The sequence below is a fragment of the Streptomyces sp. NPDC019396 genome, from assembly GCF_040632375.1.
Classification (GTDB): domain Bacteria; phylum Actinomycetota; class Actinomycetes; order Streptomycetales; family Streptomycetaceae; genus Streptomyces.
Genome location: NZ_JBEYBS010000025.1, coordinates 55,547 through 108,779, shown reverse-complemented (window position 1 = coordinate 108,779; position 53,233 = coordinate 55,547). Strand labels below are relative to the sequence as shown.

The following is a 53,233-nucleotide window of genomic DNA, read 5'->3' as shown; positions in this document are numbered from 1 at the left end:
CCCTCGTACTGGGCGTACTTGGGCGATTCCGACAACGCTGCGAGCGTGCGTGCCAGCCGTCGCGGGGCAGGCGGGACTTTCGAAACACGCCCTAGCGGGCGCTTGCCGCGCCGCTGTCGATCATCTCGGCCAGGACCGCTCGCCGGTCCTCCCCCGGCTGTGCGCGCAGCGGGCGGGCCAGGCGGTGGCTGTCGTAGTGCCAGCAGTGGTCGAGGTCCTGGTGGACCTCACCCGTCTCGGTGATGGGGCTTGAGCTGCCCAGCAGCCGGGTCAGATCGGTGGCCAGGTCACGCCAGGAGACATGGCCACTGACGGCGTTGGCCACGCCGTGCACGGGCGCGTCCAGACAGGCCGTCACCGCCCTGGCCAGGGCCGCCGCATGCACCCAGGCCGCCCCGTACCAGCGGCGTCCCCCGGCCCCGGACTGCGGCAGTTCGATCGGCCGTCCTTCGGCGGCGGCCTGGTAGAGCAGTCCGGTCGCCCCCCAGCGCAACTGGTCGCGCAGCCGGTCGTGCGCACCCCAGACGATCGGCGAGCGTACGGCGCTGGCCCCGCCCCGGCCCTCGGTTCCGGCCGCGCGCAGCAGCAGCGACTCGCACTCGAGCTTGGCGCGCCCGTAGGGGCTGAGCGGCTCTCCGGGTACGGACTCCTCCGCGACCTGGTCAGCATCCGGATGCCCGTAGGCGTCGACGCTGCTGACGAAGACGAAGGGGCCGCGGCGCCACCCTTCGACCATGGCCCGCATGGCGGCCAGATCCACCTCGGGGCTGGTGAAGGTGCAGGCCGCGTGGATGACCGCGTCCGCCGCGGCGACCGCGTCACGCAGCGCTGCCGGGTCGGCGAGATCGCCCTCGAGGACCTCCACACCGTCCCCGGAGACGAGGTGAGCGGACTCGGGGCGGGCCAGGGCCAGCACCGGGCGCCCCTGCGCGGCCAGTTCACGCAGGATGAACGCGCCGACCCCGCCCGTGCCCCCGGTGACCAGGATCGTGCCGGGGCGGCTCGGCCGCTGGTGCGCGGTGACCAGGGTCGCCGCCCCGGATCCGGTCCGTTCACCCTCGCGGGCGTCCAGCAGCGTGGTGAGTGCCCGGGGAGTACGGGCCTGGAGGATGTCGAGCCCGGTCAGCGGCAGCTTCAGCGCCGCCCGCAGCCGCTCCGCCAGCTTGACGGCCACGAGGGAGTGCCCGCCGAGGGCGAAGAAGTCGTCGTCGGGCTCCGGGGTCCGTCCCAGGAGCGCGGTGAAGCCTTCGACGACGGCTTCGGCGCGCGGGCCCTCCGGTGCGACGCGGCCGGAGGTGACGACGGGCAGCCCGGGCAGCCGCGCCGGATCGACCGCCCCTTCCGGGGTGCGGGGCAGGGCGTCCAGGAGGGTGACCGCGACGGGCACCGACTCCGGTGCGAGGGCGGCGCGCAGCCGGGCACTCAGCTCGTACGGGGTCGGGCCCACGCTGTCGCGCAGCACCACGTACGCCAGCAGCGGGCCGCCGTGCGGTTCGGCCACATGGGCGTCGGCGATCCGGGGGTGGGCGCGCAGCAGCTCCCCGGCGGGGTGTGCGTCGTGCTTCGTCCGGTTTCCGTCGTGGTCCGCGGCGGTGCCGTGCTCGGCTGCGACACCCGGTAGTTGTGACAGCCTCAGCGAAGGCTCCGCCACCACGGCCTCGAGCAGGGCCGCGTACCGCGTGCCGAGGGCGGCCGCGGTCGAGTCGTCCAGCGCGGTCCTGCCGTACTGCACGAGGGCGGCGGGCTGCCCGGAGGTGACGAGGCCGAAGGAGAGGTCGAACTTGGCCTCACCGGTCTCGACGTCCACGTACTCCCCCGCCGTGTCCGGCAGTCGGAGAATGGCCGGTTCGCCGATGACATCGGAGGTCACCCGGACCAGCGCGGTGCCGTCGGCGTCTCGCGCGGCGGCGCCGAGCCGTTCCAGAACGAGGTCGAAGGGGACGTCACGGTGCCGCTGGGCCTCCAGCAGCGCGTCCCGTACCCGTGCGAGGAGTTCGGTGAACGCCGGGTCGCCGGAAGTGTCGACGCGGACCGGAAGGGTGTTGACGCACAGCCCCACCAGTTCGCGCATCGCGGCGCCCTGGCGGTGGGTACCCGCGACCCCGATGATCAGATCGTCGTCTCCGGTGAGGCGCTGGAGCGAGGCGAACGCGGCCGTGAGCGCCACCGTGAACAGCGTGGCGCGGTGTTCGCCACCGAGGGCGCGCAGCGCTTCGGGCAGCTGCTCGGCGAGCGGGACGGTGTGGGTGCCGGCGGGCCTGAGGCCCGCGTCGGCGGACGAGGTCCCGGGGCGGGGCAGGCGCGGGGCCCTGGCGCCGCTCAGCCGTTCGACCCAGTGGGCGAGGCCCTGTTCGGCCTGGGCCGCGGCAGCGTGTTCCCCGCGTGCGAAGTCGGCGTACTGCGGCGGCCGGGGCCATTCCGGCGCCTCAGCGCTGCCCCCTTCCCGTACGGCTGCCGCGTACAGCTCGGTCAGCTCCCGGGCCACCGTGTCCAGCGATCCGCCGTCGATGGCGATGTGATGGAAGGTCAGCAGCACGGTGTGGTCCTGCTCGCCGTGGCGGAGTGCCAGGGCGCGCAGCACCGGTCCGGCGGCCAGGTCGAAGCCGCGCCGTGCCTCGTCGGCCAGCAGGGCCGGGGCGTCCTCCTCGGCGCAGTCCCGGACTGGCACGGGGATCGCCGCGGGCGCCTCCAGGACCTCCTGGTACGGCTCGCCGTCGCGCTGCCCGTAGCGGGTGCGCAGGATCTCGTGGCGGCGCACGAGCACGGTGAGCGCGGTGGCGAGTGCCTCGGTGTCGAGCGGGCCACGCACCCGGGTGGCGAACGGCACGCTGTAGGAGGCTCCGGCATGACCGAGCCGGTCCATCAGCCACATGCGGCGCTGGGCGTGCGACAGCGGGGCGGGGCGTCGCAGCGCCGTCGCCGTCGCCGTCGCGTCCGCGCCGGTCCGGGCCGCGACAGGGGTTGTGGTGGCCCGTGCGGTGGCCCGGGCACGCGCCCGGCGCAGCAGTTCCTCCTGGCGGGCGAGCTGCCCCGGGACATCAGGTGTGTCAGTGGTCATCGCGTGTGCTCCGCTGCGTCATCGGGGTGCAGATCGCTGTGTACGGCGAGTAGCTCGCGCTCGACCAGGGCGGCCAGACCTGCCACGGTCGGGGCGCCGAAGAAGTCGGCGAGCGTCAGCTCCACGCCCAGCTCTTCGCGGAGGTCGTCGGTGATGACGAGGGCGAGCAGCGAGTGGCCGCCGAGCGCGATGAAGTCGGCGTCGGGCCGGATGACATCGGTGCCGAGGGCCCGGCTCCAGATGTCGGCGACGGCCTGCTCCAGCGGGCTCATCGGCGCGGCCGGCGCCTCGGTCGCGGCGGCGCCGAAGAGTGCCGTGAGCGCACGCCGGTCGACCTTTCCGCTGGAGGTGAGCGGCAGCCGTTCCACCACGGTCACACTGTCCGGTACGAGATGGGCGGGCAGCACCGCGGCGAGTCGGTCCCGCAGGACATCCGCCTGGGGCACCGGGCCCGGCGCGGCCACGACGAAGGCGACCAGCCGGGCGTCGCCCTCGGTGGGCCGGTGGACGGTGACCGCCGCGTCGTCGACGTCGGGCTGCTCGCGCAGGGCGTGTTCCACCTCGCCCGGTTCGATGCGGAAGCCGCGGACCTTGACCTGGTCGTCGGTGCGGCCGTGGAAGTCGAGGGCGCCGTCGGGCCGGGTGGCGGCCAGATCACCCGTGCGGTAGAGCCGCCCGTACTCGGGGTGCTCCACGAACCGCTCCGCGGTGAGTTCCGGCTGCCCCGCATAGCCGTGGGCGAGCCGGCTGCCGCCGATCCACAGCTCCCCGCGCTCTCCGTCCGCGACCGGGCGGCCCTGTTCGTCCAGGACATGGACGGTGGCACCCGCGATGGGCCGGCCGATGGGTATCTGCCCCTCGCAGTCGGCGAGACTGACGCGGTGCGCCGTGGCGAAGGTGGTCGTCTCCGTCGGTCCGTAGCCGTTGACGAGTTCCAGCCAGGGGAAGGCACGCAGTACCTCACGGGCGTGCTGGGCCGCGAGGGCCTCGCCGCCGATGACGACGCCGCGCAGCACCGAGAACACCCGCGAGCGGCGGGTCGCGAGCTGGTGGAAGAGCGCGGTGGTGAGGAAGGCGACGGTGACGCCGTGCCGCTCCACGTGCTGGGTCAGTTCCTCGAACGAGGGCCGCTCGACGGTACACACGACCACGGCGGCACCGGCCGCGAGCGCCCCCCACACCTCGAACGTCGAGGCGTCGAAGGTCATGGGCGAGTGGAACAGCACGCGGTCGCGCGGGGTGATGGTGACGTATGAAGTGGGGGTCACCAGCTCCACGACGGCGTCATGCGGGACGGTCACACCCTTGGGGCGGCCGGTGGAGCCCGAGGTGAACATGATGAACGCGGTGGGGTCCGGGTCCGCCTCGGGCTCCGTCACGGCGGCCGCGGTGAGGTGCGGCTCGCCGGGCAGCACGAGGATGGGGCCGGCCGGCGCCGAGGACTCCAGGAGCTTGCGGTCACCGACGGTCAGCGTCACCCGCGCGTCGGCGATCATGGCCTCGGTACGCGGACGGGGGTGCGCGGGGTCGAGCGGTACGCAGACGGCACCGGCCCACCACAGGGCGAGCTGCGCGACGATGGTGCGGGCGGACCGGGGCATCAGCAGTGCCACCCGATCGCCGCGGCGCACACCGTGGTCCCGGAGGTGGGCGGCGAGGGCGCGGGCCGCGGTGTCCAGTTGGGCATAGGTGAGCGTGGTGTCGCCGTCGGCGACGGCCAGCGCGTCCGGGGTGGCACCGGCGTGCCGGGCCACGAGGCCGGGCAGCCCCCCGTGGACCGTGGCCGTGGCGGCGTCGGGGCAGGAGGTGGGCACGGGGCCTTCCTTCGCGGTGGTGTGGGTGTGCGGGTCGGTGACGGACATTCAGGCTCCCGGCTGCCGCGCACCGGTACGGCGCTGGTCGATCAGGGCGGCCACGGCCCGCAGGTCGGGCTGGCGCAGCAGCTGGGGGGCCCGCAGGCGTACGCCTGCCTCCTGTTCGATGGCCGTCAGGAGCCGCGCGGCCTGGACCGAGGTGCCGCCCAGGTCGGTGAAGTTGTCGGCGAGCCTGATCGACGGACGGCCCAGCAGATCGCGTACCGCGCGCAGGACCAGCAGCTCGTCGGGGGTGGCGTCGGCCGGCAGTCCGCCGTCGGAGGACGCCGCTTCGGCGGACTCGACGGCTGCCTCGCGGGTCAGCGCGGCCCGGTCCACCTTGCCGTTGGCGTCCAGGGGGTAGCTGTCCGTGATCCGGACGGCGGACGGCACGGCCTGCTCGGGCAGCCAGGCTCGTACCGCCGCCAGCAGCGCGACGGCGTCGGGCGCCGCGCCCTCGGCGGGCCGTACATACGCGACGAGGCGGGTCTGGCCGTCCGGGGTGCGGGGTGCGGTGACGACAGCGCTGCGCACCGCCGGGTCCTGCTCGAACGCGGCTTCCACTTCGGCCGGTTCGATACGGACACCGCTGATCTTCACCTGGTCGTCGAGGCGGCCGAGGAACTCCAGGCTCCCGTCGGCCGCCATCCGCACCCGGTCACCGGTGCGGTAGAGCCGGTCGGCACCGGGCAGTTCCAGGCCGGGGTGAGGGGCGGTGAAGCGGCTGGAGGTGAGCTCGGGGTCCAGATAGCCGAGCGCCAGGCAGGTGCCGCCGATGCGGAGTTCGCCGTCCGTGCCGCGCGGGACGGCGCGGCCTTCGCCATCGGTGACGACCACGGTCGCGCCCGGTACCGGAGCGCCGATGGGCGGCGGAGTCTGCTCGCCCGCGCGCCCGTCCGTGCCCGTCATCGCGTACGTGGTGGTGACGACCGTGGCCTCGGCGGGTCCGTAGGCGTTGTGGACCGTGGCGGTGACATCGCTACCGGGGCGGCGGCGCATCCGGTCGCCGCCCACGATCAGATGACGCAGTGCCAGGTCCTGGGGCCAGGGGCGGTCCAGCAGGGGCTCGATCATCGGGGTGGCTCCGACGCTGACCGTCACCTGGGCATCCCGCCACCAGTCGGTCAGCACGGCGGAGTCCCAGCGGACCTCGTCCGGAGCGGGGACGAGGGCGGCGCCGGAGGTGAGCCCGGCCCAGAGCTCCATCAGGTGCGGGTCGAAAGCCACCCCGATGAGCAGGGACTGCCGGTCACCGGGGGCGAGCCCGGTTTCGCCGCGGTACCAGTCGAGCAGGGTGCCGAGGGCGACCTCGGCGACGGCGACGGCCTTGGGCCGACCGGTGGATCCTGAGGTCAGCACGGCGTAGAACGCCTCGTCGGGCGCGCGGCGGGCGCCGGGTCCCGGGGTGGCGAAGGCGGCGACGACCGCGGCGCCGGTGTCACCGGCGTTGGCGCCTTCGGCGGGCAGCGGCAGGGGGACATGACCGGAGGTGCCGACGGCCTGGTGGCGCGGCGGCAGGGCCTGCGGGTCGCCTATCAGGCAGACCACGTTCAGGTCCTCGGTGACGGCGTCGGTACGGCGCTGGCCCGGGCGGGGGCCCAGCGGCAGATAGACGGCGCCGATCCGGGCCAGCGCGATCGCGGTCACCACGAGAGCGGCCGAGCGGTCGAGGCATACGCCCACCAGGTCCCCGGGGCGTACCCGGTCGCCGAGTGCCGTGATGACCTCGGTGGCGGCCACGTCGAGGTCCTCGTAGGTCCAGGTGTGGCCGGCGTCGACCACGGCGGGGGCCTGCGGGCTGCGGCTCACCCACTCCTCGAAGAGGGGGAGCACTCCGGCGGTGGCGGATGGAGCGGGCCCGTGGGCGATGCTGAGCGCGGTGCCGTCGGCGGTGGCGGTCCGGTCCGTCAGGGTGTGCGGCGAGTTCAGCGTGTGCAGCGGGTTGAGGGTCTCGGTCATCAGGACTCCGTCGAGGTGGTGGCGGTGGCCGCGAGGGCGACGGCCTGGTCGGCGAGCACCGGGTTCTGGAAGAGCAGCCGCAGCGGCGGGCGCTGTCCGAGCCGCGGTTCCAGCCAGGCGGCGAGCTGGGCCGCGAGCAGGGAGTGGCCACCGGTCCTGAAGAAGTGCGAGCCCTCGTCGAAGCGGCTGTGGCCGAGCACTTCGCGCCAGCCTTCGGCGAGCAGGGCGGTCATCGGGTCGGCGGAAGCGGGAGCGTCACCGGACGCGGCGGACTCGACTGCTTCGGGCGCGGCGGGCGCGGCGGCGTCAACGGGGTCCAGTGCGGCGGCCATCCGTGCCAGCGCCACCCGGTCGGGCTTGCCTCCGGCCAGCGTCGGCATGCTGTCAAGACGTGCCCAGCGGGCCGGTACGAGAGTGGCGGGCAGGCGCCGGCTCAGCTCGGCGTGCAGCGCCTGCTCGTCCCGGTCCGCCTGTTCGTCCGTGCCCGCCGCGCGCTCCAGGAAGCCCACGAGCCTAGGGCCGCCGGGGGTCTCCCGGTCGAGTACGACCGCGCAGGACTGGCCGCCGAGCGCGGCCGACGCCGCCGCCTCCACTTCCTCCAGCTCGATGCGGTGGCCGCGCAGCTTGATCTGGTTGTCGCGGCGGCCCAGGAAGTGCAGCAGTCCGTCGAGCCCGCGGTAGCCGAGGTCTCCGGTGAGGTAGACCCGCTCTCCGCCGAGCGCGTCGACGGTCACGAAGCGCGCCGCCGTGACCTCGGCGTTTCCGGCGTACCCTTCGGCGAGTCCCGGTCCCGCGATGGCCAGCTCGCCGACCGCGCCGGGCGGCAGCGGGCGGTGGTACGCGTCGAGGATGTGCACCCGCTCGCCGGGCAGTTCGGTGCCGAGGGGGATCTCGGCGCCGTCGGTGAGCTCGTCGCGGCGGATCTCGTGGACGGTCGAGCTGATGGCCGCCTCGGTGACGCCGTACACGTTGAGCACGGTGGCGTCGGTGTCCTCCAGGAAGTCCCGGAGCGCGTCGGCGGGCAGCCGCTCACCGCCGAGCACCAGCAGCCGGGGAGCCCAGGCGCCGTCGCGCAGCGCGGGCCGCATGTCCTCGCGGGTGGCGAGGAAGTAGCTGGTGGGCAGGTTGGCCACGGTGACCCGGGCGGCAGCCAGCTGCGCCGTCAGCTCGGCTCCGGTGGGCACCTCCTGGCCGGGGACGACGAGGCAGGCTCCCGCGTACAGCGAGGGCAGCACCTCCTCCAGCGCCACGTCGAAGGAGGGCTGGGCGAACAGCAGCACCCGGTCCGCGGGTACCAGGCCGAAGCGCTCGGCGGCAGCGGTCATATGGTGCTCCAGCGCGGCGCGGCCGACGGCGACCGGCTTGGGAATGCCCGTGGAACCCGAGGTGTGGATGATGTAGGCGGCGCCGGGCACCCTGTCGGCGTGGTGCGCGCGGGGCAGCTCGGTGGAGTCGAGCGTGGCGGTGGGCAGGCCGTCAGGGACCGTCACCGGGGTGTCGGACGACGTCAGGACCAGGGCCGGGGCGAGCCGCTTCAGCAGCAGCTCGATGCGGTCCGCCGGGTCCGACGGGGAGAGGGGGCAGTACACCGCTCCCGTCCGCAGGCAGGCCAGCAGGGTGGTCACCGAGTCGAGGCCCCGGGGCAGTACGGCGGCCACCGGCTGACCTGGTGTCACCCCGGCTTCGCGCAGCCGGACCGCGAGCGCCTCGACCCGGGTGTCCAGGTCTCCGTAGGTGAGGCGGCGGGCGCCGATCAGCAGGGCTGGCAGGGCAGGGTCATGTGCGGCGATCGGATCGACCGGGGCGGGGCTCACGGCCGCCTGACGCTCCGGTACGGCGGCGGTGCCGGCGGCCACCGGGTGCGCGGGCGCGAGGTCGGCCAGCGCGGTGGCGGGGTCGTCGAGGTAGGCACGCAGCAGGTCGAGGAACCGCCCGGCGAGCAGGTGGGCCACGTCCTCCCCGAAGAGGTCGGCATCGTAGTCCCAGACCAGGGTCATTCCGGGAGCGCCCCTGCGGGGGGTGACTCCGCGCCGGTCGTCCGGCAGGAGCACGACATCCAGATCGAACCGGGTGGTCCCGGTGTTGAACCCCTCGAAGAGGGTGATGTCGAGGCCCGGGACGTCGATCTCGGGCAGAGGGGCGTCATGGGCGCTGAACATGACGTTGAAGAGCGGGTTGTCGGCGCCCGATGTGTGCATCCCGAGGGCACGGGTGAGTTCCTGTACCGGCACTTCCTGGTGCGGAAGGGCCCGGAAGAGGGTGTCGGTGACCTCGTCCATGGTGTCTTCGGCGGGGGCCGCGGGGTCCAGTCTGAGCGGCAGCGGGATCGTGTTGACGAACATCCCGACGGCGTCGTCGAAGCCGCGCGGGCGGTTGCCGACGGCCGTGCCGACGACCATTTGCGAGCGTCCGCTGTGCCGGCGCAGCAGCTCGGCGAAGAGCCCGAGGAGGGTGGCGAACGGGGTCAGGCCGCGCGAGCGGGCGTGTTCCCGCAACCGGGCGGCCAGGTCGGCACCGATGGACTGTCGCAGTTGTCCGCCGCGGTGCCTGCGCCGGGCGCCGGGCCGGGTCACTCCGGGCAGCGGCATGTCATGGTCGACATCGCGCAGTTCGTCCGTCCAGAAGTCGAGGCTCTCGGCCGGGAAGGGCGCGAGGGCCTTCGCCCGGACGTGGTCGGCGTACGAGGACGCCGGCGGCAGAGTGACCGGTTCGCCCAGGACATGGCCCCGGTAGACGCGGAAGACGTCGTCGAGCAGGATCGCGAGCGAGTGGCCGTCGTGGATGAGGTGGTGCTCGACGTGGATGAGGCGGTGGTGGTCCTGCGCGAGTCGCACCAGGGTCCAGCGCAGCAGGGGGGCCTCGAAGGTGTCGAGTGGTGTTTCCGCTTCGGTGCGCAGGAGCTTCGCGAAGGCGGCCTCGGAGTCCTTCTCGCCGCTCAGGTCGACCTGGTGCAGGCGCGGCGTGCAGGTCTGGGCCACCCGCTGTCCGGGCATCGCCCCCTCGACGGCGACGAGTTCGAGTCGCAGGCCGGGGTGCCGTCCGAGGGTGGCGGCGAGTCCGTGGCGGAGAGCGTCGGTGTCGAGGGTGCCGTACAGGTCGAGTGCGCCGGTGAAGTTGTAGGCGCGACTGCCGGTGTGCACCTGCTCGTGCAGCCAGACGATCTCCTGCGAGGAGGAGAGGGGAAGCATGGGCGATCCCTGAGGTTGTCGGGTCGGTTCTTTGCGGGCCGGGCACTGTCGTGCCCGGCGGGGTGACGCGGGCGGTCCGCGGATCGCGCGGTGTGGCCCGGCTGTCGGTTGATGGTCCTGAGCTGCCCAGCCGGTGGCCGGTCAGCGGCGGCCGGTCGGCGGGTGCGGTCGGCGGAGATCAGCCGACGGCGCCTGCGGGCGTCGTAGCGACCGCGTCGGCAAGTGCCGCGAAGGCGCGCTCCGCTCGGTCGTCGTCGACGACGGCGCGATCCCACACCATGCGCAGGTGCAGGGTGGGGCCGTGGGTGACGGAGACGGCGAAGGGTCCGCGTACGGGCCTGCCGTCGACATGCGTCTCACGGCCGGTCACACCGCCGAGAGTGAGCGGGGGTCTCCGCTGGGTGTCGTCCACGGTCAGCAGACCGTCGAGCCGGCCGGTCCAGCCGGAGCCGGCTGCCCTGGCGGCGTGCACCACGGCGTCGAAGGGCGCGTCGGCCCGGTCGAGATCCTCCCACCAGTCGAACGCCGTCGAGTTGCCCGCGGGCCCCTCGCTGGTCGTCGCCGGGAAGACCACGGTGTTGAGGAAGCAGCCGATGACCTGCGCCGCGCCGGGCGGTCGCCCGCCCCAGGGGTAGCCGAGCGGCACCTGGTGCCCTGGTCCGTAGAGCGCCCCGGCCGCGGCCCGGCAGGCGTCGAGCAGGTCGGGGAACGAGACACCCGTTTCCCGAACCGGGACGCGGCGCTCGGCCGCGCCACTCGGCGGAGCTCCGGCGACCGGGTGGCCGGGAGACGGGAGCGGAGCCTGTTCGCGTACGGCCCGCAGCCGCTCGCCCCAGTAGGCCATAGCGGCGGGCGACGAGGCCCGGTCCTCCGCTTCGAGCTGGAGCAGTACGGCCTCGCGGTACGCAGCCAGCTCGGCCGCCGTCTCGCCGGGGCTGGGCCCTTCGGCGTCCGGTCCCTCGGCGTACGCGGCTTCGATTTCCCCGACGATGCGCGCCAGCGACTGGCCGTCGCAGGAGGCGTGGTCCAGGACGATCGCGAGGACCTCCTCGCCGCCGGGTGCCTCGTCCCGCGCCAGGAACATCCGCATCGACGGTCCCTGCGGGGACCAGCCGGCGAGTGTCCGGCGCAGCGCGGCGGCGGTGTCCTCGCCCGGGGCCGGGGTCACCACGGCCATGGGGACGTCGGGCCGCTCCGGGAGCAGCACGGGTGCGCCGCGCACCACGGCTGACCGGGCACGCAGGACGGGGTGGAGCGCGGCGAGGCGGTTGGCCGCCGCCGCGAGGCGTGCCGGGTCGACGGTGCCGTGCGGGAAGGCGAAGAACATCGGCACCAGGTCCGGGCGGCCCGCGGTGTCCAGCGAGCGCACCAGCGCGAAACGGCGCTGGGCTCCGGTGACGGGCAGCGGATCGTCAGCCCCCTCACCGGCTCCTATTCGCCGATAGCGGGCCAGATACTGGCTCGTGATGCTGGGCACGTGATCCTTCCTGGGTTGTCGTCTGTCCGTGCTGTCTTCGGGACATCGATGGTGCGGGCATTCAGCCCACCGGGGCGGGGTCGTGCTCTACGGCGGCGGCTCCGTCGCCGGCGTCGCCGGTGTGCGCGGCCGTCGGCAGGTCCCGCATCCGGCTCAGCGGTGACAGCAGCAGTGGCAGGGGTGCGACGAGGAGTCCCGCGGCGCAGCAGGCGAGTGCCGTGCGCGGTCCGTAGGCGTCGGCCAGTGCTCCGCCGAGCAGACCGCCGAGCGGGAGGGTGCCCCACGTGAAGAAGCGCAGGGTGGCGTTCATCCGGCCGAGCAGCCGTGGCGGGCAGAGCGCCTGACGGAAGCTGACCTGTGCGACGTTGTAGACGACGGCGCCGAAGAAGACGACACCGGAGCCGACGGCGAACAGGAGCGCTCCGGTCACTCCCTTTCCTGACAGCGGCCACAGCAGCGCGAACGGCCCGGTGACGAGGAGGGAGAGCCAGATCGTACGGGCCTGGCCGACCCGGCTCGCGAGCGCACCGGCGCAGAACGCGCCCACGAGTCCGCCGACGGCCGACGCGGACAGCACCAGGCCGATCGCGCCTGGCTCGAGTCCGAGCACACGGACCAGGTACACGGTCTGTGTGGCCATCAGTATCGCGGCGAAGAGGTTGGTGAGGGCGGTGGTGAGGGCGATGACGCGCAGCAGGGGCTGGCGGGCGACGAATCGCACGCCCTCGGCGATATCCCCGCGCAGCGATGCGCTGGGCTCGGGCTGCGGCGGGTCCTCGTGCTGCCTGATGCCGAGCAGGAACAGGGCGGACAGCGCGTAGCCGACGGCGTCGGCGACGATGGCGAGGTGGGCACCGACCAACTGCACGAGCCCGCCGCCGACTCCGGGTCCTGTCACCTGTGCCGATGAACGGACCGTTTCCAGCGCTCCGTTGCCCGCGACAAGCTGCTCCTTGGACAGGATCTGGGGCAGGTAGCTCTGATGGGCCACATCGAAGAAGACCGTGGCCGCACCGGTGATCAGGGCCACGGCGTACAGCTGGACCATGGTCAGCGCACCGGCGACGGCGGCGACGGGGATGCTGGCCATGGCCGCGGCGCGCACGATGTCGGCACGGATCATCAGGGGCCGCTTGCGCATCCGGTCGGTCCACGCTCCGGCGGGCAGCCCGATGAGCAGGAAGGCGGCGGTTTCCGCGGCAGTGAGCACGCCCACCTGGAAGGCGGACGCTCGGAGTTCGAGCACTGCCACGAGCGGCAACGCCACGAGGGTGACCTGGGCGCCGAGTTGTCCGGTGGCCGCACCGGCGAGCAGAAGACGGAAATCGGGCATGCGCAACGGGCCGCCGGTGGCGGCTCGGGGTGTTACGGGCATGTGAATGACCCTCAGGGAACGGCGGATCTGCCGTCAAAAGCCACTGATCAATTTCGGTCGATTCCTTTGCCGTTTTGACATCAGCTCAGCAAATTTTTCGCCAGACGGGGGCTACATCCGGATGAATGACATCTACCAGGGTCATCTGCGGACAGGTGCGCCATCAACGATCACATGAAGTATCCGTCCGATCACGGAGCCCTCCCAGCCTGATCGCATGATGGCTCAAAACAGTCATTCCTCGGTCGATCAGTGCCGGAGCTGCCCTTTCCGGCCGCTATGGACGCACGCAGGGGTGGACCACCGTGCACCGCTGTCCTTCGAAGGAGTGGCTCAGTGAGCATGTTTGCGCAGGTCGGCGGGCCATGGCGGGCCACGACGGCACATACGCCGCGTCGTCCGGTCGACTCTTGAGTGCTCGGGGGAGTTGGCCGGACAGCTGGGGGCTCAGTGACGACACGTCATGCTCGTATCCGCATGTTGCTCAGCGGTGTGCTCGCCGGGGGCGCCCTGGTGGCTCCCGGGCCTGCGGCAGCCGCCACCGCCGCGCCCACCGCCAAGTCACCCGCCTGGGTACGGATCGCGCCGGGGGTCGCGTACCGGCGGTTGGACATCGCCGCGCGGAGTGGTCCCGTACGGGCCCATCTGCTGACGGTCGATCTGCGCGATCCGCGGGTCTCCGTGGGTCTGCTGTACCCGGGCTCGGTGAGCGCCCGGGCCCCGCTGTCCTCACTCGCCGACGCGGCAGGAGCGGTGGCGGGAGTCAACGGGGACTTCTTCGACATCGCGGAGACCCAGCACCCCGGGACCGAGCCGACCGGCGCCCCGGTGGGACCCGTGATCGCGGCCGGACGTCAGCTGAAGGGGGCCGTCCCCGACGGCCAGCGGTTCGGCCCGGCGCTGCCGTCGGGAACATCGACACGCGAGGTGCTGGGCGTGGGCGAGGACGGCACGGCCCGGCTCGGCCAACTCGTCCTCGACGGCACGGTGTCCACACGGTCCGGCACGCTCCCGCTGCGCGGGCTGAACCAGTACGCGCTGCCGGTCGGCTCCGTGGGCGCGTTCACCTCCGACTGGGGTGCCGCCTCACGGATGCGGGCCACCTGCGGCACCGACACCCGCCGCGCCGCTCCGTGCAGCAGCCGGACCTACGAGGTGACGGTGCGGGACGGACGCGTGGTGGCCGTGGCCACCGCCCCGGGCCGGGGGCTGATCGGACCGGGCACCGAAGTGCTGGTGGGCCGGGAGGCCGGCGCCGCCGAACTGCGCAAGCTGTCCGTGGGCGACCGGGTCACCGTCCGCCACCGACTTGTCGACACCCGCTCCGGCGCCGCGTACCGCTTCGCGCTTGGCGGGTATCCCGTACTGCGGGACCAGGCGCCCCTGCCGGGTCTGGACGAAGGCCCCGGGGCTGTCCGTACGGCCGCCGGCATCGCGGACGCCGGGCACCGGCTGCTGCTGCTGGCCCTGGACGGCGCGCCGGATTTCCGGAACGGTCTGACGGTGGCCGAACTGGCGGCGGTGATGCGGGACGCCGGGTGCGTCGACGCGTTCAATCTGGACGGAGGCGGGTCGTCGACCCTGGTCACCCGTGGCCGGGAAGCGACGCATATGACCGTACGTAATCATCCCAGCGGCGGTTCGGAGCGTGCGGTACCGAACGGCATCGGGGTGTTTTCCCGCGCGTCCGGCGTTTGACGGGACGGATTCGCGGTGTCACCGCGCGGGACGGCCCCGCTCTCACTAGCGTGATACCGGTCACGGTCCACCAGTCCGGGGCCGTCCTGCGGACCGGGGGCCTCCACAGCGCAGACAGCGAAGAGAGTCAGTCATGGCCGCAGCACCCGAAGGCAGGCCGATCTGGGCCGACGCGATGTTCTCCGACCTGGAGGGAGCGAAGACCTTCTACGCCGAAGTCCTGGGCTGGACGTTCGGTGAGTCGTCGTCGGAACACGGGAACTACACACAGGCGTACGCGAACGGCAAGGCGGTCGCCGCGGTCGTGCCGCCCATGCCGGGTCAGGAGGGCCAGTCGCAGTGGTGTCTCTACCTGGCGTCGCCGGACGCCGCCGCGACGGCTGAGAAGATCCGCCAGAACGGCGGTACGGTCCTCATGGAGCCCATGCAGGTCGGTGAGTTCGGCACGATGTGCCTCGCCCAGGACCCCGGTGGCGTCACGTTCGGGGTCTGGCAGCCGGGCACCCACACCGGGTTCGAGACGGCGGCCACCGAGCCGGGGTCCTACTGCTGGGCCGAGGTGTTCACGCGCGAGCCGGAGAAGGCGGACGGGTTCTTCCCCGCGGTCTTCGGCTACGGCGTCAAGACCATGCAGGACGACCAGATCGACTACAAGATCTACGGCCTCGGCGAGGACACGCCCGTACTCGGGCGGATGAAGATGACCGACGAGGAGTTCCCGCCGGAGGTCCCGTCGTACATCCAGGTGTACTTCACCGTCCCGGACTGCGATGCCGCGGTCGCCACGGCCCAGAAGCTCGGTGGCAGGCTGGTGTTCGGGCCGATGAGCATGCCGTTCGGCCGGTTCGCCGCGCTCGTCGACCCGCAGGGCGCCGCGGTCGCGGTGATCGACGTGACGACCACCGAGGGTGAGATGCCCACGCTGACCTGAGCGGCGCGCCCACCTCGTCACGGATGCCCGGGACCGGCGAGTGAATTCGCCGGTCCCGGGCATCCGCGTGTCGTCGTCCGGCCCCTGGCTCAGGGCCCCAGCTTGCTCACCACATCGGCGGTGGCGGACACTCCGTTGTGGATCGTCGGCGCCATGCTCGTGCCTGCCAGGAAGAAGCCGAGCAGGGCGCAGACCAGTGCGTGCGAGATCTTCAGACCGCCGTTCCGCAGATAGATCACCGCGAGAACGAGCAGCAGAAGCACGACTGAGACGGACACGACCATCCCCAACCTCCTTCGCCGCCGCACGGGAATGCGGCATTCGGCCGCCAGTGTGGCGGAGTTGAGGTGCCGGATGGCCGAGTGGCGCGCCCGCCGATCGGGTGGTCGTCGAGGTCGCCGGAAAGGGGTTCGGATCCATGTGCTGCGCGCCCTCCCGCACAGGCGGTCGGTGCCGGGGTGTTACCGGGGGGCGGGCAGGCCGACGAGTTCCGCCAGCACCTCCTTGTGGCGTCCGGGCGTACCGAGTGCGAGCTCGTCCGTCTTGGCGCGCTTCAGATACAGATGGGCAGGGTGCTCCCAGGTCATGCCGATACCCGCGTGCAACTGCACGCACTCCTCTGCGGCGTGGACGGCGACCCGGGAGCAGAAGGCCTGCGCGACGGACACCGAAAGCGCCGCGTCGTCGCTGCCGGTGGCGAGCGCGTCGGCGGCACTGCGTGCGGCGGCCCGGGCGCTCACCACATCCAGCCACAGCCGGGCCATACGGTGCTTCAGCGCCTGGAAGGAGCCGACGGGACGGTTGAACTGGTAGCGCTCCCGCGTGTATCGCACGGCTTCCTCGAGGCACCACTCGGCGACGCCCAGTTGCTCGGATGCCAGCAGCCCGGCCCCGGCGAGCAGGCCACGGTGCACGGCGGCCCGGGCGGTCGCGGCGTCCGCGAGCCGGGTGCCGGCCGCGCCCTCGGCGGTGACGGTGGCGAGCGGGCGGGTGAGGTCGAGCGGGAGCTGCGGAGTGACCCCGGCGTCCGTGCGCGGCACCGCGTACAGCCCGTCCGTCCTCGTCACCAGCAGCACATCGGCGAACTGCGCGTCGGCGACAGCGGACACGGCGGGGCCGGTGGGCGGTTCCGCGCCGGGCGCGGCGGACAGCGGCACGGCGAGCACGGTGACGGTCCGACCGGCTGCCGTGTCCGCGAGCAGCTCTGCCGCCGCGTCTCCCCGCCCGGCGCCCTCTGCGAGGGCGAGCAGCGTCTCGGTGGCGATGACCGAACTGGTGAGGTAAGGCGCCGGGGTCACGGCCCGGCCCAGCTCCTCCAGCACCACCGCGGCCTCACGGTGGCTCGCCCCCTGTCCGCCGAGCTTCTCCGGTACGAGGAGCCCCGCGGCGCCCATCTCCGCCGCGAGTGACCGCCACAGCGCGGGATCGTAGGGGTTCCCGGTCTCCATGCCGGTGAGGGTGGCCTGGAGGTCCGCGCGATCAGCGAGCAGGGCCCGTACGGCGGCGCGCAGATCGTCCTCGGCGTCGGAGTAGAGCAGATCCGGCTGGGTGTTCGTGTTGCTCGTGCTCATCGGGCGAGGTCCTTCCAGGCGACATCCTTGTCGGTGCGCGGTTCCGCGGGCAGTCCGAGGACGCGTTCGGCGACGATGTTGAGCAGCACTTCGCTGGTGCCGCCCTCGATGGAGTTGCCCTTCGTGCGCAGATAGCGGTAGCCGATGTCGCGGCCGGTGAAGTCGACCTGTTCGGGGCGGCGCATGGTCCAGTCGTCGTACAGCAGTCCTTCCTCGCCCCGGAGTTCGAGTTCAAGGCCGCTGATCTCCTGGTTGAGACGGGCGAAGACGAGCTTGGTACCGGAGCCTTCGGGCCCTGGCTGGCCCGCGGCGAGCTGCTGGCGCAGCCGCTCGCCCGTGAGGCGGGCGACTTCGGCCTCCACCCAGAGGGCGAGCAGGCGCTGGTGCATCTCATGGGTGCGCAGTTCGGGACGCTCGCGCCAGGTCGCGGCGGCAAGCCCGATCATTCCGCCTTCGCGCGGCAGCCGCATGCCGCCGATGGTGACGCGTTCGTTCATGAGGGTGGTCTGGGCGACCTTCCAGCCCTCCCCCACGGGTCCGATGCGGTGGGCGTCGGGGATGCGTACACCGGTGAGGAAGACCTCGTTGAACTCCGCCTCGCCGGTGATCTGGCGCAGGGGCCTGACCTCGACGCCGGGGTCCGTCATGTCGCAGATGAAGTAGGTGATCCCGCGGTGCTTGGGTGCGTCGGGGTCGGTGCGGGCGATGAGGATGGCCCAGCGGGCGATATGGGCGCTGGACGTCCACACCTTCTGCCCGCTCACCACCCAGTCGTCGCCGTCGCGCACGGCGCGGGTGCCGAGTGCTGCCAGGTCGGAGCCCGCACCGGGCTCGCTGAAGAGCTGGCACCACACCTCTTCGCCGGCCCACAGCGGGCGCAGGAAGCGGCGCTTCTGTTCCTCGGTCCCGTAGGCCAGGATCGTGGGCGCGGCCATTCCAAGGCCGATCATGATCCGGCGGGGGTCGTTGTCGGGCGCTCCGGCCGCCTCGAGTTCCGCGTCCACAACGGCCTGGAGAGTACGGGAAGCACCGAGCCCGCCGAGTCCCGGCGGATAGTGCACCCAGGCGAGACCGGCGTCGAAGCGGGCCTTGAGGAAGTCGGTGCGGCCGGTGCCGGCGGGCGGATGGGCAGCGAGGAACTCCTGCGTGCGTGCCCGCAGTTCGGATGCGTCCGTCATGACACGGCTCCTTCGGGGAGGATGACGAGCCGGCCGGTGGTGGCCCCGTCGGCGACCCGCTGCACCGCCTCCGCGGCGCCGGCGAAGGGCACTCGCTCGCTGATGAGCGGCTTGATCAGGCCCTTCTCGGCATACTCGGTGAGGGTCTCGTGGCAGCGGATGACCGCCTCGGGGTCCTTCTGGTTGTAGAGGCCCCAGTGCAGACCGACGATGGAGTAGTTCTTGATCAGCGCGTGGTTCAGCCCCGGGGTGGGGACGGTGCCGCTCGTGAAGCCGACAATCAGGATGCGGCCTTCGAAGGCCACGCACTTGACGGACTTGGCGTAGGCGTCACCGCCGACCGGGTCGTAGACGACATCGGCGCCGCGGCCACTTGTGGCGTCCTTGACCACGGCCACCAGATCGTCGCTGTGCCGGTCGATGACGACGTCGCAGCCCAGTTCCCGTGCGACGGCCGCCTTGTCCGCCCCGCCGACGACGCCGATGACCGTGGCCCCCGCCGCCTTGCCGAGCTGTACGGCGGCGCTGCCGACACCGCCTGCCGCGGCGTGCACCAGCAGGGTCTCGCCCTCCCTGAGGCGGGCGCGGCGGTGCAGTCCGAACCAGCCGGTCTGGTAGCCGATGTGCAGGGCGGCGGCTTCGGCGTCGTCCAGGGCGTCCGGCGCGGGCAGCACCCCGGCGGCCGGCGCCAGGGCGTACTCGGCGAAGCCCCCGTGGGGCAGCGCGGCGGTGGCGATGACCCGCCGGCCGTCCTCGGTCTCGCCGCAGAACTCCACACCCGCGGTGAACGGCAGCGGAGGGGTGATCTGGTACTGGCCCCGGCAGAGCAGCGCGTCCGGGAAGTTGATGTTCGCTGCGCGCACCCTGAGCAGGAGCTGTCCATCCCCCGGCTCCGGCCTGGCGGTCTCCTCGAGCCGCATCACCTCACTCGGTTCACCGTTCCGGTGCACACGCCATGACTGCATTCGGGGCCTCCGCGGTTGGTCGGGGGGTACGTCCGCTCAGGGCGCATACTAAGCGGTCGCTTGGGTTCTGTGAACCACCCGTTCCGAGCCGATCGGCGGGGGAAGCGCGCACATACGCGCTCAGCGGCCGAAGATCTCGAACCCCACGGCCGGCCTGCCACCGAACCGGTCCGCGAGGGCACGGACGTTGCCGTTCTGGAATGTGCGGCAGTAGTCCTCGGGATCCTCGTCCGTGAGCGCCTCGATATAGCTGCGGTGCTCCAGCAGCGACCGAACGGCGCGGTCCAGCCCCGCGGCGGCGCCCACGGCGTGGGTCGGCGTGGCGGAGCCCGCGATCGCCACCCAGCGCACCCCGCTCCAGGGCTCCAGGCCCTGCTCGGTGAGGAGTTCGGGGAAGATCCAGCGGTTGCCCGCGTCACCGGCCGCGTCCAGGGTGGCCCGGCCGACGGCGCGGTGGTCCGGGGTGTTCCAGTTTCCGCCGACGGCCGGGCCCCAGGTGTCCCGGTGGTTGAGCGTGATGACGAGTTCGGGGCGGTGGCGCCGGACCGCGGCGGCGATGTCACGGCGCAGCGCGGTGCCGTACTCGATCACCCCGTCATGGTGGTCGAGGAACTCCACTGCGGACACCCCCACGACGGCCGCACTGGCCCGCTGCTCGCGTTCGCGCAGTGGTGCGCACTCGGCGGGCGCCAGGGTGTCGATCCCCGCCTCGCCCCGGCTGACGAGCAGATACGCGACCTCCTTGCCGCGGTCCGTCCAGCAGGCGACGGCCGCGGCGCAGCCGTACTCAAGGTCGTCGGGATGGGCCACGACCGCCAGGGCGCGGGTCCAGTCGTCCGGCATCGCTTCGAGCTGAGGTTGGCTCATGATGCGAGCGTAACGTCCCCGGCCGATCACGCCTCGTCACGGACGAGGGCCAGCAGCCGGTCCACGACCCGGGCGCCGGACGTACGGACTCCGTCGTGCTCGTACTCGTCGGTGACCCAGGTACGCAGCCCTCGGATGCTCCGTGCGGTGGCGAGCGAGTGGGCCGTGTCGACGTACATGTCGTCGTGGTAGACGGCGGCGGCGACCGGGACCTCGTTGGCCGCCAGACGCTCGGGGTCGTACAGCGGGAGCCAGTCGCTGCGGGCGGCGAGCAGCTCGGCGGCCTCGCGCAGCGGGCGCAGGGCGGGGTCGGTCTCGAAGTGCCAGGGGTGCACGGACTCGCCCGTGAAGAGCAACGGGCCGTCCCCGGCGAGCGCCTTCCCGGAGTCGAACTGCGGGAATTCGGCACGGACGCGCTCGGCCGCCCAGGCCGTCGGCGCCGCGCCCTGGGCGTAGATCGCCTCGTGGAGCACCGCGTACAGCGGATGGGCGGCAAAGGACAGTGCGGCGGCCACACCTTCCTGGAAGGCGTCCGAGAGCTCCTCACCCCGCGCGCCGTCGATGAACGCGTTCTCCAGCAGATAGTGCAGTTGGTGGCTGCCGTCGGCGGTGCCGAGCTGGATGCCGAGCGACTGGAACGCCTCGGCGGTCAGCACATAGCCGCCGGGGAGCACGGGCCGGTGCTCGATGAGATGGGCGGCGATGCGGCGGGCGCGTTCGATGTCCTGCGGATAGCGGGCGTAGTGGGCTTCGGCCTTGCGCTGGATACGCGGATACGCGGCGCGGTAGACGTCTTCGGCGCGCGCGCCCAGCGAGGGCAGTCCACCGGTGATCAGCACCGTCCGCAGGCCCTCGGGAGCGGTCGACAGGTAGTGGGTGGCACAGAAGCCGCCGAAGCTCTGGCCGAGTACGGTCCACCTGGCCCCACCGGTGAGCTGGCGCCGGACCGCCTCGCAGTCGCGGACGATGCTGTCGGCACGGAAGTGGGCCAGATAGTCCGCCTGCGCCCCGGGACCGCCACGCAGCGGGAGGGTCTGGCGGTTGGCGGGCGTGGACAGGCCCGTACCTCGCTGGTCGAGCAGCAGCACCCGGAACTCCTGGACGGCCCGGCCCAGCCACGCCTGTTTGCCGTGGAAACGCCGGGCCCCGAACCCGGGCCCGCCCTCCAGATACACCAGCCAGGGCAGCTCGGCACCGGCCCGCGCGCTCGACGCCACCTCGCGCCCGTAGAGACGGATCTGTTCACCGGCCGGGTCGCCGTGGTCGAGGGGGACGGTGAAGTGGCGGTCCGTGAGGATGAGGCCCGGCTGCCGGTAGCTGGTCAATGCTGCTCCTGCTGTCTGTCCGCTGATCGACGGTCACGCTCACGTCCATCATGTGCGTCACGGACGCGGCGCGCCTAGCGTGGATCCATGATCAGGTTCGAGCAGGTCAGCAAGGTGTACCCGGACGGCACCACCGCTGTCGACGACCTGTCGTTCGCGGTCTCCGAGGGCGAGCTGGTGCGTCGTGGAGCCCCGGCCGCCCTCCGTCCATGGACCTGCCGCGGGCGGGGCGCGTCAGCGGCGGGGACCGGCACTCCGGGGCAGCCAGGCTGGGTGGCTGCCCCGGACCCCGGCAGGGCGGTGGCCGGTCAGCCCAGCAGCTTCTGCTTGGCCTTCTGGAACTCCTCGTCCGAGAGGTCTCCCTTGGCCTTCAGCTCGGAGAGCCTGGACAGCTCGTCCGTGGTACCGCCGCCTTCGCCCTTCGCCGCCTGCCGGACGTAGGCACTGAAGGCTTCCTGCTGTTCCTGGGCGTGCTGGATCTCGCGCTTGCCCATGCTGTCGCCGCGCACGATCACATAGATCAGCACGCCCAGGAACGGGATGATCAGCACGAACAGCAGCCACAGGGCCTTGATCCACCCGTTCATGTCGTGGGAGCGGAAGATGTCCAGGATGACCCGGAAGAGGATCACCAGCCACAGGACCCAGAGGAAGATCCACATCACGGTCCAGAACGCGCCCAGCACCGGGTAGTCGTACGCGAGGTAGACAGTGCCGTCCATCGCCGTCCTCCTGCCGTTCTCGTCGGACGCCGGGCGTCCGCTCCCGGCCAGTGTGTGACGGTCCGGCCGTGCGGCCCTCACCCGGCAGGGGTGAATCGACGCGAAGGCGGTCTCGCCTGGCAGCCCGGCGTATCGGGGCGCCCATGTGAGCCACCGGGTGAGCGGGCCGTGTCGGTGCCGTACGCGCCCAGCGGGGTCGATCACGATGGGCGGGCCGTGATGCCTCGGGTAGTGGTGGGTGACGTATGGCGGACGCGACGGTGTGCCGGCAGATGGGCGCGTGCCACGGGGGCCCGGTCGGGACGGTCCGCCGGTGAGCGGCGGGGGTGCCTGGGCCGGGGTCGCCGTGGCGGCGGTCACCGCGGGCTATGCCCTGGCGTCCAAGCGCCTCGCCCGTGCCTCGGTCACCGCGCCGCTCGTGTTCACCGTCTGCGGGGTGTTCATCGGGCCGGTGGGTCTCGGCATCCTCGACCTGGAAAAGGACGCGGGCGCGATCCTCGTCCTGGTGGAGGCCGCGCTGACGCTGGTGCTGTTCACCGACTCCTTCGAACTGCGTGGCCGGGACCTGCATCTCGGGCGCCTGCTGTCCGCCCGGCTGGTGACCGTCGGTCTGCTGCTGACCATCGGGGCGGGGTGGCTGCTTGCCGTGCTGCTGCTGCCCGGGCTGAGCGGCTGGGAGCCCGCCCTGATCGCGGTGATCCTCGCGCCCACCGACATCCCGGTGTGCAGGGCGGCCGTCGCCAACCGCCGGGTGCCCCCGGTGGTGCGGCACGGGCTCACGGTCGAGACCGGGGTCAACGACGGTGTCGTCCTGCCGTTCTTCCTCCTCGTGCTGGCCGCGATCTCCGGCACTGCCTCATCGGAGCACGGCCTGGTGGGGGTGTTCTGGCGGTCGCTGCTCCTCAGCAGTGCGATCGGGCTCGCCGTGGGCGCGGCGATCGGCCTGCTGCTGCACCGGGCCTGGGTGACCGACTGGGTGAACCGGGAGTGGAGCCAGGCCGTCGTGCTGGCGGTCGCCCTCGCCTCGTACACACTCGCCGCCACGGGCGGCAGCGGTTTCGTCGCGGCCTGGGTCGCTGGATTCGCCTTCGCCGCGCTGCTGCGGCGCGGGACGGCCCGCCACGGCACGGGCCCGAGCGGGCACAGCACCGATCTGGTCGGCAGCTTCACCGAGAGCCTGGCGTCACTGCTGGCCGCGATGAGCTTCCTGGTGTTCGGTGCCGTCATGCTGGGGCCCGCACTCCAGCACCTCACCTGGCGGGCCGCGTTGTACGCGGTGCTCTGCGTCGCCCTGGTGCGACCGGTGACGGCCGCCATCGCCCTGGTGGGCAGCGGGTTGCGGCTGCCGACGGTGGCATACGCGGCGTGGTTCGGTCCGCGTGGACTGCCCTCTCTGGTCTTCGGCCTGCTCGCCGCGAAGGAGCACGTCCCCGCGGCGCGCACCCTGCTGGAGGTGGTGGCGTTGACGGTGGCCTTGAGTGTGCTGTTGCACGGTGTGTCGGCGGTGCGGCTCAGCGACCGTTACGGGGCCTGGTTCGAGCGGGCGGCGGCAGCGCGCGGGCCCCGGTTGCGCGAGGCGGGGCCGGCGGACCAGGTCTGAGAAGGACGGCTATTCCGGCAGCTGGCGCATCTCCACCACATGGAGACCGAGATCCTGGAAGCGGGCGAGCAGCCCGTACAGGTGTGCCTCGTCCGTGACCGGTCCGTACAGGACCGTCTCCTCGGCCACCGTGGCCCCCTCCAGTTCGGGGAAGGCACCGGCGACGGCCGTGGACAGATGACCGGAGACGCGGAACTCGTATCGCATACGGACACTTCCCCGTGGACCATGGCCTCTTCGTGGGGCCGCTTGTACCGCCTCTTCGTGAAGTCGTGAAGCCGCTTCATGTGCCTCAGGAACCTCTACGCGCATGCTCCCGTGCCGGGGGGAGGCTCGCATCACCCTCCTGAGGTGAACCCGTCCCGTGGTGTCACAGCAGGTCCGCCTCGCGGGCGCGCCGTACCGCCTCGCTCCTGCGGGAGACGGACAGCTTGCGGTAGATGCTCTTCAGATGGGTCTTGACGGTGTTGACCGACAGATAGAGCTCGGCGGCGATCTCCTGGGTCGACATCATCTGCGCCACATACCGCAGGACCTCGCGCTCCCGTTCGCTGAGCTGCTCGAGGAGTGGCGGACGGCCGCCGCCTTCCTCGGGCCGCTCGTTCAGCCAGGGGTGCTCCGCCACGAGTGCGGGTGCCTGGGCGAGCAGATGCCGAAGCCAGGGGCCGGACTCGGCGAACGGCGCCCGCAGCAGCTGGGGGCGCGCGGCGTCGAGTGCCTGGCCGAGGAACACCATCGCGTGCGCGGTCGCCTCCTCCCGCAGCGCGGCATGGGCCTGGAGCAGTCGGGCGCGTACCCGGTCGGCGGGTCCGGGGGACGCGCCGTTGCCGAGCGGTGCGAGCAGCCGGCGCGCGTGCTCGCTGTCCCCGGCCGCCAGATGGACGGCAGCAGCCGCCAAGGCGTGGCCGGAACCGCCGTCGGCCGCTCCGTTGAGCGCCGCCAGAGCCGACGAGGCGTCGCCGCGGGCGAGATGCACGGTGCAGCGGGTCATGGTCACCCTGCGCGCGGCCTCAGCGCAGAGAGGCGTCGCCTTGCGGGGCGTGCCGTGGTCACTCGCACCGCTGTGGCCCACCGGCAGGCGCAGTGCGTCCAGTGCTTCGAGTGCCTGAGCGGTGCGACCCTGCGCCAGTGCCAGGCGGGCACGCAGCACCGCGGACTCGGCTGCGCCCAGCGGGTCGTGAGCAGCGCTGCGGGAGCTCGCAGAGGCGTCGATGTGGTGTTGGGCGCCGCGGAGGTCGCCCCGCTCCGATGCGACGGCGGCAAGGGCGAGATGGCAGAGCCCGGTGCGGTGGCCGTCGGGGATTCCGGCTTCGTCGGCGATGCGCAGCCCTTCACCGGCGTGTGCCTCGGCCTCGCGCAGCATGCCGTCGACGGCCTCGGTGAGGGCGAGTGCGCCCAGGCAGTGGTAGCGCACCGTGCGGGTCGTCTCATCACCCGCGACCTCCAGGGTCGCAGCGAAGGCTTCCCGGGCCTCGGTGCGCCGGCCCTCGGCAAGGAGCGCCTGGGCACTGCCGTAGCGGCAGAGGGACTCGATCTCGGGATGCTGCTCCAGTCGGGCCACGGGCACCTGTGCCATGAGGGCCCTTACCTGGCTGTCGCCGTCCCGGACCGTGCCCGTGTCACTGAGCAGACGCAGAAGTGCGTGGGTGAGACGCCGTTCGGGTGACGTCGGCGGTCCTTCGGGTCCCGTGGCTGCTGCCGGTGCGGCACCGTTTCCCGCCTCCTCCCCCGCACGGCCGAGCTGTCTGCGGCTCTCCTCGGCGTCGTGGCGAAGCAGCGCGACGGCGGACGCGACCAGGGCGGTTGCGGTACCGGGAGCCTCGGCGGGCATGGTCCGGAACAGGCACTCGAGGCCGTGGCTGTCCGGTCCGGTGAGGAGTCGTCCGATCGCCAGCCGGTCGACGAGGAGTTCCGCGGCGTACTGCCACTCCCCCGCCTCGGCGGCGTGTTCGAGCGCCTCGGCCAGCCGGCCGTCCGCGGCGAACCACTGCGCCGCGCGCCGGTGCAGGTCAGGTCCCAGCTCGGGGGCGCGGTCGTGCAGATGGGCACGGAGCACCTCGGCGAACAGCGGATGGCCGCGGTACCAGGCGGTGTCACCGATGGGTTCGATGAAGGCGTTCTCGCGGGCGAGCCGGGACAGCACGGCCGCGCCGTCGGCGCGTCCGGTCAGTGCGTCGGCGAGGGCCGGATGGATGTGCGTGAGGATGCTGGTGCGCATGAGCAGGTCCTGGACGGAGGCGGCCTGGGCTTCCAGGACTTCGGCCGTCAGATAGTCGGCGACGGCGTTGGGCGAGGTGGCGAAGGACCGGGCGAAGTGCTCGGCGTCATCGGCCCCCTGCATCGCCAGCGCGCACAGCCGCAGCCCCGCGGCCCAGCCCTCGGTCCGCCGGGTGAGCACTCCGACGCTCTCCTGCGAGGGCGTCAGTCCGTGCTGCTTCAGCAGTTGCGACGTCTCCCGCGGTGTGAAGGCCAGTTCGGCGCGGCGGATCTCGCAGATCCTGCCCTCGGCGCGGTAGCGGTGCAGCGGCAGCGCCGGGTCGACCCGGCCGATGAGCACCATCCTCAGGGCGGGTCCGGCGTGGGCCAGGACGAATTCGAGGTCCGCCGCCACCTGCCGGTCGGTGGCGCGCTCGATGCCGTCGAGCACCAGGACGACCGGCCCGGGGAGCCCGGCCAGCACGGAGGCGAGCCGGACGATCAGGGAACGGTCCACGGTGTCGGCGCGTGAGGGGGTGCCGATGCCGGGCAGCGGCACCTGGTGGTAGCGGAACGCCCCGATGACGTACGTCCAGAACGCGCCGGGAGCGTTCTCCTCGTTCTCCACCGTGAGCCAGACGACGGGACCGGGAGAGCCCCCGCCGCCCTGCCAGGATGCGGCGAGGGTGGTCTTTCCCGCACCGGCCGGACCGCTGATCACGGTCAGCGGGCCCCTGGTTCCTTCGGTGAGCCCGTCCAGGAGGCGTTTCCTGGCCACGAAGCCCGGCGGTACGGCGGGTACCGCGAACTTCGAGGCCAGCAGTGGATCGCCGCCCGGATCCGGCTGGGAGTCCTCGGCCATGGCTTCTACCGTCGTACGGTCCCGTCTTCCGGAGCACTGACGTGACCATGATCCCAGCGCCCCGGCAAGATCGCCATTGATCGTCGGCGGCACCCCCTGGGAGCCGCAGCGGAGGCGGCGCGGTGCGGCCCGTAGTGCAATGTCCTTGGGGTGGTCGGGGTGCGGGATTCGGAAGCCTGACCGGAGGTGTCATGGGCCGGAACGAGGGCCAGCTGCTCCGTTTGCAGCGCTGGACAGCGCGGTTCGCGATCGTGGCCGCCCTCACGGCGGTGGCGCTCTTCGTCCTCGTCGCCGGGCTGCGGGGCATCGCGCTGGTGGCCATCGTGGTGGTGGGCACGGCGGTGACCGCGGCCGCCCTGTGGTGGGCGCTGACCCGGCGTGGGCTGGTGCGGGTGTGCGCCATGGTGCTGGCCGTGGCGGCGCCGGTGGTGGTCATCTGGCTGGGGCTCACATCGGGGCTGTTGTGGCTGCTGGTGCTCTGCCTTGCGCTCGGGGCACTGGCGGCGACCGCCGGCTGGGAGGCGCTCGCCATGGACCCTGCCTCCGGAGCACAGCGCGCCGCCGAGACACCGCGCCCCGAACGACCGTTCCTGATCATGAACCCGCGCTCGGGCGGGGGCAAGGTCGAACGGTTCGGCCTGAAGGAGAAGGCGGAGGCCGCGGGCGCCCGGATCGCGCTGCTGGACCCGGCACGGCAGGTCGATGTGGCGGCCCTCGCCCGCCAGGCCGTGGCCGATGGCGCGGACCTGCTGGGAGTGGCCGGCGGGGACGGCACCCAGGCCCTGGTGGCGGGGATCGCGGCCGAACATGGCGTCCCCTTCCTCGTCGTGCCCGCGGGGACCCGCAACCACTTCGCGCTTGACCTCGGGCTGGACCGCAACGATCCCGCCGCGGCGCTGGACGCGCTGACGGATGGCGTGGAACTTCGGGTGGATCTGGGCTGCATCGGCGACCGGGTGTTCGTGAACAACGCGTCGTTCGGCGCGTATGCCGCGGTGGTGCAGAGCGATGCCTACCGCAACGACAAGGTGCGCACCACGCTCGACATGTTCCCCGACGTGCTCACGCACCGGGCCGGACCGCGGCTGACGGTACGGGCGCCGGGGAACACCGTCGACGCACCGCAGGCGGCCCTGGTGGGCAACAATCCCTACCGGGTGGGCGACCTGGCCGCGCTGGGGCGGCGGGACCGGCTGGACGGCGGACTGCTCGGCCTGATGTGCATCAAGGTCGACAGCGCCGCCGAGGCGGCGGATCTGCTGCGGGGGGAACGGGCGCCGGGTCTGACCGTGCTCACGGCTCCCGAGGTCGTCGTGGACGCCGACGCCCCGCGGATCGACGTCGGCCTCGACGGCGAGGCGCTCACCCTGCCGACACCGGTGCGCTGCACGATCCGGCCGCGTGCCCTGCGGGTGCGGGTGCCCCGCGCCCGGCCAGGCGTGCCCCGTGCCCGGCCGCGCCTGAACTGGCGGCGCATCGGGCTGCTGGCACTGGCGCGCTGAAGTGCTCCGCGCGCCCTTGCGCCTGCCTCTGCCCCTGGACGCAGACGTGCCCTGCGACCGGGTGGTCGCAGGGCACCTACGGCCGCAAACCGGCCTCAGCAGACGTCAGTCGCGAGCGGCCGCGCGGCGCTTGCGGGTCGCCACCATGATGCCGCCACCGGCGAGCACCGCGAGAGCCGCGGCACCGGCGATCACAGGCGTGGCGCTGGACCCACCGGTCTCCGCGAGACCACCCGGCGTCGTCTCGCTGGGCGTCGGAACCGGCGCGGCGGAGCTCGGCGGCTCGCTGGACGGGGTGTCCGACGGCTCGGGAGTGTCGGAGGGCTCCGGGGTGTCCGAGGGCTTGGGCGTCTCGGACTCGCAGACCGGGGCGGTCTTGGTCTCGTCGTGCGAGAACCGCTCGCCGTCGCCCGCCTTCACGACCAGGCGCACCTCGACCGCGGCCTTGTGGTCGGGCAGCTTGAGCGCCTCATGGAAGTTCGAGCCGAATTCCTTGGCGGGCAGCAGGTCCTTGCCGTCCACCGTTACCGTCACCGTGTTGGTGACGCTGTCCTCGTACGCCTTCAGGTCGACGGTGACCTCGGAGCAGGTCACCGTCCACACGGGGGTGTGGGCCGAAGCAGGGGTCGCGAACAGACCCATACCGACGAGCCCAGCGGCCGTGCCCGCTATGAGAGCGCCCGAGCGCTTCCACGCACGGGTTGGTACCTTCATCAATCCTCCACGCACTTTCAGTACTTCGTGGGTAGGTGCCGGGCACAGTACTCGCACAGCCGAACCATCCGCACCCCACCCCGCTCGATTGACCCGAGCGTTACCTGGAGTGTCCGATTCCGAATGGCCGGGCCGGAGGGGGTGGTTCCCACCTCCGGCCCGGCCGCGGCTCAGACGACGGCCCACGGCCGCCCATGGCCGTTGTGGGGCTTCGACGGGCGGGACGGATGGTGCGGACGGGACGGATGATGCGAACCACCACCCCCGTGTGCCGAGGTGGACACCGTCGCACCGGCTGTGGCTGTCGCCGTGCTGCCGTCGGGCGCGGTACCGGTGGCCGTCGCCGTGTTCCGCACCTTTCCGGCCCGGATGTCGCCCTTCTGGACGACGTAGGACGCCGTGCAGGTCATCGACTCACCAGGGGCGAGCTCGCTCCGGGGGCACGACACCGCCGGTGCGGGCCCCTGCCCGCTGAACCGGTGCTCGCTGACCGCCACGTCCGACAGGGGCACGCTTCCCGTGTTCTTGACGGTGAAGCGGTACTCGACCCGCGTGCCCGGACGGGTCACCTTGGCCGGCGAGGCTGTTTTGACCAGGGTGAGGGCGGCGACGGGGATGACGGTGGCGATGAACGTGGTGCCCGAAGTCGACGTCACCGGCGGGCCCGTGGGCGGCCTGCCGGAGGCGGTGGCTCCGTTGGTGACGGCACCGGCGCTGATGTCGGCCTGGGTCACCGTGTAGGTCGCCGTGCAGGTCAGCGAGGCCCCGGGCGCCAGAGAGGTGACCGGACACACTACCTGCGGGCGCTGTCCCGACCCGGTGAACGAGGGCTCGACGACCCCCACATCGGTCAGGCTCACACTACCGGTGTTGGTCACGACGAAGCGGTAGTCGACGCGCTGCCCGACGGCGGTGACCGTCGTCGGCTCCACCGACTTCACCAGCGAGAGCGCCGGCTTCTGCGCCGCGTCGACGGTCGCACTCGAGGTGGACGTGACGCTGGGACCGCCGTCGGGGGTGCCCGTGGCACGGGCGGTGTTGGTGACCGAGCGGGAGTTCATGTCGGTCTGCGTCACCACGTACGACGCGGTACACGTCATCGACGCACCCACGGCCAGCGATGCACCGGGGCATGACACCACCGGAGCCGTTCCCGAACCCGAGAACGCGATGTCGGCCACGGTGACGTCGTCCAGGGGCAGATTGCCGGTGTTGGAGACCACCAGCGTGTAGTCGACCCGCTGGCCGGCCTCCGTCACCTCTGCGGGCGACGCCGACTTCGCGAGCCGCAGTTCCGGATTGCGCCGCGGAGTGAACACGGCGGACGACTCGTTGGACTCCGCTCCCTGGCCCGCGGTGGACGTACCGCCGGCGACGGCGGTGTTGGTGATCTCCCCGGCCGCCACGTCAGCGGGCGTCACCGTGTACGTCGCCGTACAGGTCACCGCGCCGCCGGGCGCAAGAGCCCCGGACGGACAGGAGATCACCGGCGGGACACCGGTACCCGAGAAGGCCGTGTCACTCGCGGAGATGCCGGTCACCGTCACATTGCCCGTGTTGGTGACCAGATACGAGTACGTCAGCACCTCACCTGCACGGAACACACCACCGTCCCCGACCACCGTCTTCACCAGCGACAGCGCCGGATCCTGATGGGCCGTCACCGTCTCCTCCGCCGTCGCCGTCACCGCGGGACCCGAAGGCGGGGTGCCGGTGGCGGTGGCGCCGTTGGTCACGGCACCGGCGTTGATGTCGGCCTGGGTCGCCGTGTAGGTGGCCGTGCAGGTCTTCGACCGGCCGGGGGCGAGGGACCCCGGAGGGCAGGTGATGTTCGGGTCCGGGCCCGTTCCCGTGAACGCGGTCTCGTTCACCTGGACGTCGGTCAGCGTGACATTGCCGGTGTTGGTGACGACCAGCGTGTAGTCGATCTGCTGGCCGTCCGCGGTCACCGTGTCGGGAGAGGCCGTCTTCACCAGGGCGATGCCCGGTGCCTGCTGGGCGGTGACGGTCGCGCTGGACGGCGCAGTGGCCACGGCCGGACCGGTGGGCGGACGGGCCGTCGCACGAGCGGTGTTGGTCACCGAGCCCGCGTCGAAGTCCGCCTGGGTGACGGCGTAGGCGGCGGTGCAGGTGATCGAGACGCCGGGATTGAGGGTCGTGGTCGGGCACGAGACCTGAGGCGCCTGACCCGAGCCCGAGAAGTCGGTCTCGTGCACGGCCATCTGGGAGAGCGTCACATTGCCGGTGTTGGTGACGACGAAGGCGTAGGAGACGAGCTGGCCGACCGCGGTCACGGTCACCGGGTCCGCCGACTTCTCCAGGGACAGGGCCGGGTTGACCACAGGTGTGAAGACCGCCGACGCCTGGATCGACACCGGCGTACCGCTCGGTGGAGTGCCGGTCGCACGGGCCGTGTTGGTCACCGAGCCCGCATCGACGTCCTGCTGGGTGAGGGTATATGTCGCCGTGCAGACCATCGAATCACCCGGGGCCAGGGTCGTGCGCGGGCAGGACGGCTCTGGCGGCAGGCCTGACCCGGAGAAGGTGACATCCACGACGCCCACGGCGGACAGGGTCACGTTTCCGGTGTTGGTGACCCGGTACGAGTACGTCAGCACCTCGCCGGTCCGGAACACACCGCCGTCCCCGACCACCGTCTTCACCAGCGACAGCGCCGGATTCTGGTCGGCGGTCACCGTCGTACTCGACGTCGCCGTCACCGCGGGACCCGACGGCGGGGTGCCCGTGGCCGTCGCTGTGTTCTCCACCTCTCCCGCGTTCACGTCCGTCTGCGTCACCGAGTACGTGGCGATGCAGTCCATCGTCTGACCGGGGGCGAGCGACCCTCCCGGGCAGGACACCGCCGGTGCCCCGCCCGAACCCGAGAACGCGGTCTCGGCCACCGTCACACCGGTCAGCGTGACATTCCCGGTGTTCCTCACCGTGTGCGTGTACGTCACCAGCTGCCCGGCGGCCGTCACGGACTCCGGGTCGGGAGACTTCAGCAGCGTCAGCGCGGGATTCCGCTCGGCGGTCACCGTCGCGCCGGACGTGGAGGTCACCTCGGGTCCGCCGGGCGGAGTGCCCGTGGCACGGGCGGTGTTGGTGACCGAGCCGGAGTTCATGTCGGTCTGCGTCACCACGTACGACGCGGTACACGTCATCGACGCACCCACCGCGAGCGACGTGGTGGGACAGGACACCGCCGGTGCCCCGCCCGAACCCGAGAACGCGATGTCGGCCACGGTGACGTCGTCCAGGGGCAGATTGCCGGTGTTGGAGACCACCAGCGTGTAGTCGACCCGCTGGCCCGCCTGCGTCACCACGTTGGGTGAAACCGTCTTGACCAGCCGGATCTCCGGCCTGCGCGCCGGGGTGAACACCGCCGACGACTCGTTCGACGTCACCGTCTGCCCGGAGGGAGGGGTTCCGGTGGCGGCGGCGGTGTTGGTGATCTCCCCGGCCGCCACGTCAGCGGGCGTCACCGTGTACGTCGCCGTACAGGTCACCGCGCCGCCGGGCGCAAGAGCCCCGGACGGACAGGAGATCACCGGCGGGACACCGGTACCCGAGAAGGCCGTGTCACTCGCGGAGATGCCGGTCACCGTCACATTGCCCGTGTTGGTGACCAGATACGAGTACGTCAGCACCTCACCTGCACGGAACACACCACCGTCCCCGACCACCGTCCCCGACCACCGTCTTCACCAGCGACAGCGCCGGATCCTGATGGGCCGTCACCGTCTCCTCCGCCGTCGCCGTCACCGCGGGACCCGACGGTGGAGTGCCGGTGGCCGTCGCTGTGTTCCCCACGTCTCCCGCGTTCACATCCGTCTGCGTCACCGAGTACGTGGCGATGCAGTCCATGGAGGCGCCCGGGGCGAGAGTCGTGTCAGGACACGACACCACCGGATCCCCGCCCGAACCCGAGAACGCGGTCTCGACCACCGTCACACCGGTCAGCGTGACATTCCCGGTGTTCCTCACCGTGTGCGTGTACGTCACCAGCTGCCCGGCGGCCGTGACCGACTGCGGCACGGCCGACTTCGTGAGCGTCAGCGCGGGGGCGGGGGCGTCGGGGGTGTTGGTGAAGGTGCAGAGGACGCGCGGGCTGTTCCCTCCCGGTGCGGTGTCGGGGAAGTGCAGAGTGAAGGACGTGGCGGCGCCGGAGGACACCGGTGCGTTGCCGTTGGAGGTGTCGACACACGCGTAGGTCGTCGTGTAGTTGGCGAGGTTGCCGCCGGACGCGGCGTGCTCGGTGAGGGTGTACGTGGTGTTCGCCACCCCGACGACCGGCCCGGCCGTCACCGGCTGCACTCCGGTCGTGTTGCCGGTCGTGGTGGCGGTGTTGCCTTCGCGGATGCCGCCGCCGGTGATCGACAGTTCGAACTGGTCGTTCGACGTGGTCGATTCCATGAACCGCCCGACGATGTTCTTCGCCAGGGTCAGCGTCGGGTTGGTCGAGCAGGCACCGAGGTCCACGGAGACGAACGCCTGGTCCGACAGTCGCTTCGGCTGGCCGATGAGTTGCCCGTTGTTCGGGTTGACTGCCTGGAGGAAGGTCACGGCGGACGGAGGGACGGTGCTGTACTCGATGAAGAGCTTGCCCGCGTTGTCGAAGGCGATCCCGTTGTACTGACGCTGCTGCGGATTGTCGATGTGCGTCAGCACGGTCATGGAGAGCGGAGTGCCGGTGGCGGAGCCGGTCGTGGGCAGCGGCCCGTCCACGACGCCGATCGCCGCGTCGTTGACGCCGTTGGCGGAGGTGACGATGTAGAGGTTGCCCGCCGCGTCGAAGGCGATGTCGCCGTTGGCGCCCGCGACGCTGGTGGTGGGTAGGTCGAAGGTGGCGATCACACCCGGGATCGCCGTGTGGGTCGTGGTGTCGAAGCCGTAGACCTTGGCCTTGCCGGGCGCGGAGGCGGGATTGAAGGCGGCGTAGTAGTAGATGCCGCTGGACGGGTCGATGGCGCCGGCCACCACGACCACGCCATTGCCGGGTGTCGTCCCGGAGTAGGTGGTCCAGGTGTCACTGTCCGCGTCATAGCCGTGGACGACGATCGAGGACGGCCCACCGGTCCGGTCGACGACATACGCCCCTGTGCCTCCCGGGAGGATGCCGAGCGCGTTGGTCATGCCTCCTTGCGGGATCTTGCTGACCACGGTGGTGGTCACGGAGGGCGTGGGTCCCGCGAGGGTGCTGGTGTCCAGCGCGAGCAGAGTGCCGAAGTCCGAGGCGCTGGCACCGTTCTGGACCGCGTAGATCCGCTCGCCCGTGCAGCTCAGCGGGGCGGCCGCCGCCATGGCCGACCCGGCGGCCATGTACGGGTCCTCGTTCCGGTGCGGTACGGCACCCGGCTCGGCGTTCGCGGCCGCGAGGGGAACGGCGTGGACCGGGCCCAGCAGCAGCAAGGCACCCAACACACCGGTCCTGCAGCGCCTGGCTACCCCAGGGGGTCTGAATACGGACAAGGAGAACTCCCTGGAGTGATAACAGAATGCGAAATTGCCCGGCCAATACATCACAAGCAGAGATAGCCCATGCAAAATGCATAGCCGCATTCTGAATCACTGCGAAACTATCAGCCGAAAGGCCGAAGTCCGCACGAGAGTTACGCTAATCGTATCCTTTTACCTGGGTGCGCTCGAAGCCGTTCCCACGGCACGGCCCGGCGGGGTGAACGGCGCGCGGCGTCAGCGAGCGTCGCCCTTCTCCCGCCGCTGCTTGCCGCCGAACGTCAGCCCGCTTCCGGTGAGGTCGGCGCGGATTCCCTCGGGCTCCACCGCGATACCACGAAGGCGTATGTCACCCGTCGCGGCCTTCGGCAGCTCAAAGGAGAGCGACAGGCTTTCCGAAATCTGCGGCGGCTTCAGTTTCAGCAGTGAGCCGATCAGCTTGGGGTCGATTCCGGCCTTTTCCAGCAGCCAGGGATGGTCGATGACCACATCGACGAGGTTGACCTTCATCAGCTGCCTCAGAAAGCGGGGCGAGCCGGTGAGTTCGCTCAGCTCCGCCTCACTGCGCAGGGCACGCTCGATCTGCGCGCGGGGAATGCCGAGACGCTCGGCCACCACGGGCAGCGCCAGCAGGGCCTTGGCGCGGGCCGCCTCACGGCTGATGCGCTCCGCGGCTTCGGCGTGGAGGCGCAGGCCGGAGCGCTTCGGGTCCTTTCCGGGGCGGTAGGTGAAAAGACCGGGCACATCGAGGCGCATGTCCTCGACCGTGGTGGACACGGCCCGGTCTCCGTCCTGGCGGATGTACGCCTGCGCCCGCAGACTGACATCCCGCCCGGCGACCGGCAGCGATCCGGCGATCCGGATGCCACCGGAGCCGGTCTCGGTGAACCTCACTCGCGATGCGCCGAGTTCACGGTTCAGATCGTCGAAGGAGAGCAGGACATCGCCGTCCATGCGGTCGACGACCGCGCCCTCGACGGCGGTCGGCAGATCTCCGACGATCCGGATGTCCTCTGCCGTGGCGTGCACCTCGGCGATCGAGATCTTGTCGGCCGCCACGTCCGGGACGGTCACATCGGCCCTGTCGATCCGCTGGCGCAGGACCTGGGTGAGAAACGGAAAGCCCTTGATGTCGACCTCGGGCCGGGCTCCCCCACCGAGCGACTGCTGGATCTTCTCCGCGGCCTTGTCCTCGGCGTAGGCCACCGACAGCCGGTCGCAGAGGACGAGGAGCATCCCGCACACCACGGCGGCGACGGCGAGCTTGAACACTACCGGCACGGCCGCGAGCCGGCTCCGGCCCCGGTGGTTGGGAGGTGTCCACTCCTCCTCGTCGCCCTCGTGCGGGCGGATTCCCGGCGCGGCGGGAGTCACTCGACCGCGATACGGCAGCTGCTCGTCCAACTCGGGCTCCGGGTCGGCCAGTTGAGCGAGCTCTTCATACGGGTTGCGGGGATGCGCGGTAATGCGTGTGGGGGGTCGCATCAGCTCATCCCATCATGCGCACCGCCCTCGAACGCAACTTCAGATGATGTGATCTCCGCTTCGCCGCCCGCAGGGTCACGGTTCACTCGATGCCGCGGCCCCTGCGGAACCGCTCCAGCCCGGCGTCCAGGGCGACCATCCGCTCGGGGTAGTCGTACCCCGCCCGCTCATCGGCCGGCAGCTTCCACGGTTCGTGTACGGCAGGGCCTTCGATTCCGGCGAGTTCGGGTACCCAGCGGCGCACATAGGCGCCGTCGGGGTCGAAGCGCCTGGCCTGCCGCAGCGGGTTGAGCACCCTGTTCGGCCGGGTGTCCGTACCGGTGCCCGCCACCCACTGCCAGTTGAGCTGGTTGTTCGCGAGATCCCCGTCGACCAGCAGGTCGAGGAAGTGCGCCGCGCCGACCCGCCAGTCCACGTACAGGGTCTTGGTGAGAAAGCTCGCGGTCAGCAGCCTCCCGCGGTTGTGCATCCACCCTTCGTGGCGCAGCTGGCGCATGGCCGCGTCGATCACCGGGTAGCCGGTCCGGCCCTCCCTCCACGCCTGTGTCTCCTCCTCGGCACTGCTCCCCGAGCGCCAGTGGTCGTGCCGGGTCCGGTAGTCATGGGCGGCGGTGAGCGGCCGCGCGTCGAGCACCTGCTGGTGGAAGTCCCGCCAGCACAGCTGCCGTACAAACGCTTCCGCGCCCTCGCCCCCGGCGCTGCGGGCCCGGTGCACGAGCTCGGCCGGTGAAAGCGTGCCGAAGTGCAGATGCGGCGACAGCCGGGAGGTCGCGTCACCCGCGAGATCGTCATGCGTCTCGGCGTAGCGCGAGACCCCACTCCGCAGCCATGCGTTCTGGAGTTCGCGCGCCTCCTCCTCGCCACCGCGGGCCAGCCCCGGGGAGACCCCCTCGACGTCCTCGCGTGAGGGGACGGCGTCCGAACCGACGGCCCGGGGCACGCGCAGCGCCCTGGGGGCGCCGAGGGTGCCCCGGATCTCCTGCTGCGACCAGCGGCGGAAGTACGGCGTGAAGACGGCGAAGTGGTCCGAGCCCGACGGCACGACGGCACCGGCGCCGAGCGCGCTGACGACCGCGTCGTGGACGACCAGCCGGAGCCCCTGCCGCTCCAGCTCCCTGCGGAGCCGGGCCTCGCGGGCGTGCGCGTAGCCGCTGGCACCGGCCGCCATGTGCACCTCGCGGGCCTCCGCCTCGCGCGCCACCGCACAGACCGCCTCGAGGACCTCACCCGAGCGCACCACAAGCCGACCGCCGCGCTCGCGCAGCCCGCGGTCGAGGTCCGTCAGGCAGTCGGCGAGGAACGCCTGGCGGTTGGGGGCGCAGAAGCGCAGCGCTTCGATGGTGCGGTCGCGTACGAACAGCGGCACCACTTCGTCGCAGGAAGAGGCGGCCGCGCGCAGAGGCGGGTGGTCGTGGAGGCGCAGGTCGGCGGTGAAGAGGACGACCGCGGCGGTCATGAGGCCACTCCCTGGAGCGTGATGGAGGTGTTCACCCGGTGCTTCCCGTGTTCTTGGGGTGCTCTGTGTTTTCGGCATGCTCTGTGTTCCTGGCGGGCTCTGTGTTCGTGCCGACTGTGCTGTCGGCTTTTGTGCGTACGGCGGCTCTGGCGATGTTGCGTGCCATCCCACCGAACACAACGGCGTGGAACGGGGACACGCTCCACCAGTACAGGTGTCCGAGCAGACCGTGCGGGTGGAACAGCGCCCGCTGCCGGTAGCGGGACCGCCCGGTCTCCGCTCCCTCGGCGGGCTCGGCGTACATCTCGAGCCAGGCCAGCCCCGGCAGCCGCATCTCGGCGCGCAGGCGCAGCAGCCGGCCCGGCTCGATCTCCTCGACCCGCCAGAAGTCCAGCGAGTCACCCACCCGCAGGCGTGCCGCGTCCCGTCGGCCGCGCCGCAGCCCGTCTCCGCCGACCAGCCGGTCGAGCCAGCCGCGCACCGCCCAGGCGAGCGGAAACGAGTACCAGCCGTTGTCGCCTCCGATGCCCTCGATGACCCGCCACAGCGCCTGCGGGGAGGCGTCGACCGCGAGCGCACGCCTGTCCGTGTACAAGCTGCCCCCGGCCCAGTCCGGATCGGTGGGCAGGGGATCGCTCGGGGCTCCCGGCAGGGTGGCGGACGACCAGCGGGTGGTCACCTGCGCTTCGCGTACCCGCCGCAGGGCCAGAGCGAGTGCCTCGTCGAAGCCGATCGGGGCACCGGGCGGGTCGGGGACGTACCGCGCGATGTCGTGCTCGCCGCAGACGACCTCATGGCGCAGCGATTCCGCCAGCGGCCGGGCGAGGGACGGCGGCACCGGGGTGACCAGACCGATCCAATGGCTGGAGAGGCGCGGGGTCAGCATCGGCACCCGCAGGATGCGGCGCCGCGGCAGGGCGGCCACCACCGCGTACCGACGCATCATCTCCTCGTAGGTGACGACGTCGGGCCCGCCGATGTCGAAGGCGCGGTTGATCTCGTCCGGCATCCCCGCGCTGCCCACGAGATAGCGCAGCACGTCCCGGACGGCGATCGGCTGGATCCGGGTGCTCACCCAGCTCGGAGTGACCATGACGGGCAGGCGTTCGGTGAGGTAGCGCAGCATTTCGAACGACGCGGAGCCCGAACCGATGATGACCGCGGCGCGCAGTACGGTCGCGGGGACCTGGGACCCGAGGAAGATCTCTCCCACTTCGGCGCGGGAGCGCAGGTGTGGTGAGAGCTCGGCCGCCGGAACGTCCGCCGGGGTCAGTCCGCCCAGGTAGACGATGCGCCGTACTCCGGCCGCGCCGGCGCGCTCCGCAAAGATCCTGGCTGCCTCCCGGTCCGTGTCCTCGAACCCGCGCCCGGTGCGCAGCGCGTGGACGAGGTAGTAGGCGATGTCCACCCCCTCGAGCGCGGCGCCGACCGCGTCCTCGTCGGTCACGTCCCCGCGCACGATGTCCACGCTGCCTGCCCAGGGCTGGTCGCGCAGCTTGCCGGGGGATCTGGCCATGCAGCGCACCCGGTAGCCGGACGCCAGCAGCTCGGGCACCAGCCGTCCCCCGATGTAACCCGTCGCGCCTGTCACCAGGCAGTGCGGTCGCCGCATGTCCCTGTGGGTCTCGCCGCTCATGGCGCCTCCGTCCTCGCTGTACCTGTCTTGTTCCCGCTGCCTCTGCCGTGTCCTCTCACTGATTCGGCTCCCGGTGCCGTCCCGGATGCACCCGTGCGGGCGTTAACGGGCGTGAACAGCCGTGAACAGGCACGACGGGTGAACGAGCGTGGTGGAAACGCGGCGGCTGGGTATGGGGAGCCCATGAACACACTCCGGGTGGGAAAGATCCGACAGCGCCTGCACGCCAAGGACGTGGCCCTGTTCGGCACGGTCGCCAAGCGCCGCTGGCCGGGGGCCGAGCCGGTGCTGCCGCGGCTGAGCCGCAGCGCCAACCACGGGCTGCTGTGGTTCGGCATCGGTGCCGGGATCTGGGCGCTGGGCGGGGTGCGGGGGCGGCGGGCCGCGGTGCGCGGGGTGGCGTCGCTCGCGCTGGCGTCGGCCACGGTGAACACCCTGGCCAAGGGGGCGGTGCGGCGCGCCCGGCCTCTCATGGACGACGTGCCGATCATCCGGCATCTGCCGCACCAGCCCGTGACCAGCTCCTTCCCTTCCGGGCACTCGGCCTCCGCCGCCGCGTTCGCGACCGGTGTGGCCATGGAATCGCGGGGCTGGGGCGCGGCGCTGGCCCCGGTCGCCGCGTCCGTGGCCTTTTCCCGCGTCTACACGGGTGTCCATTTCCCCAGCGATGTGCTGGTCGGCGCGGCACTCGGGGTGGGGGCGGCGTACGCCGTGCGGGGGCTGGTTCCCTCCCGCTCGCAGCTCCCGGCACCGGCCAGGCCGCGGGCCGACGCCCCGGCACTTCCTGAGGGCAAGGGCCTCACCGTGGTCGTCAATCCGTCCTCCGGGGCCCAGCCGCAGCTGATCGACCCGGTACGCCAGCTGAGGACCGCGCTGCCGCAGGCCCGCGTGGTGGTCTACGAGCCCGAGGCCGGCCCCCTGCCCGACGTGCTCGCCGAGGCCGCGAAGTCCGCTGCAGAGTCCGGTGGCGCACTCGGAGTGTGCGGCGGAGACGGCACGGTGAACGCGGCGGCTGAGTGCGCGCTCCGGTTCGACGTCCCGCTCGCCGTGCTGCCCGGCGGCACCTTCAACCACTTCGCGGCGGACCTGGGTGCCGACACGATCCCGGTCGCCTGCGCCGCCGTGGAGGCGGGCAGCGCCGTACGGGCCGATGTCGGCCGGGTCAGGGCCGCCACGGGTGCGGACGGACGGTTCCCCGAGCACCGGACCGTGGGGCCGGATGCACAGGAGCCGCACTATTTCCTCAACACCTTCAGCATCGGGGTCTATCCGGAACTCGTACGCATCCGGGAGCACTGGTCACCGCGCGTCGGCGGACCTCCGGCCGCCGTGATCGCGGTGCTCCAGGTGCTGCGGACGACACGTCCGCTGCGCGCCAAGGTGAACGGCAGGGCCCGGTCCATCTGGCTGCTGTTCGCGGGCAACGGGGCCTACCGCAGCCTCGGTATGGCTCCGGCGCGGCGCCACGATCTGTCGGACGGTCTGCTCGACGTCCGCATCGCGCACGGCGGGCGTTTCGCCCGGACCAGGCTGCTGGCCACCGCTGTCGCGGGCGGGCTGGCCCGGACCAGGCTGTACGCCTCGGCGCGGCCGCGGCGGCTGCTGATCACGGACCTCCCGGAGGGCACGAGCATGGCGTACGACGGCGAGGTCGTGCCCGCGCCGTCGTCCCTTCTGATCGACAAGCTCGACGAGGCTCTGACGGTGTACCGCCCTGTGGCGGACTGACTCAGCGTCACCGCCGACTCCTCAGATCGGTTCCATCCGGCCGAACAACCCGGCATGACCGGGCGGGAGTTGGGTGAGGATGCGCCGCAGCAGGGCGTCGTCGGCGGTCTCGGCCACGACGCCGAGCACGGCGGTGACGGCACGGCGGGCCTCGGCGAAGTCGCCGGGGCCGCCGGCCGCCACCGCCTCGATGAATCCGCGCGGCGTCAGCGGCTCGCTGGCGGGCTCGCCGGCGGTCAGCAGCGGGCCGCACTGCTTCGGCAGCAGACGGGCGAGATCGCCGCGGTCATCGCCCACCAGATGGGCTCCCAGGACGTCCAGGACGATCTCGGTGGCATGTGCTGCCTCCTGCCGCAGCGTGTAGCGGCCTCGTTCCTGCACCTGATCAAGCAGCGTTTCCAACGGAATGTTCATGTCCGCTCCTTGTCGTGGCCGCCCTGCGGCGGCATGCACCCCCCGCTACCCGGCCCGGGATGGGCTACACGCCCTGTCACCCGCATGCGGCCCCCTGCCAGGGGGCGTTCTGACGGATCCCCACGGCGTGCGGCAGGATGACAGATCGCGTCGAGTCGGAGCCGCTGGTTCCCCGAGTCTCGGCGTGACCGTACGACGCACTCCCAGAACCCACAGGTGGCAAGGTGACGAGACATCACATCCGGACCACAGCGGCATCCACCGCTGTGCGCACACTCCCCGATGCCACGGGAGGGGCCCGTTGAACCGGGACCTCACCCCGCATGATCTGATCGTCGCCGGAATCGCGCTGGTCGCGGGCATCGGCGCGGCGCTGCTACTGCGCCTGGTCCTGAAGTGGCTCGGGGTACGCGCGAGCCGGACGCGCTGGGGCGGCGACGACATCCTCGTGGACGCCCTGCGCGCTCTGGCCCCGTGGGCGGCGGTCACCGGAGGAGCGGCGGTGGCGGCGTCGGTGCTGCCGCTGACGGCTTCCGTCGGGCGCAACGTCACCATGGTGCTCACCGCGGTGCTCATCATGGCAGCGACCCTCACGGCAACCAGGATCGTGGCCGGGCTGGTGCAGGCCCTGGCACAGTCCCGGTCCGGAGTCGCCGGATCGGCCACGATCTTCGTGAACATCTCCCGTGTCGTGGTCATCGCCATGGGATTCCTCGTGGTCCTGGAGACCCTGGGCGTCTCCATCGCCCCGCTGCTCACCGCTCTGGGCGTGGGCGGTCTCGCGGTGGCACTGGCCCTTCAGGACACCCTGGCCAACCTGTTCGCGGGCGTACACATCCTCGCCTCCAAGACCGTCCAGCCCGGCGACTACATCCGGCTCAGCAGCGGCGAAGAAGGCTATGTCGTCGACATCAACTGGCGTAACACCGTGGTGCGCCACATCTCCAACAACCTGGTGATCATTCCGAACACCAAGCTTTCGGGGACCAACATGACCAACTACCACCGTCCGGAGCAGCAGATGACGCTCACGGTCCAGGTGGGGGTCGGCTACGAAAGCGACCTGGACCATGTGGAGAAGGTCACGACGGAGGTCATCGAGAGTGTCATGGCGGACGTCGAGGGGGGTGTGCCCGACCATGAAGCGGCCATCCGCTTCCACACGTTCGGCGACTCGCGCATCGGCTTCACGGTGATCCTCGGCGTGGGCGAGTTCAGCGACCAGTACCGGATCAAGCACGAGTTCATCAAGCGGCTGCACCGGCGCTACCGTGCCGAGGGCATCAGCATTCCCGCTCCGATGCGGACCATCTCGATGGGGCAGGGGGAGCTGCAGATCCCCCACCAGCGCTCCACCGAGCAGGCTGGGCACGCGCCCACGTCCCTGCCCGCGCACGGCGCTCCCACGGCTCCTCCGGTGTGAGGGCACAGGGGATCTCAGGTGACATGCGTCAGCCCTGGCCGGGCCCGTTGGGGGTCCGGCCAGGGCTGAGTGGCTGAAAGACGCCGTCAGCGCCGGCGTGCGGCCTCGCCACGGCCACGCATGCGCAGCAGCACGACACCGGCGATCAGCAGCACGGCTCCGGCCGCGGACGGCCACAGCTGGGCGCCGGTCGAAGCGAGCCCACCGCCCGTCTGCGGCTGGCTGCCGGCGTTGACCACCGGCTTCGTCTGCACGTTCTGCTCAGCCGGCTCGTTCTGCTCATCAGCACCGGCGCCCGGGGCGGCGCCGGTACCTGCAGGCTGTCCCGCGGCCGCGTCCTTGCCGTCACCGGCGTTGCCCGCGCCGGCCTCGGCGCCGGGCTTGCTCTTGACCTCGGGCTGCTCGACGTTCCCGCCCGGGGCCTCGGGCTGCTCGACGTTCCCGCCCGGGGCCTCGGGCTGCTCGACGTTCCCGCCCGGGGCCTCGGGCTGCTCGCCGCCACCGTTGTTCTGGCCCGCACCCGGGTCCTGGGGGGCACCGGGCTCCTGCTGGTCGTCACCGCCCGGGGCCTGGGGCTGCTCCCCGGCACCCGGCTCCTCGGGAGCGCCGGGCTCCTCACCGCCGTCACCCGCCGGAGGGGCTCCGGCATCGCCGCCGGCGCCGCACTGGCGCCCCTCGTTGATGCAGCTCACCACCTCGTTCATCAGGTTCTCGTCGAAGACGTTGATGAAGTCGCCGTGGTCCGTGACCGGCTTGTGCAGCTGCTCGGGGAACGAGTCGACCGCGAAGACGCTCGGGTTGTTCCCGTCGAAGACCGGCGGCGGCACGTCGTACACGATCCGCTGGACGAGCTGCGGAATGGCCTTGAAGCCGTTCTGGCAGGCGCCGTTCTGGTCGGCGAAGGCGACATGGGTGCGGTGGTTGGCGCTGTCGGTGTTCTGGCCGTCCCAGCAGCTCTGGAACTTGAACGACCGCACGACCTTGCTGCCCTCGGGGCAGACCGGGTACTTGTCCTTGAGCTGGCGGTTCTCGAAGCCCGTGCAGCTCCAGGAGGCGTTGGCGTTGGCGTTGCCGTTGACGAACGCCTTGGCGTCACCCGTGATGATCCGCAGGAACCGCGGCATCGCGGTGACCTCGCTGACCGGACTGCCGACGAAGTTCAGCGTCACCTGGGACGGTGTCTGGATCTCGCCGACGTTCTTGTCCTTGCCGCCGCCGTCGGCCTGGACGTCGTTCTCGTCCTGACCGTTCTGCACGCGCAGCACCGGCCAGTAGTAGGTCGACTTGTCGCCCTGGTCGCTGCAGGTCGTCTGCCCGTTGGCGAGGTCGTCGTCGCTGGCGAAGGCGTCGTTGGCCTGGTTGCCCACATAGTCGTGCATGTGGTGGGCGCCGTTGCTCACACCAGGCGCCACGATGACGTTGTCCGGGTTGAACTTGCCGTTCTCGTTCCGGCCGCACTCCGTGGTGAAGGTGCCCTGGGAGGCACCCTGCTGCTGGGGCGGGTTCTGCACGTTCGGCTGGACGGACTGGATGTCCACGAAGTCGGATGCCTCGGGACCGTTGCCGGCCTGACCGCCGGTGCCGTCGCCCTGGCCGCCGTCACCCTGGTCCTGGCCGCCGTTCTCGTCCTGATCGCCGTTCTGGTCCTGATCGCCGTCGCCGGTGTCGGCGTCATCGGCCTGGAGGGCACACGGGGCCATGGCCTCGAGACCCTCGGGCTGCTCCCCCGCCACCCGGCCGATGGCGACCGCGATCCGTTCGATACCGGCCGTGCGCTTGTCCTTCAGCGGCTGGAGCACGGCGTTCTGCGCGTACTGCGGATCGCGGGCTATCTGCTCCTTCTCATTGACGAAGCGCTGGTACGCCTCGGTGATCTGGCTGTCGAGCGTGGCCAGTTCACGGTCGACCTCCTGCCGGGCACCGTCCGGCACCTGGGGCAGCCCGTTCGCCACCTCGGGGCACTTGATGGTCGACGCGGAGGCGCCGGCACTCTGCGTCTGGTTCTGTTCCCCGTTCCATCCGCTGGGCCAGGGCCCACTGCCTTCACCGGCGGAGGCATAGGAGTTGACCGCGATCAGACCACCCCCGCCCAGCATGAGAGCGATCGAGGCAACGAGTGCTCGTTTGCCCCGCTTGGACCGTCGCCGCACTGTGCGTCCCATGGAGCTCCTATGTTTCCTTGCCGGTCGGCCGTGAACACGCGCTGACGAGAGCGCCGCTTCGAGAGAAGTACGGAAGTGATGCGCGGGATGTTCAAACGGGAAAGAAACTCCTGGCGATCCCGGATACGGGTGTGCCTGGTGTGCCGCGTCGCCGTCGGGGCGTACGCGGCACACCAGGCACGAAAAGGCCGGGTTCGCCGAGGGGAGCGGGACTGGTCAGCGGCCCCGGTTCAGCCTCTCCTTCAGGCTCTTGCCCTCCGGGGACTCGGACAGCGTGTCCCACAGCTTCGACGAGCTGACGGAGGTGTAGACGCCGGGGGCACCCTGGGCGGCGCAACCCTCACCGTACGAGACGACGCCGATCTGGATGGGCTGCTGACGGCCGGGGACCTTACGGAACAGCGGACCGCCGCTGTCGCCCTGGCAGGAGTCCTTGCCCTCGACGCCTCCGCAGACGTTGACCTTCCTGTCGTATTCGCGGTAGCTGACCTTGCACTCGTCGTGCGAGAGCAGGGGCACCTTCACCTCGCGGAGCCGGTCGGGGTAGTGGGTCATGTCGGTGTCGGTGTTGCCCCAGCCGGTCACAACGGCCTTGGCGCCGGGGCGTATCAGCGCGTCGGTGCCGAGGGTCGGCAGCTTGATGGGGACAATGCCCTTGACGGGCTTGTCGAGTTGGACGAAGGCGATGTCGTACGCCTCCTTGCCCTTGAGATAGCGCGGGTGGACGACGATGCCTCCGGGGTCACCCTCACCCGTCGACGGCCGGGCGTTTCTGACCTGGCCCTGCTTGGAGTTGGACAGGGTGGTGCGGCCGACCACCACCTGGAGGTCCTTCGCCTCCATCCCGGTGACGCAGTGGGCCGCGGTCATGATCACGTCCGGGCTGATCAGACTGCCACCGCAGAACTGGCGCTTCAGCGCGCTGCCCGAACCCTTGGAGAGCAGCGCCGCCATGAAGGGGTACGCGTCGTTGGACACTTCGGTGCCACCGATGATGCGAGCGCCCGGCTTCGGCTCGCCGGAAGCAGGCTTCTGCTGGCCGGCGTGGGCCGCCGGAGCGACGGCCGCGATCAGGACGACGGCCGCGCTTGCGGCCATGGAAGCCGCCGCCAGACGCTTGGCGCCCTGACGGGATGGGGAAAGACGCATGGGGGGTTGTCTCCACTTCAACGTGAATGAACTCCCGGGGCATGAAAATGCTCAGTACACGGGTGACGAGACACACCCGTACTGAGCTCAACTGACCTGCCCGGGAACAACGTTGAGAAACGCTAATGGAGTTCACCCGATCGCGTCAAAGAGTTCCCGCGGAAATAGGCCGCACAGGATTGAGGGGAATGACGGGAGTTGACTATCCGAACTCCGTCAGACGCTGAATCACCGAGAGAGGTTCACTGGGATTCGCAACTTTTTCCATGGACATGCAGCCGCCTCCCCGAGGGGGAGGCGGCTGCGTGTACGGCTGAGGAGAGCACCCCTTGTGCTCGCCACGTCCGGCTCAGGCCCATGGGTGCCGCCGGCGCGGGCACTCGGTGGCCGACGAGCAGTCAGTAGTAGTGCCTTCGCCCACCCACCGCGTGGCCCACCGCGCCGAGTACCCAGAGCACCAGGCCGATGGCGACCAAAATGATGCCAATGGTCCAGAGGATGCCGATGCCAGCCACTAGTCCGATGATGAGCAATATGAGTCCGAGGATGATCATTTGCTTCCTCCGATCCTGGAGTGCTCCTATACCGCGACTGCCCGCTCCTGGCCGTGGCAAACGGATCCAGCCAGGGCGCTGCCGACCGTATCCGGACAGGTACCGGTTGTGCCCCACGAGGCCGTGCCGGGTCGCGCGACAGGTCTCAGCGCGGGCCCACCCGGCCCCGCCAGGCACCGGTTTCGCCGCCTCGCTGTTCGATGTACTCCTTGAAGCGACGCATATCGCCCTTGACACGCCGGTCGATCATTCCGGCGATGGCCGCGGTCTTCTCGGCCGCGCCCACCGGTTCGACATCCATGATGAGCTCGACACGCGTGCGCGTCGCGTCGAGGGGCTGGAAGTGCACCATGCCCATCTGCTGGGTCTCTCCCCCGATCGTGCGCCAGGCGATGCGCTCGTCCGGAAGCTGGTCGACGATTTCGGTGTCGAACTCCCTGCGGACCCCGGCAATCCTGGTGGTCCAGTGGTTGTGGCGGTCGTCCACCTGTCGTACTTCCTCGACGCCTTCCATGAAGTTCGGAAACTCCTCGAACTGCGTCCATTGGTTGTAGGCAGTGCTGACGGGAACACCGACCTCGATGGATTCCTTGACCAGACTCATCTCCGTGCCTCCTTTCGGCGCCCTTCCCCTCGGCAGCTGCTCTGCCGTGTTCCGGACCCGATTCGGCGGCTACCCCGGTCTCACCGGATTATCGCCGTCCGTGGATCTTCACCCGAACGGTCCCTCCGCCGCCGGCTCGGGCTTCCTCGCCAGCAGCAGGAAGGAATGCCCGGCGGGATCCGCCAGCAGCCGGGATTCCCGCGGCCCTCCGATATTGCTCGCGTCCACCGGCGTGGCACCGAGGCTGACCGCTTCGCGCTCGGCCGCGTCCACCTCGCCGGGATCGACGTACACCAGCAGATGCGCCTGCTGGGAGTCCTCAGGGCGGGGCCAGCTGGGCGGTGCGAAGCCGTGGTCCCGCAGGAACGCCAGCACCGAGCCGTCCTGCCCGACGACCTCGATCCGATCGGGATCGTCGGTGGGCCGCACCCGTCCCCCCAGTAACCCCGCATAGAACTGGGCGAGTTCTGTCGGCTCTGCGCAGTCGAGCGCGAGGACCGCTGTCCTGAAATCGGCCATGGGGTGTCCCCTCCTGGTCATTCGAACGTCGCCGTTCGTCCGTCCCCCGCCTGCCGGACGCGTACCCGGGTGAGCGCGTCTCAGTCGGACGGCGGAAGCAGGGTGCCCAAGGGGCCCAGATCCAGGTTGAGGTCCTCCATGGTCAGTCCGTACTGGGCGCACAACTCGCTCATCCGGTCATGCAGGACCATGAGCGTCTCGCCCAGGCGCTCTTCCTGCTCCTCGGTGAGGTCTCCCTGGTCGACGCGATGGAGGGCCTGTCGCTCCATGAGTTGTCGTAGCAGTTCCACCAGGGTGAGGACGAGTCTGATCAGATCCCGTTCCACGGTGTCCGGATCCGCGCTGATCCTGCGTGCGGCCGGGTGGCGGGAGTCACGGGGCCCGAGGTCTCGGGGCACGGCAGGGAGCAACCGGAAGGCACGGGCCGCGGCGTCCGCGACCTCGTCGAAGCGCCGTGCCGACCCGTCGTCGCCGGCATCGTCAGGGCTCATGACCGCCTCGCGGCTCGGCAGCCGTCGCCCAGGGCGACGGGTTCTCGGCACTGATCGAGACGATCAGCGCCCGTAGCGAAATCCGCACCAGATCGATGTCGGCGATGGACAGCACCACATCACCGGTGAGCACGACACCCCCGCTGAGCAGCCGGTCCAGCAGATCGATCAGCGCGACCTGCCGCTCCGGCAAGGGCTCGACCGCCGAGTACGGCACAGGCTCGGGCTCGGTCATGGGTGGGCGCCTTCGGCCGCTTCGCCCGGTGCGTCGGGGGATGTGGCGAAGGAGTACGGCGCCCAGGGGCCGGTGATCTCGACCCGGACGCCGTCGAGACCGTCCGCGGCACGGGCCACCTCGCCACGGAAGTCGTCGGCACGGTCCAGGGGGACGAGATACGCGTCGTTGACGAGGTTCTCCCCCCTCGCCTCCGCCAGCACGCCCTGCTGGACACGGTGGCGGGCGCGGCCTGCCGCGTGGCTGCGTCCCGCTGCCTCGACCCGCTCGGCGGCCCGTTGGGCAGCCGTGTAGACGCTGTCCCGGGCACTGCGCTGCTCCCTGCGGTCCCGGAGGTAGGCGCGCCCCGGTGAGAGGCCGGATGACGGGGCCGGGCCGGTGGCGGCCACGGTGGCCGCCGAAGGGTCAGCGTAGATCTTGACCCCCCATTCGACATGGCCCGCCAGCAGGCGCACCCGCTCGGCGAAGGCGTCCCAGCCGTCATCGAGCACCCCCCGCGCGCGGGCGTCGTCGAGATAGACCGTCGCGAGACGCAAGGGCAGCACAGTGGTGCGACCGGCCAGCGCCTCGATGACGCCGTGATGGGCTCGCGCCACCGCCTCCAGCCACTCCAGATCCTCCAGGTGCCGTTTGAGCGCCTCCTCCTGGAAGTCCCGCGCGGGCACCGGGCTGGCCACGAGCACCAGTTCATCCTCCCGGGTGCCGGTGACGAGACGCACGGGGGCGTCCGCCACCCCTCGGAGCGCGGCCACAGCCTCCTCCAGTCCGGCGACCTGGTGAGCCACGGCGTACACATACGTGACATCCGCGGCCTCGGCACCGCCGGAGACCCGGTCACTCCGGTCGGTCATCGCGCGCGCTCCTTCGAGGGTGGCCCGTCCTGGGTGCCGCCCGAGGCTCTTCCGACTCCTCCGGAGATCCTTCAAGAGGTTCGCCGCCCTGCCGCATGGCCTCGATCTCCGCCCGCAGCCGCCGGTTCTCCTCGGCCAGTGACTTCTCGCCCCTGCTACGGGACGAGAGGGAGGGATCGTGCTCCCACCAGTCGATCCCCATTTCCTTCGCCTTGTCGACGGAGGCGACGATCAGACGCAGTTTGATGGTGAGCAGTTCGATATCGAGCAGGTTGATCTGGATGTCCCCGGCGATGACGATGCCCTTGTCGAGCACCCGCTCGAGGATGTCGGCGAGGTTGGCGGACGAGCCCTGCCCGTAAGGCGGCGCCGCCCTCGACGGATAGGAGCCGAGCCGATTGGCGAGCGGTTCACTCACGGTGACACCCTCGCGTTCCCTCGCCGCGGCACGCGAGGCTCGGGTACATCTGGTGCGTCGGGTGCGTGGTCATCACAGTTCACCGCGCTGGAATGCCTGAATCTCATCCAGCCGGTCGAGCAGTTCGTCCTCACGCTGGTCGAAGGTCTCCTCGTCCATCTCCCCCGCGAGGAGCTGCCTTTCGAGTTCGGCGAGTGCGCGGTGCACGGGAGCCGGGTCGTAATACTCGTCCTCCGCCGCCTCGATGACCCGATCCATCACCCAGGCGACGCCCCGCACGGGTGCCAGGGGAAGGGTGACGAGTTGTGTGAGCAGACCCATGAGAATTCGTTCCTTTCAGACGAAGCTGTACGGGGGCAGGGCGTCGCTGAGCCGGAAGTCGAAGTCGTCGCCCATCTGACCCGCCACGCTCAACTCCGTGGTGAGGAAGGATTCGTCCTGGTCGTGGTGCACCAGGAACGAGACACTCAGGAAGTCGTTGCCGGTCGGCTGGGACGACTCGTGGAGCCGGGCGAAGGGGCGGAGCGCTTCGACCACACCCGTGGCCAGGGCCTCCTGCCGCGCCTGCACCTCATGGGCGACCAGCTCCCCCAGCGACACTGGAGCGTCGGGGCCCGCCCGACCGCTCCGGATCTCTTCGTTGAGTCGCCGGGCGTCGTCGTTCTCCTCGAGGATCTGCCGCAGCAGGGCCTCCTCGTCCTGCGACGCCTTCAGGTGGTACTCGACGCAGCCGTCCAGCGCCCCGAGCCGGTCCACGTACGCGTCGGCACTCTCCTCCAGGACGAGTCGTACCGCTTCGTCGTCGGCTGCCAGCAGACCGAATCTCAGCGGCAGCACGGTGCCGTCCGACAGGAGGCGCTGCTGTACCTCCTGGTGCGCTCCGAGATCGCGGCGCTTGGGGCGCAGATCCTCCGGGGCGTCACTCACCACTGCCGTGAGCTGCCCGGCGCTCACCGTACGTAGCTGCGCGCCGCCCTCGCCGACGCCGCTGAGGCCATCGAGCCGCAGGGGATGCTGCTTGCCGACGATCGAGTAGATGTATACGGCCATGCCTGCCACTTACCTCTCGCGGGTCGAGTCCCGCACACGCCGGGACGAGGTCCGCCGGGTCGCCTTCCGCCGCCTCACGGGTTCTTCTTCCCTCTCCTCGTCTTCCTCGTCCACCCCGTCTTCTGCCTCTGCCTCGTCGTCCTCGTCCTCGCGGTCCTCATCCTCGTCGTCACGGCCCGTGATGCCCTTGAGGGTGTCCGTGACCGCCTCGGCCGCACCGGAGAGAGCTCCTTTGGACTTGCCCTTGGCTCCGCTCTCGACCGTGTCGCCGACGATGTCCGTCAGCTGCGCCGGCTGCCTGCTGCCCGACTCCAGATCAAGCCGGTTGCACGCTTCGGCAAAGCGCAGGTAGGTGTCGACGCTGGCCACGACGATGCGTGCGTCGATCTTCAGTATCTCGATCCCCACCAAGGACACACGGACGAAGACGTCGATGACGAGTCCGCGATCGAGGATGAGCTCCAGGACGTCGTACAGGCTGCTTGAGCCACCGCCCCTGGAGACACTCCCACCGCCTTGCGGCACCACAGTCATGGCGCCTCCCTTCACCGGTCGGCCGCTGTCAGCCGCGCCGGTCGATCTGCCCGCGGGTGTAACGCCGCGTCCTCTCGTACGCCACCAGATCGCCCTCCTTGTCGAGCGTCACCCGGTAGCTGGCCATCACGCTGGTGGTCTCGGGAATGCGCTCCAGCTCCAGCACCTCCACATCGGCCTCCCAGCCGTCATCCGTCGGCTTGAGCGCCGAGACCGACTCCGGGGAGCGCCCGAGCAATTCCGTCAGCTGTTCGGCTGCGGAACGCATCGCCCAAGCCGCCTTCTCCCTGCCGGAGCGCTCCCGGGACTGCCCCGAGTGCTCGCCGCCCCTGCTGCGGCTGCCGCCGGTCCGGCGCCTGGCTGGTTCTGCTGCGGCCATGATCTCTCCGGTGGTCGGAAGCGGGCGCCACGTTCCTCTCCAACATACAATCTCATCATATAGGGACATATCCCTTATCGATCTGGGCAGTTTCCCCATGTCCGGCCCGGATGAGCAGGCGTGTGCCGTCGGAACACGGACCGCCGCGCCAGGCGCTGTCGACGCGCGCCCATCACGGGCCCACTTCTCTCAATCGCCTGTCGGGCAAGGGCCCTTGGACTCGGATCGGCGCTCCTGCCCTTTCCGAAGGGATCGTTCATGAATGACACGACCAAGATCGCCCTTGCGGCGGCCGTCGCGGGTGGGTACCTGCTCGGGCGGGCCAAGAAGGGGCGGCTTGCCTTTGCCATGGCGACCTATCTGGCGGGCCGTCGCTTCGGGCTTGATCCGCAGCAACTGGCCACGGAAGGTCTCAAGAGGCTCGGGGAGATACCCCAGGTCGCAGAGCTGAATGAGCAGATACGGGGCGAACTGCTCGACGCCGGCCGCAAGGCTCTCACTGCCACGGCCGACCGCCGGCTCGGCGATCTGGCGCAGTCCCTGCACGAACGCACACTCCGCATCGGCGAAGAGCCCGAAGAAGAGGAAGAGGAAGAGGAAGAGGAGGAGTACGAAGAGGAAGAGCCGGAGGAGGAGTTCGAGGAAGACGAGGAAGACGAGGAAGCGGAAGCGGAAGAGCCGGAAAGCGGTTTGGAAGAGGAGGAGGACGAAGAGGAGGACGAAGAGGAGGCTGCCGAGGAGCCGCCATCACGACGCCGTCGAGAGCGCCCCGCATCCCGGAAGGCTCCGGCCAGGAAGAGCGCCCCCGCGAGGAGGGCTCCCGCGAAGAAGGCGCCCGCCAAGAAGACCGCCGCGAAGAAGTCGGCCGCAGGCAGGCCGGCGGCGAAGAAGGCGCCCGCCAAGAAGACCGCCGCGAAGAAGTCGGCCGCAGGCAGGCCGGCGGCGAAGAAGGCGCCCGCGAAGAGGACCGCCCCGGCCAAGAAGGCGGCTCCCGCCAGGAAGTCGGGTGCGAAGAAGACGGCGGCGAAGAAGACGGCCGCGAAGAAGACCACGTCACGGCGGAGGTAGGTCATGGCCGGGAAAGTTCGTGGCTCCGACCGCGGCGAGGCCTCGGGTCTCGACCAGTTGCGCGATGAGCTCATCGACTATCTGGGGGCCCAGGTGGAGAATCTGGCGGACAAGGCAGGCGACAAGCTGGCGGACGTCACCGACCAGCTCCTCGACTCCGCCGAGAGCGGAGGACCGCTTCCCGTCGGCCTTCGCATACTTCAGGGCGACTCCCCGTTGAAGGCCTTCGTCAGCGAGAAGGCGAAGGGGCTCAAGGACAACGTACTGGGCAAGGCCAAGGACCTGTTCGGCGGCGGGCGGGGCGGCAAGCCCGGCTCCACCAAGGTGACCAACATCATCGAGGTGCTCGACGTCGGCCTGCCGAGGCGCACGGCCTATGACCACTGGACCCAGTACGAGGAGTTCAGCAGTTTCACCAAGGGTGTCCGGAGTGTGTCGCAGTCCGACGACACGACAAGCGACTGGAAAGTGAAGGTGGGCCCCTCAACCCGGGGCTGGAAGGCCACCGTCCAGGAGCAGATCCCGGATGAGCGGATCGTCTGGACCTCCGAGGGCGCCAAGGGGTCCACACGCGGTTGC

At 71.1% G+C, this 53,233-nt stretch carries 43 protein-coding genes (1 of these 43 only partly in view); 8 read left to right on the top strand and 35 right to left on the bottom strand.

The annotated features are described in order from the left end of the window. Positions 1-91: 91 nt before the first annotated feature. The 6 genes from ABZ532_RS25770 to ABZ532_RS25745 form a co-directional block, all read right to left on the bottom strand. On the bottom strand, positions 92-3,058 hold the full coding sequence (locus ABZ532_RS25770) for a condensation domain-containing protein (protein ID WP_361288323.1): 2,967 nt from the start codon (positions 3,056-3,058) through the stop codon (positions 92-94). Further along, complete coding sequence (locus tag ABZ532_RS25765; protein WP_361288321.1) at positions 3,055-4,920, bottom strand: non-ribosomal peptide synthetase; 1,866 nt, start codon at positions 4,918-4,920, stop codon at positions 3,055-3,057. The genes ABZ532_RS25770 and ABZ532_RS25765 overlap by 4 nt, the downstream gene beginning before the upstream one ends. Further along, positions 4,921-6,870 (bottom strand): non-ribosomal peptide synthetase, encoded by a 1,950-nt coding sequence (locus ABZ532_RS25760; protein ID WP_361288318.1) that lies wholly within the window; start codon positions 6,868-6,870, stop codon positions 4,921-4,923. Next, a complete protein-coding gene (locus ABZ532_RS25755; protein WP_361288315.1) occupies positions 6,870-10,058 on the bottom strand; it encodes an amino acid adenylation domain-containing protein in 3,189 nt (1,062 codons plus the stop codon). The genes ABZ532_RS25760 and ABZ532_RS25755 overlap by 1 nt, the downstream gene beginning before the upstream one ends. 178 nt (positions 10,059-10,236) lie before the next feature. Next, positions 10,237-11,535, bottom strand: a complete 1,299-nt coding sequence (locus ABZ532_RS25750) for a non-ribosomal peptide synthetase (RefSeq protein ID WP_361288312.1) — start codon at positions 11,533-11,535, stop codon at positions 10,237-10,239. Positions 11,536-11,596: 61 nt separating this feature from the next. Continuing rightward, a complete protein-coding gene (locus tag ABZ532_RS25745) occupies positions 11,597-12,910 on the bottom strand; it encodes an MFS transporter (RefSeq protein ID WP_361288309.1) in 1,314 nt (437 codons plus the stop codon). Positions 12,911-13,387: 477 nt separating this feature from the next. On the opposite strand from ABZ532_RS25745, the gene ABZ532_RS25740 reads away from it, so the two are divergent. Together ABZ532_RS25740 and ABZ532_RS25735 are read left to right on the top strand one after the other, a co-directional pair. Next, positions 13,388-14,608: a phosphodiester glycosidase family protein gene (locus ABZ532_RS25740; protein WP_361288307.1), complete on the top strand. Its 1,221-nt coding sequence runs from the start codon at positions 13,388-13,390 to the stop codon at positions 14,606-14,608. Between the two features lie 133 nt (positions 14,609-14,741). Then, on the top strand, positions 14,742-15,539 hold the full coding sequence (locus tag ABZ532_RS25735) for a VOC family protein (RefSeq protein ID WP_361288304.1): 798 nt from the start codon (positions 14,742-14,744) through the stop codon (positions 15,537-15,539). An 89-nt stretch (positions 15,540-15,628) separates the two neighbouring features. On the opposite strand, the gene ABZ532_RS25730 is transcribed toward ABZ532_RS25735, so the two are convergent. The 7 genes from ABZ532_RS25730 to ABZ532_RS25700 form a co-directional block, all read right to left on the bottom strand. Continuing rightward, the gene (locus ABZ532_RS25730; RefSeq protein WP_361288301.1) at positions 15,629-15,823 is read right to left on the bottom strand and encodes a hypothetical protein; all 195 of its coding nucleotides are present in this window, start codon (positions 15,821-15,823) and stop codon (positions 15,629-15,631) included. Between the two features lie 177 nt (positions 15,824-16,000). Then, entirely contained in the window at positions 16,001-17,110 is a 1,110-nt protein-coding gene (locus tag ABZ532_RS25725; RefSeq protein WP_361288298.1) for an acyl-CoA dehydrogenase family protein, read from the bottom strand. Continuing rightward, a complete protein-coding gene (locus tag ABZ532_RS25720; protein ID WP_361288295.1) occupies positions 17,107-18,288 on the bottom strand; it encodes an acyl-CoA dehydrogenase family protein in 1,182 nt (393 codons plus the stop codon). Before ABZ532_RS25720 ends, ABZ532_RS25725 begins: the two co-directional genes overlap by 4 nt. Further along, entirely contained in the window at positions 18,285-19,253 is a 969-nt protein-coding gene (locus tag ABZ532_RS25715; RefSeq protein ID WP_361288292.1) for an NADPH:quinone oxidoreductase family protein, read from the bottom strand. Before ABZ532_RS25715 ends, ABZ532_RS25720 begins: the two co-directional genes overlap by 4 nt. A gap of 120 nt (positions 19,254-19,373) precedes the next feature. Continuing rightward, positions 19,374-20,120, bottom strand: a complete 747-nt coding sequence (locus ABZ532_RS25710; RefSeq protein ID WP_361288289.1) for a PIG-L deacetylase family protein — start codon at positions 20,118-20,120, stop codon at positions 19,374-19,376. A 26-nt stretch (positions 20,121-20,146) separates the two neighbouring features. After that, complete coding sequence (locus tag ABZ532_RS25705) at positions 20,147-21,445, bottom strand: alpha/beta fold hydrolase (protein WP_361288286.1); 1,299 nt, start codon at positions 21,443-21,445, stop codon at positions 20,147-20,149. Between the two features lie 308 nt (positions 21,446-21,753). Then, the gene (locus tag ABZ532_RS25700) at positions 21,754-22,167 is read right to left on the bottom strand and encodes an SHOCT domain-containing protein (RefSeq protein ID WP_361288283.1); all 414 of its coding nucleotides are present in this window, start codon (positions 22,165-22,167) and stop codon (positions 21,754-21,756) included. Between the two features lie 313 nt (positions 22,168-22,480). Here ABZ532_RS25700 and ABZ532_RS25695 point away from each other — a divergent pair, with 313 nt between their 5' ends. Next, positions 22,481-23,767 (top strand): cation:proton antiporter, encoded by a 1,287-nt coding sequence (locus ABZ532_RS25695; protein ID WP_361288280.1) that lies wholly within the window; start codon positions 22,481-22,483, stop codon positions 23,765-23,767. 9 nt (positions 23,768-23,776) lie between these two features. Here the strand turns inward: ABZ532_RS25695 and ABZ532_RS25690 are convergent, their stop codons facing one another. Both ABZ532_RS25690 and ABZ532_RS25685 read right to left on the bottom strand, forming a co-directional pair. Then, entirely contained in the window at positions 23,777-23,974 is a 198-nt protein-coding gene (locus ABZ532_RS25690) for a hypothetical protein (RefSeq protein ID WP_361288277.1), read from the bottom strand. Positions 23,975-24,137: 163 nt separating this feature from the next. Then, complete coding sequence (locus ABZ532_RS25685; RefSeq protein WP_361288274.1) at positions 24,138-26,825, bottom strand: LuxR C-terminal-related transcriptional regulator; 2,688 nt, start codon at positions 26,823-26,825, stop codon at positions 24,138-24,140. Positions 26,826-27,016: 191 nt separating this feature from the next. Here ABZ532_RS25685 and ABZ532_RS25680 point away from each other — a divergent pair, with 191 nt between their 5' ends. After that, positions 27,017-28,327, top strand: a complete 1,311-nt coding sequence (locus ABZ532_RS25680) for a diacylglycerol kinase family protein (protein ID WP_361288271.1) — start codon at positions 27,017-27,019, stop codon at positions 28,325-28,327. Between the two features lie 105 nt (positions 28,328-28,432). On the opposite strand, the gene ABZ532_RS25675 is transcribed toward ABZ532_RS25680, so the two are convergent. The 6 genes from ABZ532_RS25675 to ABZ532_RS25650 all read right to left on the bottom strand — a co-directional run bounded on the left by ABZ532_RS25675 (position 28,433) and on the right by ABZ532_RS25650 (position 39,075). Further along, entirely contained in the window at positions 28,433-29,041 is a 609-nt protein-coding gene (locus ABZ532_RS25675) for an LAETG motif-containing sortase-dependent surface protein (protein WP_361288268.1), read from the bottom strand. A 170-nt stretch (positions 29,042-29,211) separates the two neighbouring features. Beyond that, the gene (locus tag ABZ532_RS25670) at positions 29,212-32,709 is read right to left on the bottom strand and encodes a hypothetical protein (RefSeq protein WP_361288265.1); all 3,498 of its coding nucleotides are present in this window, start codon (positions 32,707-32,709) and stop codon (positions 29,212-29,214) included. After that, positions 32,693-34,462 carry a hypothetical protein gene (locus ABZ532_RS25665; RefSeq protein ID WP_361288262.1) on the bottom strand — a complete coding sequence of 590 codons (1,770 nt, stop codon included), beginning with the start codon at positions 34,460-34,462 and terminating at the stop codon, positions 32,693-32,695. The genes ABZ532_RS25670 and ABZ532_RS25665 overlap by 17 nt, the downstream gene beginning before the upstream one ends. Before the next feature lie 273 nt (positions 34,463-34,735). Next, a complete protein-coding gene (locus ABZ532_RS25660; RefSeq protein WP_361288259.1) occupies positions 34,736-35,983 on the bottom strand; it encodes a DUF2993 domain-containing protein in 1,248 nt (415 codons plus the stop codon). Between the two features lie 82 nt (positions 35,984-36,065). Then, entirely contained in the window at positions 36,066-37,439 is a 1,374-nt protein-coding gene (locus tag ABZ532_RS25655) for a deoxyribodipyrimidine photo-lyase (RefSeq protein ID WP_361288256.1), read from the bottom strand. Between the two features lie 31 nt (positions 37,440-37,470). Next, complete coding sequence (locus ABZ532_RS25650; RefSeq protein ID WP_361288253.1) at positions 37,471-39,075, bottom strand: SDR family oxidoreductase; 1,605 nt, start codon at positions 39,073-39,075, stop codon at positions 37,471-37,473. 183 nt (positions 39,076-39,258) lie between these two features. Here ABZ532_RS25650 and ABZ532_RS25645 point away from each other — a divergent pair, with 183 nt between their 5' ends. Further along, positions 39,259-40,803: a phosphatase PAP2 family protein gene (locus ABZ532_RS25645; RefSeq protein WP_361288250.1), complete on the top strand. Its 1,545-nt coding sequence runs from the start codon at positions 39,259-39,261 to the stop codon at positions 40,801-40,803. A gap of 21 nt (positions 40,804-40,824) precedes the next feature. Here the strand turns inward: ABZ532_RS25645 and ABZ532_RS25640 are convergent, their stop codons facing one another. Continuing rightward, positions 40,825-41,217, bottom strand: coding sequence for a DUF2267 domain-containing protein (locus ABZ532_RS25640; protein WP_361288247.1), 393 nt, complete (start codon positions 41,215-41,217; stop codon positions 40,825-40,827). A gap of 301 nt (positions 41,218-41,518) precedes the next feature. Between ABZ532_RS25640 and ABZ532_RS25635 the strand changes: the two genes are divergently transcribed. Continuing rightward, the gene (locus ABZ532_RS25635; RefSeq protein ID WP_361288244.1) at positions 41,519-42,640 is read left to right on the top strand and encodes a mechanosensitive ion channel family protein; all 1,122 of its coding nucleotides are present in this window, start codon (positions 41,519-41,521) and stop codon (positions 42,638-42,640) included. 86 nt (positions 42,641-42,726) lie between these two features. On the opposite strand, the gene ABZ532_RS25630 is transcribed toward ABZ532_RS25635, so the two are convergent. From ABZ532_RS25630 to ABZ532_RS25570, 13 genes are all read right to left on the bottom strand, one after another. Then, a complete protein-coding gene (locus ABZ532_RS25630; RefSeq protein WP_361288241.1) occupies positions 42,727-44,802 on the bottom strand; it encodes a DUF1996 domain-containing protein in 2,076 nt (691 codons plus the stop codon). Between the two features lie 216 nt (positions 44,803-45,018). Beyond that, complete coding sequence (locus ABZ532_RS25625) at positions 45,019-45,951, bottom strand: serine protease (protein WP_361288238.1); 933 nt, start codon at positions 45,949-45,951, stop codon at positions 45,019-45,021. Between the two features lie 398 nt (positions 45,952-46,349). Further along, complete coding sequence (locus tag ABZ532_RS25620) at positions 46,350-46,505, bottom strand: DUF6131 family protein (protein WP_361288235.1); 156 nt, start codon at positions 46,503-46,505, stop codon at positions 46,350-46,352. Between the two features lie 145 nt (positions 46,506-46,650). Next, positions 46,651-47,109: an SRPBCC family protein gene (locus tag ABZ532_RS25615; RefSeq protein ID WP_361288232.1), complete on the bottom strand. Its 459-nt coding sequence runs from the start codon at positions 47,107-47,109 to the stop codon at positions 46,651-46,653. Positions 47,110-47,217: 108 nt separating this feature from the next. After that, entirely contained in the window at positions 47,218-47,628 is a 411-nt protein-coding gene (locus ABZ532_RS25610; RefSeq protein ID WP_361288229.1) for a VOC family protein, read from the bottom strand. An 80-nt stretch (positions 47,629-47,708) separates the two neighbouring features. Beyond that, a complete protein-coding gene (locus ABZ532_RS25605) occupies positions 47,709-48,119 on the bottom strand; it encodes a gas vesicle protein K (RefSeq protein WP_361288226.1) in 411 nt (136 codons plus the stop codon). Then, positions 48,109-48,354: a gas vesicle protein gene (locus tag ABZ532_RS25600; RefSeq protein WP_361288223.1), complete on the bottom strand. Its 246-nt coding sequence runs from the start codon at positions 48,352-48,354 to the stop codon at positions 48,109-48,111. Before ABZ532_RS25600 ends, ABZ532_RS25605 begins: the two co-directional genes overlap by 11 nt. Further along, a complete protein-coding gene (locus ABZ532_RS25595) occupies positions 48,351-49,205 on the bottom strand; it encodes a GvpL/GvpF family gas vesicle protein (protein WP_361288220.1) in 855 nt (284 codons plus the stop codon). Before ABZ532_RS25595 ends, ABZ532_RS25600 begins: the two co-directional genes overlap by 4 nt. Beyond that, complete coding sequence (locus ABZ532_RS25590; protein ID WP_361288217.1) at positions 49,189-49,623, bottom strand: gas vesicle protein; 435 nt, start codon at positions 49,621-49,623, stop codon at positions 49,189-49,191. Before ABZ532_RS25590 ends, ABZ532_RS25595 begins: the two co-directional genes overlap by 17 nt. Before the next feature lie 72 nt (positions 49,624-49,695). Continuing rightward, entirely contained in the window at positions 49,696-49,944 is a 249-nt protein-coding gene (locus ABZ532_RS25585; RefSeq protein WP_361288214.1) for a gas vesicle protein GvpG, read from the bottom strand. A 15-nt stretch (positions 49,945-49,959) separates the two neighbouring features. Then, the gene (locus tag ABZ532_RS25580; protein ID WP_361288211.1) at positions 49,960-50,673 is read right to left on the bottom strand and encodes a GvpL/GvpF family gas vesicle protein; all 714 of its coding nucleotides are present in this window, start codon (positions 50,671-50,673) and stop codon (positions 49,960-49,962) included. Between the two features lie 9 nt (positions 50,674-50,682). Next, entirely contained in the window at positions 50,683-51,207 is a 525-nt protein-coding gene (locus ABZ532_RS25575) for a gas vesicle structural protein GvpA (RefSeq protein WP_361288208.1), read from the bottom strand. 28 nt (positions 51,208-51,235) lie between these two features. Further along, entirely contained in the window at positions 51,236-51,586 is a 351-nt protein-coding gene (locus ABZ532_RS25570) for a gas vesicle protein (protein WP_361288205.1), read from the bottom strand. Positions 51,587-51,844: 258 nt separating this feature from the next. On the opposite strand from ABZ532_RS25570, the gene ABZ532_RS25565 reads away from it, so the two are divergent. Both ABZ532_RS25565 and ABZ532_RS25560 read left to right on the top strand, forming a co-directional pair. After that, positions 51,845-52,654 (top strand): histone H1-like repetitive region-containing protein, encoded by an 810-nt coding sequence (locus ABZ532_RS25565; RefSeq protein ID WP_361288201.1) that lies wholly within the window; start codon positions 51,845-51,847, stop codon positions 52,652-52,654. 3 nt (positions 52,655-52,657) lie between these two features. Beyond that, a protein-coding gene (locus tag ABZ532_RS25560) for an SRPBCC family protein (protein WP_361288198.1) crosses the window boundary here: on the top strand, positions 52,658-53,233 show its 5' portion. It continues 375 nt past the right edge of the window; the window shows 576 of its 951 coding nt (coding positions 1-576); it begins with the start codon at positions 52,658-52,660; its stop codon lies off the right edge, out of view.

What these genes read in the sequence shown, in the direction of transcription:
- ABZ532_RS25745 (WP_361288309.1), bottom strand. Translation starts at nt 12,910, where the DNA reads ATGCCCGTAACACCCCGAGCCGCCACCGGCGGCCCGTTGCGCATGCCC.
- ABZ532_RS25725 (WP_361288298.1), bottom strand. Translation starts at nt 17,110, where the DNA reads ATGAGCACGAGCAACACGAACACCCAGCCGGATCTGCTCTACTCCGAC.
- ABZ532_RS25605 (WP_361288226.1), bottom strand. Translation starts at nt 48,119, where the DNA reads ATGAGCCCTGACGATGCCGGCGACGACGGGTCGGCACGGCGCTTCGAC.
- ABZ532_RS25730 (WP_361288301.1), bottom strand. Translation starts at nt 15,823, where the DNA reads ATGGTCGTGTCCGTCTCAGTCGTGCTTCTGCTGCTCGTTCTCGCGGTG.
- ABZ532_RS25645 (WP_361288250.1), top strand. Translation starts at nt 39,259, where the DNA reads ATGAACACACTCCGGGTGGGAAAGATCCGACAGCGCCTGCACGCCAAG.
- ABZ532_RS25660 (WP_361288259.1), bottom strand. Translation starts at nt 35,983, where the DNA reads ATGCGACCCCCCACACGCATTACCGCGCATCCCCGCAACCCGTATGAA.
- ABZ532_RS25655 (WP_361288256.1), bottom strand. Translation starts at nt 37,439, where the DNA reads ATGACCGCCGCGGTCGTCCTCTTCACCGCCGACCTGCGCCTCCACGAC.
- ABZ532_RS25600 (WP_361288223.1), bottom strand. Translation starts at nt 48,354, where the DNA reads ATGACCGAGCCCGAGCCTGTGCCGTACTCGGCGGTCGAGCCCTTGCCG.
- ABZ532_RS25675 (WP_361288268.1), bottom strand. Translation starts at nt 29,041, where the DNA reads ATGAAGGTACCAACCCGTGCGTGGAAGCGCTCGGGCGCTCTCATAGCG.
- ABZ532_RS25690 (WP_361288277.1), bottom strand. Translation starts at nt 23,974, where the DNA reads ATGCGATACGAGTTCCGCGTCTCCGGTCATCTGTCCACGGCCGTCGCC.
- ABZ532_RS25715 (WP_361288292.1), bottom strand. Translation starts at nt 19,253, where the DNA reads ATGCAGTCATGGCGTGTGCACCGGAACGGTGAACCGAGTGAGGTGATG.
- ABZ532_RS25760 (WP_361288318.1), bottom strand. Translation starts at nt 6,870, where the DNA reads ATGACCGAGACCCTCAACCCGCTGCACACGCTGAACTCGCCGCACACC.
- ABZ532_RS25630 (WP_361288241.1), bottom strand. Translation starts at nt 44,802, where the DNA reads ATGGGACGCACAGTGCGGCGACGGTCCAAGCGGGGCAAACGAGCACTC.
- ABZ532_RS25680 (WP_361288271.1), top strand. Translation starts at nt 27,017, where the DNA reads ATGGGCCGGAACGAGGGCCAGCTGCTCCGTTTGCAGCGCTGGACAGCG.
- ABZ532_RS25570 (WP_361288205.1), bottom strand. Translation starts at nt 51,586, where the DNA reads ATGGCCGCAGCAGAACCAGCCAGGCGCCGGACCGGCGGCAGCCGCAGC.
- ABZ532_RS25755 (WP_361288315.1), bottom strand. Translation starts at nt 10,058, where the DNA reads ATGCTTCCCCTCTCCTCCTCGCAGGAGATCGTCTGGCTGCACGAGCAG.
- ABZ532_RS25595 (WP_361288220.1), bottom strand. Translation starts at nt 49,205, where the DNA reads ATGACCGACCGGAGTGACCGGGTCTCCGGCGGTGCCGAGGCCGCGGAT.
- ABZ532_RS25575 (WP_361288208.1), bottom strand. Translation starts at nt 51,207, where the DNA reads ATGACTGTGGTGCCGCAAGGCGGTGGGAGTGTCTCCAGGGGCGGTGGC.
- ABZ532_RS25615 (WP_361288232.1), bottom strand. Translation starts at nt 47,109, where the DNA reads ATGAGTCTGGTCAAGGAATCCATCGAGGTCGGTGTTCCCGTCAGCACT.
- ABZ532_RS25625 (WP_361288238.1), bottom strand. Translation starts at nt 45,951, where the DNA reads ATGCGTCTTTCCCCATCCCGTCAGGGCGCCAAGCGTCTGGCGGCGGCT.
- ABZ532_RS25685 (WP_361288274.1), bottom strand. Translation starts at nt 26,825, where the DNA reads ATGGCCGAGGACTCCCAGCCGGATCCGGGCGGCGATCCACTGCTGGCC.
- ABZ532_RS25770 (WP_361288323.1), bottom strand. Translation starts at nt 3,058, where the DNA reads ATGACCACTGACACACCTGATGTCCCGGGGCAGCTCGCCCGCCAGGAG.
- ABZ532_RS25610 (WP_361288229.1), bottom strand. Translation starts at nt 47,628, where the DNA reads ATGGCCGATTTCAGGACAGCGGTCCTCGCGCTCGACTGCGCAGAGCCG.
- ABZ532_RS25585 (WP_361288214.1), bottom strand. Translation starts at nt 49,944, where the DNA reads ATGGGTCTGCTCACACAACTCGTCACCCTTCCCCTGGCACCCGTGCGG.
- ABZ532_RS25720 (WP_361288295.1), bottom strand. Translation starts at nt 18,288, where the DNA reads ATGACGGACGCATCCGAACTGCGGGCACGCACGCAGGAGTTCCTCGCT.
- ABZ532_RS25640 (WP_361288247.1), bottom strand. Translation starts at nt 41,217, where the DNA reads ATGAACATTCCGTTGGAAACGCTGCTTGATCAGGTGCAGGAACGAGGC.
- ABZ532_RS25565 (WP_361288201.1), top strand. Translation starts at nt 51,845, where the DNA reads ATGAATGACACGACCAAGATCGCCCTTGCGGCGGCCGTCGCGGGTGGG.
- ABZ532_RS25650 (WP_361288253.1), bottom strand. Translation starts at nt 39,075, where the DNA reads ATGAGCGGCGAGACCCACAGGGACATGCGGCGACCGCACTGCCTGGTG.
- ABZ532_RS25710 (WP_361288289.1), bottom strand. Translation starts at nt 20,120, where the DNA reads ATGAGCCAACCTCAGCTCGAAGCGATGCCGGACGACTGGACCCGCGCC.
- ABZ532_RS25620 (WP_361288235.1), bottom strand. Translation starts at nt 46,505, where the DNA reads ATGATCATCCTCGGACTCATATTGCTCATCATCGGACTAGTGGCTGGC.
- ABZ532_RS25765 (WP_361288321.1), bottom strand. Translation starts at nt 4,920, where the DNA reads ATGTCCGTCACCGACCCGCACACCCACACCACCGCGAAGGAAGGCCCC.
- ABZ532_RS25740 (WP_361288307.1), top strand. Translation starts at nt 13,388, where the DNA reads ATGTTGCTCAGCGGTGTGCTCGCCGGGGGCGCCCTGGTGGCTCCCGGG.
- ABZ532_RS25735 (WP_361288304.1), top strand. Translation starts at nt 14,742, where the DNA reads ATGGCCGCAGCACCCGAAGGCAGGCCGATCTGGGCCGACGCGATGTTC.
- ABZ532_RS25580 (WP_361288211.1), bottom strand. Translation starts at nt 50,673, where the DNA reads ATGGCCGTATACATCTACTCGATCGTCGGCAAGCAGCATCCCCTGCGG.
- ABZ532_RS25700 (WP_361288283.1), bottom strand. Translation starts at nt 22,167, where the DNA reads ATGGACGGCACTGTCTACCTCGCGTACGACTACCCGGTGCTGGGCGCG.